Genomic DNA, 57,671 nt, shown 5'->3' on the forward strand with positions numbered 1-57,671 from the left:
TAATTGAGCAGCACTTCGGCGTAGCGGAACAGCGGCCAAGTCAGGGCGGTCCACAATGCCTGATTGCTGCCCAAGGTGGTGCTGTTGAAGCTGATGTCCTGAAATTTGAACGGGAGGTAACCCGTGAGCGAGAAGTTGCTGCCTCCGGCGCTCGGCCCGGCGCCCGAATTTCCGCCGTAGAAGAACTCCACCTTGTTGAGCGTATACGATCCTCCGATCCATTTCAGCCCCTCATAGAATACCGACGTATAGAACCGGGGTTCGCGGTCGACGTACATGTTGTAGGTCGACATCGTCTGGTTCAGAATCGGATGCGTGAACGACGAGAATCCCCGTTCCGAATAACCCGAAGCCGCGTCGATGACCGGCTTCCCGTCGGCCCCGTATCCCGTAATGGGATAACGTCCGTTTTTCATGGCGAAGGCATCGACCAGTTTCTGCGTTACGGCCACGCCGCCGTAAGACGTGCCGCCCACACCCCGCGGAATGGTCGCTACCCGGTGGCTGTAACTGGTCTTCTGATAGGCAAAGATCAATTCGTTGTTCCAGTTGCGGATAAAAACATTTTTCAGGTCCGCATAAGGGTTGCCCGTACCGATCAGCTCATACTGATTGAGGTCGATAACATCCCATGCGGCATCGGCGGCCTTGGTCCATTTGCTCTCATCGGGCGACTGGGGGAAGAGGTATTGGCCCTTGGCATTTTTCAGACCGACGTACATCGGATTGCCGTTGAACAGCGGACGCGCCGAATAGAGCAGCAGACGCGCCTTCAGAGCGAGTGCGGCTCCCTTGGTGGCACGGCCATAGAACGAGGCCGGCTGCTCCAGAGGCAGATCCTCGGCGGCGGCGTCACACTCGTTGCTGACCCATTCGACACATTCGTCCCATGTGTTGCGGTCCACCTCGCGCAGAGCGGGATCGTTGAAATCCACCGCATTCTCGCCCAGCAGCACGACGGGACCATAGAGACGCATCAGACTGAAATAGTAGTAAGCGCGGAGGAAACGGGCTTCTGCGGCCCACTCCTTCACCTCGTCGGGAGTCAGTTCCGGGCAGCGGCCGACGTTGGCGATAAAATAGCTGGCTTCGCGGATTCCCTTGTAATAGTTGAGCCAATATTGGATCTTGTAACTCTTCTGGGTGTCTTCCGAATTCACCGACCACGTCGAATTGTTCGACAGGGCGAACATACGGCTGGGGAAAGCGCAGGCAGCCTCGTCAGAAGAGGGCGTATAGTGGTTTTGCTGGCCGCTGGGGTCGGTTTCGTTGAATATCCAGCTATACACGTTGACCAGATAGGAAAATGTCGAACTGTATTTTTCGAAGATATTGCCCGACATGTACGACTCATCGGGCTGGCGATCGAGGTAAGACTCGCATCCGCCTGCCAGAAACGCCGTGAAACAAAGAATTATGATGCTCTTTTTCATATGTATCGTCTTTTTCAGAATTAGAATGTCAGCGAGAGGCCGATGTTATAGACTTTGTTGTTGGGATAGTTGGCCGCACCCGTCTGCAGGTCGGGGTCCCAGAGTTTGAAATCACTGAATGTCAGCAGATTCATACCCGATATGTAGATACGAAGGCCCTCGATCCTCATCTTGTTGACCCAAGCTTTGGGCAGCGTATAGCCGATCTCGGCATTCTTCAGCCGGATATAGCTTCCGTCGACCATCCAGAAACTCGACACCTGCTTGTTGTTTTCATTGACGGAGGTCGTCAAACGGGGATATTTGGCATTCAGGTTCTCCGGCGTCCAATAGTTCCCGACCAGATCGGTAAAGACATTCGCCATGGAGATATTGGTTGCCGAGAACGGCTGCGTATAGGTATTGTTGGCAAAGAAATTGACATTGCCCACTCCTTGGAAGAATACCGAGAAGTCAAAACCCTTCCACTTGACAGAAGCGCCGAAACCATAGGTTATCTCGGGAATGTCGGGATAGCCGAGCGGTTTGACGTCATATTCGTCGACCGTGCCGTCTCCGTTCAGATCAAGGTATTTGATGTCGCCGGGCTGAACGACTCCCCACGCCTGCGTCGGCCAGCCGTCGATCTCCTCCTGCGAGGCAAAGAGGCCCGCGGCCACCAACCCGAACGTCTGCCAGTTGCTTTGGCCCACACGATTCATATAGGGCTCCCGCCATGCCGGTTCGTCGTTGTCGACGATGGTATTGTGGGCGTAGGTGAAATTACCGCGCATGGTCAGTTGCACCTGCCCTATCTGCTGGTAATATTCGAGCGAAGCGTCGACGCCGTGATTCTTCATCTTACCGACATTGACCCAAGGCTGGGTAGACAGACCCGCGATGCCCGGTATCGATTTGGATTGAAGGAAGATACCGTCGCGGCGCTCCCGGAAATAATCGGCCTGAAGTTTCAGTTTGCCGAAAAGCGAGATCTCGGCGCCCACGTTCAGTTTGTATGCCTTTTCCCAGCCCACCTCGTCGTTCGGCCAGTTGCCTAAACGGATACCGTTGTAGGTCGTATTCGTACTGCCGAACTGATAGGAACCGGCGTCCTTCGTCAGAACCGTTTCGTTGTAGATAAAACGACGGTCGCCGCCGATCTTGTCGTTACCGACAATGCCGTACGAAGCCTTGAACTTCACCATATCGAATATGTCCTTCAGCGGCTGGAAGAATTTCTCCTCGGAGAGCAGCCAGCCGATGGCTCCCGCCGGGAAAAAGCCGAAACGGTGGTTGGGCGAGAAGTTTTCGGAACCGTTGTAACCGAAGTTGCCCTCGATGAAATAACGGTTGTCGAAGTTATAGGTGATTCTTCCCGCAATACCCTGATGACGGTACGGCAGCGCCTTCTCGCTCAGCGAGTTCTTCGTGTCGGTGTAGTTCTTCTGCGACTGCTGGTAGAGAAAAAGGGCTCCGACGGTATGCCGGCCGAACGTGCGGCCGTAATTTATGCCCGCCTCCAGATAGAACGAGCGCTGTCCGGTGGCGTACTCCTTATAGGAGAGCGTCTCCTGCCCGACGACCGTCGGCTCCCCGAAGATCAGGTTGCCGTCGTCGTCGCGCCCCAGAGCCATGTGCTGCGGAGGCTGCTTGGTGCGTTCGAGGCTCTGGTAGTTCTGGGCATCGAAAGCCACCTTGACATTGGCGGTGAGTCCCGGGGTGATCCAAGAGCCGAAGTCCTGTACGAGGTTGACGGTGGATGTAGCCGTGTTCCAGAACTTCTCCTTGTAACCGCTTTGGGTCAGTTCGTTATAGGGGTTGACCTGATTGTTGCCCGGGCCAGCCAGCGAACCGTCGGAATAGAAGAGCGGAAAGGCATTGGGAGCCGTCGACAAAGCATATTCCCACACTTTTTTCGTGTCGCCGCCGGGCTCGTTCTTCCGTTCAAAGGAGGTGCCCAGATTGATATTGAGTTTGGTGTGGGGGAATATCTGCACATCGACATTCGACCGGAAATTGTAACGCTGATAGGTAAGCGACGTGTCGTAGTTCTTCATGTTATCGACCGCGAACAGACCATCTTCGTTGTAGAACGAACCCGAGATATAGTATTTCGCAATATCGCCGCCGCCGCTCACGCTCAAATTCACCTTTTCGTTCCATGAATAATTCTTATAGAGCTCGCCGAGCCAGTCCACGTTGGGATAAAGATCGGGATCGGAACCGTTGCGGTACAGCGCGATCGCGTTGTCATCGTAATACTTGCTGCCGGCAGCCTGATTGTACATATCGGCAAACTGGACCGAATTGAGCATGCTGGGCACCTTCGTCGGCGACACCAGACCTCCTTCCACCGAAAGCGAGACCCGGGGTTTGCCGACCTCTCCGTCGCGCGTCGTGATCATCACGACGCCGTTGGCTCCGCGCACGCCATAGATCGCCGTGGCCGAAGCGTCCTTAAGAATCGACATCTCCTTGATATCGTCGACATTGACAAGGTCCAGATCGCGTTCGATACCATCGACCAGAATCAACGGCGACTTGGCCTCCCCGAACGTATTGATACCGCGAATCCAGAACGTAGAACCGGCACCGGGCTCTCCCGAACGCTGAACCGATACCACACCGGCGAGCTGTCCGGCCAAATTGTTGGAAATCTTGGCGACCGGAGCCTTGAGATCGTTGATGGCCACCGTGGAAATGGCACCGATGACACTGGCCTTTTTCTGCCGGCCGTAGCCGACCACCACCACATCGTCTATGTCGTTCGACGATGGCACGAGATTTACGTCTATGGCAGTACGTTCGCCCACGACAACCTCCTGCGCCTCATACCTGAGATATGAGAAGCTGAGTACGAGATAGTTCGAAGGAAAGGTAATGGAGTAGAATCCGTTCACGTCGGTACTCGTACCGATGGCGGTATCTTTCAACCAGACCGTCGCCCCGATCATCGGTTCGCCGGTGACCGCATCCTTCACATATCCCGTAACCGTATGGTTTTTCTTGGCGGGGGGGGGTGTGGCAGCCTGCTTGACTTTCTTGGTGAGAATGACATTGAACTGCTGAATGGAAAAATCAATATCCGTAGTCCGCAGAGCGGTGCTCAACACCTCCCCTATCGGTGCGACCATATTGACCGCAGGGAAGGTGACGCCGCTGATCAGGTCGTCCTGCCACGAAAACCGGTAACTGGAGCTGCCCTCTATCTGGTCGATCAACCCGCTCAGAGTCGTGGCATTACGGACGGTAACCTGACGTGCATCCTGCGCATGGCCTTCCGGGAAAAAGGCTGCCATGGCGATGGCGAGCACAACCGCAACGCGTTGCAGAAATCTAATAGTCAAACGTTTTTTCATAATTAAAGTTCATAATTGGTTAGATAGTTAGTGAATTGATTTGGTTAAAATATCATTTGTGAATCACGACGGTATCGCCTTCCAGACGGAACCGGGTGCCGGTCGTGAGCGTGATTACGTTCATGGTGTGCCCCAGCTCGTTATCCCTGCTGACGGTACCCGTGAACTTAATCTGTCCAAGCGAGGCATCATCCAGCCGGATCTCGCAACCGTACATGCCGGCTATCACCTTGATGACCTCAGCGAGATCCTCATGTGCGAAACTGCGCTCAGTGTTCACTTCGGAAACTTGTATATTGCCGTCGGTGCGCGTGTAGGCCACCCGTTGATTCGGACTTATCTCTACCACCCGATCGCCCGCCACAAAATTGATCGCCCCGCTGTGAAGTACGGCCGTGATCAGGTCGTCGTCCTGACGGGCATGCACATCGAACGAGGTTCCCCGCACGACAACTCGCGTTTCCAACGCCTTCACGACGAAGCTCCGGCCGTTTGTCTGTTTCACCACCTCGAACCGCGCCTCGCCCTCGATGTCCACCTCGTATTTTTCGCGTCCATCGGCATGGACCGGATATGTTATTCGTGAATCGGGTTGCAGACGAGCCATCGACCCGTCCGGCAAAGCGACTTCGACAGCGCTGTTCTCGGCATAGACCTCCTCAAAACGCGCTCTTTCCGATGCCTGCTTCAAGACGGCAACGGACAATGCCACGATCACCATGGCCGCAGCACCGTACGCAGCGATGCGGCGCAACAGAATGGGGAAACGGCTCTTCGTGCGCCTCTCGTTTTCGGCGACACGTTTCCGCAATTGTCGTAGAGAATATTCCACATCGACATTTTTCATGACATCGGCGCAGTCGCAGAGAAAAGATATGTAATAAATATCTTCAAGGGTCTTTTTATTCTGCTCCGACTCATCGTACCATTCCTCCACCATGGCCTGCTCCGAACGGTCTAAACGTCCTGCAAGGAAATCGATGAGCATGGATTCGTCTATTTCTCTCTTCATAAATTTTTGCTTTTTCATATATATTACGATTATAGCGATAAAGTTACTAAACCATTGATTTCATTTTTTCTGAAAAACAGGAGCCGCTCACGCGTTCTTTTCGATCTATCATCCACGGAACTAATCACTTAACACAATACCTCCTTCTTTACATATTAAAAGACAAAAGCCCGCGCGACAAAGCAGCCGGCGTTCTATCGATCAAGGCCGAGACAGGTTTGAAGAAAGGCGAATACGGCTAATATAAAGAAAAAAACGGGCCCCGCAGTACCGGGAAAATATTAGGAATGGATTATCATAAAATTCTTCGGGCAGAAATAACACACCCGGTTGCTTTTTATGTCTATTACACTTCGACTGTTGCGCTCATGGTTTAAACAACGGTTTAAACTACGACCAAACCGCATCATCGGAAAGGACAAAAGAAAAACGACCTACATCGCTGTAAGTCGTTCTTTTCAATGTGGTACCACCAGGAATCGAACCGGGGACACAAGGATTTTCAGTCCTTTGCTCTACCAACTGAGCTATGGCACCATCCTGTTGAGTTATAAAACTCTGTTACAAATGATTACGAAACCCGATCTTTTTCTCTGACACCCGACCTTTTCAGTTCGGTTTACAACGTGGTTTACACAGTCGTTTTTGCAAAGAACGATACCCATTTCGGTTTCATTGCGAGTGCAAAGGTAAGCAAAAAATTCAATTCTGCAAATATCACATGCGATTTTGTCGATATTTTATCCCTCCCTGCACGGCAAAATCCCCCGTTCCGGTGGCTGGCGGGCCAAAAAGAGGCCGATTCCCACAGGGAACCGGCCTCTAAAATCCGTCGTTCGAGCAAACCTACAGGCTCGGGAGCGTGCTGCTCCAACCCTCGTTCTGCGCAACGCCGAAACCTGCGTTGACTTCATCGACCGGAATCGGGTACACCAAATCCGAAATCTTGTAGTCGGTGAACTTGAACGAAATCGTAGTGGCATTGTTCGCATACACCTGCGCTTTCTCGTCCCAACGGCGCAAATCGTACAGGCGCAGACCCTCTTGGAAAAGCTCGCGGGCACGCTCCTCCTTGATGAACGCCATGAGGTCGGTCTTGGTCGACGGCAGGTCGCTCGTCGAGGTGATCGCCGAATTACGCTTGGCCACGGTCAGCAGGGCGTTCTGGGCATCGGGAACCGACCCGGTGGAGCTCTGTACGTTAGCCTCGGCGATAATCAGGAACATTTCGGGGGCATTGACGATATAGCAGGTACCGTAGTTGTTGTTGCCCGATGAGAAATGGGCGAATTTGCCGCCGTTGAATACGGGGCGGCCTCTGTTGTCCTTTCCAAGAACCCAGACATTGGTACGGCAGTCCGTGTCCTTATAGAGCGACTGCAACCAGAGGCTCGGGCTGTAACTGTAAGTAGACCAAATCGTACCGCACGACTGGGCCTGCCAGTTCTGCGTCGCGTTGATTGCCAACGCGAACATGCTTTCGGTATTCGACTCTCCACCGTTGTAAAGCGCCTTATAAGCAACCTTGTCATAAATGAGGGTCGTGATCTCCGCCGCATCGAGCGCATCCTGAGCCTGCTTGGCGGCATCGTCCCACTCCTCCATGTAGAGGTAGGTGCGCGCCAGCAGTCCGTGAACGGACGCCTCCCCGAAATAGAAGAGCGAGCCCCGGTCGCCGCCGGCCGCGGTGAAATGCGTGAGCGCATCCTTCAGGTCGTTGACAATGGCCTCGTAGCTCTGGCCGACCGTCGCGCGGGAAACCTTTTCGAAGGGCTGGATCGGCTTGTCTACCAGCACGATGCCGGGCTTCGACGAGAAGTCGGCGCCATTTGCCTTGATCTGATGCGCAAAGATGTTGACCAGCACCAACTGGGCATATCCGCGCAGTGCGTAGGCTTCGGCCTTGCAAAGGTCCAGTTCGGCTTTTTCGTCATCCGTGCTTGCGTCGTAGAGGTTCTCGACGGCCTCGATCAGACGGGCTGCGTTGTCGATCACCTTGTAACCGTAGTTCCATATCCAATAGAGATAGGTGTCGGTATCGGTCAGCGTGTAGGTGTAAATGTCGTTGAAATGCTGCGTTCCGGTGTTCCAATAGGGAAGATCGGTAGGGATGTCGCCGATGGTCGTAGCATAGTTGCCGGCGAAATAGTAGCGGTACAACTGGTAGTAGGCGCCGTTGAGGGCGATCGAAATATTTTCGACCGAATTGAGGGCCGTCTCCTTCTCGATTCCGTTGTAATAATCGGTCTCGAGGAAGCTGTTCCCGCAGCCCGCAACCCCTCCGGCCAGAACCGTCAGTGCAAATGCTTTCAATATCAGTTTTTTCATAATCGTTCGTTTCTTAAAATTATCACACTGCATACGTTAGAAGGTAATCTGGACGCCTCCCGTGAAAGTGCGGTTGGCAGGATACTGCCAAGCCATGATACCCGAAGTAAAGGTTTCGGGGGTGTAACCCACGAAATCGTCAGCCATGACCGTATAGACGTTGTCGAGCGACACATAGACGCGCAGTTTCTGGATGAAAGCTTTCTTGGTCCACTTCGCGGGCAGCGTATAACCCAGCGTGATGTTTCCGATCTTCAGGTAGTTGCCGCTGTAGAGGAACCGCGAGGAGTCCGACGTAGCATTGTAGGGGTCTCCGAGAATGTACTGCGGGTACTTGGCATCCTTGTTGGCCTCCGTCCACGAATTGAGGGCCACGTCGCGGAGCGGGGTCATCAGCGACATGCCGTAACCGGTGAATGCTGCACCTTGGTTGTAGACTTTACCGCCCAGACGGTAGGTGAAGTCGATATTGAAATCGAGGCCCTTCCAGTTGATGCCGGTTCCGAATCCGCCCAGCACTTTCGGATCGGCAGAGCCCACATAACGCTTGGCCGCCGCATTGTAATCGCTGGTCGTTTCGTCGCCCGACTCGTCGAGATACCACAACGGCATACCGGTTTCACGGTCTACGCCCGCATACTCCCTCATGTAGAACTGACGGAAAGGACGGCCCTCCTCGATAATCATGAAAGGCGACTCGATCGGATCGTCGGTAGCGAGCTTGATGACGCGGTTCTGGTTCCATGTAACGTTGGCATAGGCGTTCCAGCGGAAATCGCGTTTCTGCATCACTGTTGCATTCACCGAGAACTCGATACCGCGGTTGCGGATCGTACCGACGTTGCGCATCATCGACGTAGCGCCCGTAGTCATCGACAGGGGCACTTCGTAGAGGGCTTCGCTGGTCTCCTCGTTGTAGAAATCGAAGGTCAGGTGTACGCGGTTGACGAACGAGAGGTCGAAGCCCACGTCGAACTTCTTGGCAACCTCCCACGTCAACTGCTGGTTTGAAAAGCCCGAAGGGGCCATACCGGGCTTGCTGTTGTAGTTGTAACCGGCGGAATAGAACCCGCGGGCCTGATACCAGTCGATATCTTGGTTACCCACCGTACCGTAGGAGAGGCGCAGTGCGGCATTGGTCACAATCTCGTTGTCCTTCAGGAACTCCTCGCCCGTGATGCGCCACTTGGCACCCACCGACCAGAAGTTACCCCAGCGGTTGTCGGTGCCGAACACCGACGAACCGTCGCGGCGGAACGAGCCCGACACATAGTACTTGTCGTCGTAAGCATAGTGCGCATCGAGGAAATAGGATGCCAGCGTCGCCTCGGACTTGTAGTAGGCCGAATCGTTCCACGAACCGGCGGTGGTCAGGTCGCGCAGGCCCTCGCCGGCCAGCGGGAAATTGACACCCTCGATCACCGAATAGTTGTAGTATTTGCGCTGCATCTCCTGCCCGAGCATCAGGTTGACGGCATGCTTTTCATTGAACGTATAATTCCAGCCCAGCACGTTGGTCCATGTGATAACGCTTCTTTTCGAGGTAAAATCAAGGCCCTTACCGTTCGAATCGACACCGTTCGGGTCGTACAGAGCGCTGTAATAAGTGTAGATGTTCTGATCGGTGATATTCACGCCGAGGGTGGTCTTGGCATAGATACCCTTGCCGAAATCCACCTGCAGGTAGGGATTGATATTGACCGTCTGGGCCTTGGTGCGGTAGAGACTGCCCAGTTTGGAGTCCACGACCGCCAGCGGGTGGGGATAGTTGTTCACCAAGTCGGTAGCGTACAGGTAATCGCCGTTCTCATCGTAAATGGGATCCAGCGGCGTGCGTCCCGATAAGGCAAGTGTCGTAGGGCTGTTCATCGAACCGGCCGTGGACTCCGAGAATCCGTTCTGAATCGAGTAGGAATACGACGAATTGATACCCGCAGTGAAGAACTTGAATTTGCTGTCGAGATTCACACGGCCCGAGAAACGCTCCAGATCGGAACCGATCGCCAGTCCTTCTGAATTCAGGTAGCCCATGCTGGCATAGTAACCTGTCTGTCCGACGCGGCCTGAAGCGCTGAGGTTGTAATCCTGATAGTAGCCATGACGTGTGATGGCATCCATCCAATCGTAGGACGACTTACCGTCCCAGTCGTAAGCCATCGTGACAAAATCGGACCACGAATCGAGCGGAACACCGTAGACGTCGGCGGGTGTATACCCGGCATAAGTGTCGGCATATCCGTTGGAAAAGAGTTTCGCCGTCTCCTGCGCATTGGCCAACTTCATCGTGTTGTTTGCCATCGAGACGAAGCCCTGCTTGATGTCGACATTGAGGTTGAAATTGCCCTGCGTACCTTTTTTCGTAGTGATGACGATCACGCCGTTCGCGGCACGCGAACCGTAAATGGCCGTGGCAGCGGCATCCTTCAGCACGGTGACGCTCTCGATGTCGGCGGGATTGACCGAAGACATCGGATCGAACCAGTTGTTGCTACGGCTGTCGAAATTGTCCTCAATATCGGAGTTGACCGGCATGCCGTCGATCACATAAAGGGGCTGGGTACCCGAGCTGAGCGATCCGCGGCCGCGCACATACACCGAACCCCAGACACCCGGCGCACTGGTCGAATTGTTCATCTGGAGACCCGGCACGGAGCCTTCGAGCGATTTGACGAAGTTGGCATCGGTCCGCTTGGCAAGCACTTCGTCGCCGACGATGGAGGCGGCGCCGGTAAACGAGGCCTTGCGCTGCACACCGTAACCGGTTACGACTACATCGTCGATCGCATGGGCGTCTTCGGTCAGAGTAACATTCACGGCCGTCTTGCCCGAAATGGCAACCGACTGTGTTTCATAGCCGATGAAAGAGATCACCAACGTTCCGTTTACCGGAGCGGAGATGGAGAAGCGGCCGTCCGCCGCAGAAGTCGTACCGGTCGACGTTCCGTCGATCATAATGGTCGCACCGGCGACAGGCTTTCCCTGCGCATCGGCGACCTTTCCGGTCACCTGCCGGTTCTGGGCAAAACTATATGCACAGAGGCCCAGAACAGCAATTAACGTCAGTAGAATTTTTCTTACCATAAGCGTTAATCAATTAGTTTTTTAAAATAAAAAACAAGCAACGGGAATAATTAAGAATAAATCCCTAAAAATGCGACAATTAACACTGTTTTAGGCGGATTTTCTATAAAAATAACTAATCGTTTGGCATTAAGCGTGTAATAAATAAATTTATGACGCCGCGCAACCCGTTTTTGGGACTAGGAAGTAACTGCTCAAAACGATCCAAGTATGCGATTATAAGCTATTTGGTTCAGATAATATGTCATTCGGCTGCAACTTTATCATTACCTTTAGCGCGGTTGCGGTTACGATTAACAAAGGAGTTATAATGGGAACCAGAAACACGTTTAAAGTACTATTTTACATCAAGAAAAATGCACCGTTACGCAACGGCAATACCCCTATCATGGGACGTATTACGATCAATGGGCAGCGCACACAGTTGTCGACGCGGCTCTCCGTGGACCCGAAACTTTGGAATGTGAACATGGGCCGCGTGACGGGACGCCGTGCGGATGCCGTCCGCGTCAACGAACAGCTCTCACAAATCAGGTATCACATCGAACGGTGTTACAATACGCTATTTTACGAACATGCGCAGGTCACGCCGCAAATGGTCAAGGAGATGTATTTCGGCAACGACCGCCGCAGCGAGATGCTGCTGGCCTTTTTCCGGGAGCACAACGAGGAGTTTCGCCGGATGGTCGGCACCAGCCGCAGCAAGACGACCTATTATAAATACAGGACCGTTTACAACCACCTCGAAAATTACATCAGCGATAAATACGAGCGCAGGGACTTGTCGTTCAGGGACCTCGACCGGGAATTCCTGACGGGTTTCCACCAGTACATCGCTCAGGAGTGCGGGCACAAGAAGAACACGACGTGGATTTACATGATCGCGCTCAAACACATCCTCATGCTGGCCCGCGGGCGGGGTTATCTCACGACGGATCTTTTTGCCAACTACAAGCTGCACAGCGAGTTCGTGACGCGCAACTACCTTTCCATCACCGAAATCCGACGGCTTATCCGGCTCGACCTCGACGACGTGACGCTGCTGCTGGTGCGCGACGCCTTTCTGTTCAGTTGTTTCACGGGACTTTCCTATATCGACCTTTGCACGCTGACACCAGAACACATCCGACAAGAGGGTAAACAAATGTGGATAAGTACGACCCGTTGCAAAACCGGTTCGGAGGTCAACGTGCGGGTCTTTGCGATCCCGTATGCTATTCTGCTGAGATACAACCCGATGAACCGCACAAAACGCATTTTCAACCTGCCGAGCAACGGCTGGTGCAACATTTGTCTCGGCCGGATCATGTCGCTGGCGGGCATCTCCCGACACATTACCTTCCACTCGGCGCGCCATACCTTCGCTACGACAATTACCCTTTCGCAGGGAATAGCGATCGAAACCATCAGCAAATTGCTTGGCCACAGAAATATACGAACCACGCAAATTTACGCCACGATCACACACTCGAAACTCGACGGAGACATGGAACGTCTTTCGAAACGACTCGACACGCTTTACCGGGAATCCGACTTGGAACGGGTTCCGGAACCGGTGTGAGATTCCGGCCTTCCGGGAGGGGCTCTGGCTAACCAATTCAGACGATTTGACCAAAAACGGTCTAAAAAGACGATTACAAATTGTAATCCACCAACCACCACGCAAATCAAATTATAAGCGTCGGAAGGCTATTTCCGCCTGATATGTTACATTTGTAAATTATTTTAAAAAATTATTTGTAAACGAATTAGCGATTTCTTACCTTTGTTGTGAACTTTTTATTTTAAAAACTAATTAATTAACGCTTATGGTAAGAAAAATTCTACTGACGTTAATTGCATTGTTGGGGGGGGGAATTTTACTTTCCCAAGCCCAAAACAAGCAAATTTCCGGCACGGTTACAGGTTCTGACGGTAAACCGATCGCCGGCGTGACTGTGGTTGTCGAGGGTACCTCCGTCGGCACGACAACAAACGCGGCCGGTGCATACAGCATATCGGCCCGCAACGACGCCAAACTGGTCTTCTCGTTCATCGGAATGGAGAACCAGACCATTCCCGTCAACGGTAAAAGCACCGTCAACGTCCAGATGAAAGAGGACGCGATCGGCGTGGACGAGGTCGTGGTGACGGCCATGGGTATCACCCGTTCCGAAAAATCGCTCGGCTACTCGGTAACCACGGTGAAATCGGACGAAATCTCGAAAGCCCGTGAAGGCAACGTACTCAACGCACTGGCCGGTAAGGTCGCCGGTGTGAACATCTCCGCAGCTTCGGGTACCGCAGGCGGCGGCTCGCGCATCATCATCCGCGGCCAGTCATCGCTCGGCTCGGCCGGTTCGCCGCTCTTCGTCATCGACGGTATGCCCGTCAGCAACCAGAGCTACAATCCGACCGGCATCAACGGTTCGGTTGACGTGGGCAACCGCATGGGAGACATTTCCGGAGACGACATCGAGTCGATCAACGTCCTGAAAGGCGCTGCCGCAACGGCTCTCTACGGCGCCCGTGCCAAGGACGGCGCCATCATCATCACCACCAAAAAGGGTTCACGGATGCAGAAAACCAGCGTGACGATCAATTCCACGCTGCGTTTCGAGAACATCCTGAAGGCTCCCGACTTCCAGAACAGTTATGCCGGCGGCAACTCCGCTGACGGCACCTACAACCCCTATTCACAGAACGGCTGGGGTCCCAAGATCGAAGGACAGACCGTCCAGAATTTTCTGGGCGACGAAGTCCAACTGAAAGCCTACAAAAACAACGTCAAGGATTTCTATAACACGGGACATACCTATATTAATAACATCTCGGTAGCCGGCGGCGACGAGAAAAACGATTTCCGGCTGGGCTTCACGGCGCACAACCAGAAAGGTATCATTCCCAAGAACGACTACGACAAGTATAACGTGGCGTTCAACGGCGGCCGCAAGTTCAATGACAAACTCGAGGCGCGCGTTTCGTTCAACTATTCGCACACCTCCTCGGCCGGTCGTCCCGCACAGGGATCGAACGAGATCAACGTATTGGTACCGCAGGTCAACGGCATCGCCCGCAACTGGGACCTGAACTGGCTGAAAGACAACTGGATGAATGAGGACGGCACGCAGGGCAAGATCACTGAGAGAAGCACCAGCGGCAACTTCTACTGGACGGTCAATAAAAATCTCTTCACCAACACGGTAGACCGTCTTTACGGTACGGCGACCGTCACCTACAAACCCGTCAAGGGCCTGACGATCACCGACAACCTCGGTACCGACTACTTCCACGAAGAACGCCGTCAGATCTGGGCCAGCGGTACCATCGGACGCCCGAAGGGACAGTTCAACACCAACGACATCACCAACCGTCAGATCAACAACGACCTGATGATCTCCTACGATACCAAGTTCAACGAGGATTGGGGACTGAAAGTGATGCTGGGCCACAACATCAACCAGAACATGACCAAATACTTGGAGGTTTCGGCCAAGGACCTGCTCGTAGCGGACGTCTATACCTATGCCAATGCCGAGAGCGTCGTATCGACGAACGACAAGGTCAAATCGCGCCTGATCGGTCTCTACGGCGAAGTGGACCTCAGCTATAAGGACATCGTCTACCTGAGCGTCACGGGACGTAACGACTGGTCGTCGACCATGCCCAAGTCACACCGTTCCTATTTCTATCCCTCGGTCAGCGCCGGATTCGTCTTCTCGGAACTCATTCCCCAGAACAAGGTGCTGAGTTTCGGTAAAATCCGCGCCAGCTACGCCAACGTCGGCAGCGACACGGCCCCCTATCAGCTCGACTTCCTCTACTACCCCGTTTCGGAAGTGTTCGGACAGTTCGGATGCTCCAACTACTTCCCGTTCGGCGGTCTGCTGGGTTACGAGGCGACGGGAACCTATCCCGACCCGAATCTCGAACCGCAGAACCAGTCTTCGTTCGAAGTCGGCGCCGACCTGCGCTTCTTCGAGGGACGCCTGCGTTTGGACGCCACCTACTACTACCAGAAGACAACCAAGAACATCGTCCGTTTGGACGTTGCCAACTCCACGGGATTCTTTTACATGCGTAAGAATGCCGGTGTCATCACCAACGAGGGCGTCGAGCTCCTGCTGGGCGCAACTCCCGTGCAGACCAAGAACTTCCGTTGGGATATCGACGTGAATTTCGCCTCGAACAAGCAGCTCGTAAAGGAGCTCGATCCCTCGGTCAAGGCCTACACGCTGGCTTCGGGCTACGAAGGTACCCAGATCAAGGCAGTCGAGGGCGAATCGTTCAGTCTCTACGGCTCCTACTGGCTGCGCGACGAAGAGGGCAATTTCGCCATCAGCGAGAACGGCACGCGCATCAAGAGTTCCGATACCAAGAACCTCGGCAAGGTCTCTCCCGACTGGACGATGGGTATCGGCAACACGTTCTCCTATAAAGGCCTTTCGCTGAGCTTCCTGCTCGACATCCGCTACGGAGGCGTCATGTACTCGGGAACGGTACAGCAACTGCGCACGAGCGGTCTGGCCGAAGAGACGCTGGGTAACGACCGCGCCGAGATCATCGACAAGGGATTCGTCTACAAAGACGGCCAAAATACCGGCGTGGAGAACACCAAGGCCATCACTCCGTATCAGTTCTGGAATACCAACTACGACAAGTCGATCACCGAAGCAAACGTCTTCGATGCCACGTTCATCAAACTGCGTGAAATCGTACTGGCCTACCAGATGCCGAAAAAGTGGTTCGAGCATTGCTTCATCGGCTCGCTTTCGGTCGGTTTCGAAGCCCGTAACCTGTGGCTCATCAAATCGAACGTGCCGCATATCGACCCCGAGGCCAGCATCTTCGGTCCCTCGTCGGTGGGTTCGGGCATCGAATACGCCGGTATTCCCTCGACGCGCAGCTACGGTTTCAACATCAAGTTAACATTCTAAAATGCAACACCGTATGAAAAAATTAGCATATAAATTTCTGATCGCCCTGACGATCGGCGGCACCGCCTCCGGATTGCAATCCTGCGGCGACTGGCTGGACATCAACACGAACGAATATGCCGCCACGGAGGTTGATCCCGGATACCTGTTCACCAACGCGGCCCTGAACTACAGCATGAAACGCTGCGGTGCCGACCAGTTCCTGACACTGATGTACGCCGCACAGACCGCTTCCGAACAGACCCAGTGGTTCAATTACATCTTCGGCGGCGAGCCCTACGGCATCGACGCGGAATACTCTTCGGGCAACGCATGGGTAGGTACCTATTCAAGCACGGGCTATAACCTCCAGCGCGCTATCGGATTCGCTCAGGAGAAAGGCCACGTCAACGCCGAAGCCCAGTGCAAGATCCTGACGGCAAATGTCTTCTGGGAGACGACGATGCTTTTCGGCGACATCCCCTACAGCGAGGCATGGCACATCGACGAGATCAAGGAGCCGAAATTCGACACCCAGAAAGAGGTGCTCGACGCTTTGGAAGGGCTGCTGGACGAAGCACTCGGCCAGATCGACGAATCCGACCCGAACACGATCTCCAAATACGACCTCTACTACGGAGGCGACATGGCCAAATGGCGCAAATTGGCCAAATCCATCAAGTTGAAGATCTACATGTATCTCTCCAACAAGGAGGACGTCAGCGCCAAGATCAAGGCGTTGATCGAAGAGGGCGACCTGCTCTCCTCATCGGCCGACGACTGCAAGTTCCCGTTCTACGACAGCCCGGGCAACCGGAACCCCAACGCCGAATTCGACAACCAGAATCCGGGATTCCTCGGCTGGATGTATTTCGGCACACCGGAGATCGTCGATCCGATGAATGCTACCGACGACCCGCGCCGTCCTTTCTACTTCTATGCCAACGAGGAGGGCAAGTATGTGGGCATCGCATCAACACATGAAGGGTCCGCCATGGATGCAGAGGACCCCTCGGAGATCACCGAGGCGCGCTTCAACCTCGAAAACCTGTTCAAATCGGACTATCCCGACGTGATCTGCTCCTACCCGGAGGTGATGTTCTATGTAGCCGAGGCCTATGCCCGCGGCTTAGGCGTGACCAAAGACCTCACCAAAGCCGACGAATACTTCAAGAAGGGACTGGAGGCATCCTGCACCAACGTCGGAGTCGCTGCCGCCGATGCCAAATCCTTCGCTGACGGGGTTCCCGCTCTCTCGACGCTGGGCGGCGACGAAAAAGTAATCGAGGCCATCGCCGCACAGCAGCGCATCGAGATGATGATGCGTCCGCTCGAAGCATGGTCCGAGCAGCGTCGCACGGGCTATCCGAAACTCGAAGTTCCGGAGATGATCCGATCGCTGTACACCGACCTGATCAGCCGTTGGCCCTATCCCTCGCGCGAATCGCTCGTGAACGACAACGTTCCGCAGGTGGACGGTATCTGGACCAAAATGTGGTTCCAGAAATAAAACCGACAACAACTATTCAGAGGCCGTTCTTTCGCAGGAACGGCCTCTTTTTTGGATACCGGAAAGATATTTCGCAGATGGCGATTTTTTTCGTAATTTTGCGTCCAAACAACAAAAATACCGTTTATGGCAATTACCGAAATACTTCCCGGCATCCACTACGTCGGGGTCAACGACCGTACCACCACGCGCTTCGAAGCCCTCTGGTCGCTTCCGATCGGGGTATCGTACAATGCCTATCTGGTCGTGGGCGAAAAGATCGCGCTGATCGACACCGTCGAGGAGGCCTTCGGCAGCCGCCTCGAAGCCAACATCCGCGAGGCGATCGGCGACCGGAAAATCGACTACCTCGTCGTCAACCACATGGAGCCCGACCACTCGTCGTCGATCACGGCGCTGCGCCGCCTCTACCCCGGCCTCGAGATCGTCGGCAACGCCAAGACGCTGCAGATGATCGACGGGTTCTACGGCATCGCCGGGGGCACGGTCGAGGTCAAAGAGGGCGACACGCTCGATCTGGGCAACGGCAAGGTGCTTTCGTTCCACATGATCCCGATGGTGCACTGGCCCGAGACGATGGTCACATGGTGCGCCGGCGAGCGGACGCTCTTTTCGGGCGACGCCTTCGGCACGTTCGGGGCCCTCGACGGCGGCATCACCGACTCGCAGGTCGAGGTGGACCGCTACTGGGACGAGATGCGCCGCTACTACGCCTGCATCGTGGGCAAGTACGGCGGCCCGGTGCAGAAAGCCCTGCAAAAGGTCCGCACGCTGCCCGTCGAAACGATCTGCGCGACGCACGGCCCCGTGTGGCAGCGGGAAATCCCCCGGGTGATGGACATTTACGACCGTCTGAGCCGCTATGAGGGCGAGCCGGGCGTGGTCGTGGCCTACGCCTCGATGTACGGCAACACGGAGCAGATGGCCGAGCGCATCGCCCGCGAACTGGCCGCCGAAGGGGTCGGGCCCATCCGGGTCTACAACCTTTCGTATGCCGACCCGTCGGTGGTCCTGCGCGACGTCTTCCGTTTCGACACGCTGATCGTCGGCGGCCCGACCTACAACGGCAACCTCTTCCCGCCCGTGGCCGAGCTGCTCGACCGACTCGCCGCCCGCTGCATCCCGCAGCGAAAATTCGGCTGGTTCGGATCGTTCTGCTGGGCCGGAGCCTCGGTGCGCCTGCTGGGTGAGTTCGCCCAGAAAATGAAGTGGGAACCGCTGTGCGATCCCTTGGAGATGAAGCAGGGCTTTTCGCCCGACCTGTGCGACCCCTGCCGGACGCTGGCAGGCCGCATCGCCGAACGCCGGCGGAGCGAATAATACGAAAAGGGGCGGTCCGGCGGACCGCCCCTTTTTTGCTCTGTCACAAGGAAATTCGGAAAAAAACGTTATCTTTACATAACGAATTCAAGAAACCGCAACACATATGATGAAAATTGCAATCGTGGGTACGGGCTATGTCGGTCTGGTATCGGGAGCCTGTTTCGCCGAGATGGGGCTCGACATCACCTGCGTGGACATCGACAGGAAGAAGATCGACGCGCTGAACAACGGTGTCATCCCCATCTACGAACCGGGACTCGAAGCCCTCGTGCAGCGCAACGTCCGCGCAGGGCGCCTGCACTTCACCACCGACCTGACCGAGTGCCTCGACCATGTCGAGGTGGTCTTCTCGGCCGTCGGCACCCCGCCCGACGAGGACGGCTCGGCCGACCTGAAATATGTGTTGGAAGTGGCTCGCACGTTCGGCCGCCACATCAAGAAATACACCGTGCTGGTGACCAAGAGCACCGTGCCCGTGGGCACGGCCCGGAAAGTGAAGGCCGTGATCGAGGAGGAGCTCGCCAAACGGGGCGGCAAGGTGACGTTCGACGTCGCCTCGAACCCCGAATTCCTCAAGGAGGGGGCCGCCATCAAGGACTTCATGTCGCCCGACCGTGTGGTCGTGGGCGTCGAGAGCGAGCGGGCCCGCAAGCTGATGGCCAAGCTCTACCGGCCGTTCCTGATCAACAACTTCCGGGTGCTGTTCATGGACATCCCTTCGGCCGAGATGACCAAATACGCCGCCAACGCCATGCTGGCCACGCGCATCTCGTTCATGAACGACATCGCCAACCTGTGCGACCGCGTGGGCGCCGACGTGGAGATGGTCCGCAAGGGCATCGGCTCCGACGCCCGCATCGGCAACAAATTCCTCTACCCCGGCTGCGGCTACGGCGGTTCGTGCTTCCCCAAGGACGTGAAGGCGCTGGCCCACACGGGCCGCGAGAACGGCTACACGATGCAGGTCATCGAGGCCGTCGAGCGGGTCAACGAACAGCAGAAAAGCGTGGTCTTCGAAAAATTGCAGACTGCCGTGGGTGACCTGCGGGGCAAGCTCATCACGATCTGGGGTCTGGCGTTCAAGCCCGAGACGGACGACATGCGCGAAGCCCCGGCGACGGTGGTCATCGACCGCCTGCTGGACGCCGGCGCCGAGGTCTGCGTCTACGATCCGGTCGCCATGCCCGAGTGCCGGCGACGGATGGCCGGCCGGCCGATCCGCTATGCCAAGACGATGTACGAGGCTGCGGAGGGAGCCGACGCCGTGGCGCTCATCACCGAGTGGAAAGAGTTCCGCATGCCCGACTGGCCCCATTTGCACAAGGCGATGCGCGGCGACGCGATCGTCGACGGCCGCAACATCTTCGACAAACCGGAGGTCACGGCTGCCGGGTTCCGCTACTTCGGAATCGGCAAATAACAAACCGAAAACGGCCCGCGGAAAGCGGGCCGTTTTCGGTTACAACATCGGGATCACGGTCACATAAATCGCGGCGATGATGGCCGACGTTATGACACCCATGATATTGGCGCCCAATGCGTCGGGCAGGATCATCGACGAGGGGTTGTCATGCGACACGATCTTCTGGGCCACCTTGGCCGTCGTGGGCACGCAGCTCACGGCGGCGATGCCGATCACGGGGTTGAAATTACCCTTTTTGAAGAAATACATCGCATAACCGCCCAGAATGCCGCCGATGCCCGAGATCAGCAGGGCGAGGATTCCCAGCACGAGCAGTTTGAGCACCGTGGGGTCGAGCAGCGTGTGCGCGTCGCACAGCACTCCCAGCAGGATGCCGAGGAAGAACGTCGAGCCGTAGAGCATCGGCCCGCTGATGAAGTCGTTGACGTGTTTGAGCCCGGACTCCTTGATGACCACGCCGATGAAGAGCGAGAAGAACAGCGGCGCGGCAACCGGAAAAAGCAGGCACAGAATTACGCACATCATCACGGCGAACGAGATCTTGGTCGCGGGGCTGTATTGCTTCACCGGCTTCTTGGCCGGCTTCATCTTGATGGCCCGCAGGCGTTTGGGCACCATCGCCCGCACCAGATAGGGATATCCGCCGTAAGTCAGTCCCAAGTAAAGATAGGCCACGACGGTAATCGGCACGAAAATCTCTTTCGAGAGGTTGAGCGAGGTGAAAAGCACCATCGGGCCGTCGGCCCCGCCCACCATCGCGATCGAGGCGCTGTCGCTGGGGCTCAGGCCCATCGAATAGGCGATCGGCAGCACGGCGAACGTTCCCAGCTCGGCACACAGGGCGAGGAACATGCTTTGCAGGGGTTTCGCCAGCACGAAATTGATGTCGAGCATGGTCCCGATACCCATGAAGATCAGGCAGGCGATCAGGCCGTTGCTGAACATGAAGGTGTAGACAGGCTGCAGGAAATCGATCTGCAGGATGTTCATCAACTGGTCGGTGTCGGTCACCATCGGATCGAGGAACAGGTTGCCGTGAACCCCTCCGGGAAAGATCAGCACCCCGGCGTTCACGGCCGCCATGCCCAGTCCCATCGGAATCATCACCAGCGGCTCCAGCACCCCTTTGCGTCCCAGATAAACCAGCAGGATGCCCAGCAGGATCAGCCCGATGCGCGAGTACATGATCGCAGGGTCGGACTGCAACAGGGTCGAAATACCCTGAAAAATACTGCCCAGATCAAATTTTTCCATGGTGCAGTTCGTATAAACGGCTCATCTCGTCATCCTGCTTCCCGGCATCCCGGAGATTTCCGAAATGGTACTCGGCCAGTCCGTCCTGCGCCGTTTCGTCCGGGGAACCGTCGTCCGTGCGGGTAACCGACCAGATGTAACGGTAGGTATGCGTCAGGTTCATGCGGTAGGCCCGGGTCCACACCCGGCCTTTTTTCATCCATGCGGAGAGGCCCTCACCGCTGAGGCGGGAGAAGAAGAAGGTCATTCCCTTGAGTACATACGCGAAAGCCATTCCCACGATAAACGTGAAGCCCATCATCAGCGCAGTCTCCTCGATTATATACATCAGATTCATCGCTTTATTCGTTTTAAGATTTGTTGTGTGCACAACATCGTGCCCCGGGCCATGCGGCCTTCGGGGGCGGTTCGCACACGGAACTCGCAGGCAGGGCGCGCCCTGCGGACACACCATGCGACTCAAACAAAGAAATGATGGGCTAAATGACCAGCATGCCGAACCGGAGGTAATCGGCACAATGGGACGGCAGGGCCGTCCGATCGCCCTGCAGAAGCAGGGAAACGACATATTGCGTGCAGCAGTCCTGCACCCGGGAGAAATGGCGTCCCAGACAGGCATCCCGGACCTCAGAGGTTACCCGGCGGTGGTTTTCCAACTGCTTGCGCAGTGCGCGCATGGGCGAGGGAACAGCCGGCTGGACGGTCTCCGTTGCGAAATAATCGGCATGCAGGGACGAAACGGAGTAGCACTCCGCCGTCCGTCCGACATCGGCCGGCATACGGGCTTCCGCCCCCGCATCCTTCGCCGACGAGAGCGAAGAGAGCAGCAGGAACAGCAATATGAATACCGGCGTTTTCATGTTACGGAGAAAATTTGTCGTTCAAATGTAGTACAAATCCGAGAAACAAACAAGCCTGCGGCAAGAATCTTTTCGTCCGTTTTCTCCCGGAGACCGGACGCTTTCGTTTCCGCCCGGACGCCAAGGCCCGGAGCACTCCTCGCCGCCGGACAAAAAAAGGCCGGAGACTATGCTCCGGCCCGTAGCGGTATCACCTGCGGCGCTTATTTGCGCACCTTGACGATGATCTTGCGCACCGTTCCCTCGCCCACCATCGGAGCGTGGCCGTCCTCGGGGAAAAGCACCGTGAACTGACCCGGACGCAGCGTATAATAGGTCTGCGGCACGTCGTCGAAGAACTGGATGTCCTTCTCGGCATTGAACTCGCCCTGCGGCATCCGGAGGTCCTTGCGCTCGCTCCAGCCGAAGGCCTCCTCCTTGCCGGTGACGAGTACCTGAATGTCGATGTATTCGTTGTGCACCTCGAGCTTGGCGTCGGATTTCTGCTTGAGCTCACGCTCCATCACGTTGACATAGATGTCCTTGCCGTCGAGTTCGTGGATGCCCGTCTCCATCGTCGTCCAGTCCGTCGAAGCGATCAGTTCGAAAGCCTTTTTCATGCGCGGGTTGACATTTTCGTACAACGCGCTGTTTTTCAGAGAGTCTAAAATCATGGTCTTTATTTATTTTCCGGTTCTGCATTCCCCGGCCGCCGGATCGTTCCGTCCCGCGGCCGGACAAAGTTAGCAAGAATTTTTATTTTAACAAAGCAACGAAAAAAGCACTATATTTGGTGTAGCAACCGAACCCGATTCGGCTTTGACCCTATCCGATTTTTTCGTACCTTGCAATAATAACATCCCGATCATGGACTTTACAGACATCAAACTCTCGGGCAAGACCCGTCGTGAACACGATCTGCTGGGCGAAATGGACATCCCGGCGGAGTATTATTTCGGCGTGCAGACCATGCGCGCCGTGGAGAATTTCCACATCAGCCGCGTGCGGCTCTGCTTCTTCCCGGAGCTGATCCGGGGGCTGGCCGACGTCAAGCAGGGCGCCGCCATGGCCAACCTCGAACTGGGGCTGCTCGACCCCGCGATCGCCGACGCCATCATCCGGGCCTGCGAGGAACTGCGCGCCGGGAAACTCCGGGAGCAGTTCGTGGTCGACATGGTGCAGGGCGGCGCCGGCACCTCGACCAACATGAACGCCAACGAAGTGATCGCCAACCGGGCGCTGGAGCTCCTCGGACACGAGAAGGGCGAGTATCAATATTGCCATCCCAACAACCACGTCAACCTCTCGCAGTCGACCAACGACGCCTACCCCACGGCCGTGAAGATCGCGCTGGTGCGGAGTATCGAAAAACTGGTCGGCGCGCTGCGCGAGCTGATCGCGGCATTCCACGCCAAGGGCGGGGAGTTCGCCCACATCATCAAGATGGGACGCACGCAACTGCAGGACGCCGTGCCGATGACCCTCGGACAGGAGTTCGAGGCCTACGCCGCCAACCTCACCGAGGAGACCGAGCGGCTGGAGGACAACCTGAGACTCTTCTACGAGATCAACATGGGCGCCACGGCCATCGGAACGGGTATCAACGCCGATCCCGACTATGCCGAGGTCTGCACCCGGTGCCTGCGCGAGGTCACGGGATTGCCGCTGGCCAAGGCTTCGAACATGATCGAAGCCACGAACGACACGGGGGCCTTCATCATGAACTCCTCGGCGCTGAAACGCCTCGCCGTGAAGCTCTCGAAGATCTGCAACGACCTGCGCCTCCTGTCGTCGGGTCCCCGCTGCGGGCTGAACGAGATCAACCTCCCGCCGCGCCAGCCGGGATCGTCGATCATGCCGGGCAAGGTCAACCCCGTGATCCCCGAGGTCGTCAATCAGGTCGCGTTCCGCGTCATCGGCAACGACCTCACGGTGACCATCGCCTCCGAGGCGGGCCAACTGGAGCTGAACGTCATGGAGCCGATCATCGTCCACTGCCTTTTCGAAAGTATCGAGATGCTGGTCAACGCCATGAACACCCTGCGCGAGAAGTGTATCGCCGGCATCACGGCCAACGAAGAGGTCTGCCGCCGGATGGTTTACGACAGCATCGGGCTGGTGACGGCGCTCAACCCTTATCTGGGCTACGAAACCTCAACCATGCTGGCCAAGGAGGCGCTCGAAACCGGCAAGGGCATCTACGATCTGGTGTTGGAGCACAAGCTGATGAGCGAGGAGGAACTGCACAAGGTCCTGCGGCCCGAGAACATGATCCATCCCCGCCGAAAGATCGAGGACTGAACCAAAGCGGCCCGGGCTCGATAGCCCGGGCCGCCTTATCCGTACCCCTACGAACTCTTCCGGAGCCGCACAACGACGGGATGGTGGTCCGAATACTCGACCGGCAGCACCTCGTACGAGAGGGTTTCGAGCCCCTCGGAACTCAGCACATAGTCGATGCGCAGCGTGTTGTAAAATCCCCGGAACGTATGCGAATAGCCCGAGCCGCACTCGCTGAAAGCGTCGCGCAGCCCCCGGGCCATCGTGCGGTAGACATACGACATCGGCGTGTCGTTGAAGTCGCCGCAGACGATCTTCCGCGTGCGCGTCGCCCCCACGACCTTGGCGATGCTGTCCACCTGCCGGGCCCGCAGCACGCTGTTCTCGCGCAGGCGCGTGACGATGCTGCGGATCTTGGTCTCGCGCGCCGTGTCCGAGAGGAAGCGGTGGCTGGTGATGAACTCGTTGTCCGAAGCGTTGATGGCCGTCGAACGGAGGTGGTTGTTGAACACGCGCACCGTGTCCTCGCCGATCATCACATCGGCCCACACCGACGACGAGGGCGTCAGCACCGTGCCGGTCCGCAGGATGCGGTATTTGCTCAGGATGGCCATTGTCGCGCCGTAGATTGAATCGGGGGCCTGCGTGCGTCCGAAATGGGCGCTTTCGTATTTTTCGTCGAGCAGCGCGAACTCCGCGGAGCGCTCCGCAAGGCGGGCGTTGAACTCCTGCAGACAGATGATGTCGGGGTCCCGGTCGGCGATCAGTTGCAGGATGTCGTCGACGCTGCTGCCGCCGTTCTCGCCGTAGAAACTGCGGACGTTGTAGGTCATCACCCGGAACGCCCCGCGGTCGTAAACGGTCTCCTCGGCATAGCTGCGGCGGATTTCGGGTCTCCAGAAAAGCGAGACTTTGAAAAGCCCCGCCACGACGATCACCAGCATCACCGCGGCCCGCACCTTGCGCCAGCGGATGACCCAGTAGAGCATCAGCACCACCGACGCGACATAGATGCCGGGGGCGGCGAGCCCCAGCACGGGGAAAAACCAGACCTGCGCGGGATCGACGTAAGGGACGCAATAGGTAAGGACGGTCGCAACGGCCGCCACGACGGTGGCGACCGTCAGGATCAGGTCCAGCAGCCACATGAACGGACTGCGGCGGCGTTTCGCCGGACGTCCTCCGTAATCGTTGTAATAATCCGAAGCCATCGTTTAGAAACGGATCGTTCCGCGGCGTTTCCACCAGTGCAACAGCAGGAAGCCCCACAGCATGCCGCCCACATGGGCGAAATGGGCCACGTTGCCCACGCCCCTCCATCCGAGGAAGAGTTCGATGACGGCGTAGATGATGACGAACCATTTGGCTTTCATCGGGATAGGCGGTATCAGCAGCATGATGACCGCATTGGGGTGCATCACGCCGAACGCCAGCAGCAGGCCCATCACGGCGCCCGACGCACCGACCAGCAACAGCGGCAGCTCCCCGAAGGCCAGCGCCGTGAGGTACTGGATAAGCGCCGCTCCGATGCCGCAGACCATGTAGAAGGTCAGGAAGCGCTGCGACCCCAGTTCGTATTCGAGCGTCCGCCCGAACATCCACAGGGCGAACATGTTGAAGAAGATATGCTCGAAATTGGCATGCAGGAACATGTAGGTAATGAACTGGTAGGTATGGAAGAACGGCGTCCCGAGCGACAGGGCGCAGTACTGCATGATCTGATCGCCCACGGGCAGCAGCGCCGTGGCCATATAGACCAGTACATTGATGATTATCAGGTTTTTGACGACCGGAGGGGTCTGAAAATAGCGATTCATGGATGTTTTAATTTTTGCAAATGTAACTCTTTCCGCGGGATTATCCCAGTTTGGCGCGCAAATCTTCGGGCGTGATCTCCGCGGTGATCGCCTTGCCCGAGGGCGAGAAGCTGAAACTGCCCGTGTCGGCCAACTGCCCCAGCAGTGCCGCGGCCTCCTCGCGCGTCAGCGTCCGCCCCGCGCCCTTGGCACCCGAGCGGGCCATCACACAGGCGATCTTCTCGCGCCTCAAGTCGGCCAGCGACACGGGGGTTGCAAAGGCCTGCAACAGATCGAACAACAACCGGTCCACCGAATCGGCGGGCATATCGGCGGGCGTACCCCTCACCTCCACGGCCCCTTCGCCGCAAAAGTCGATGTCGAAGCCCAGCGAGGCGAACTCCACGGCATTCTCCTCCAACAAGGCGTATTCGTCGCCCGAGAGCACCAGCCGCTCGGGGAACAACAACTGCTGGCTCACCGACGAACCGTTGCCCAGCATGCGCAGGTAATCCTCATACAGAATCCGCTCGCGGGCGCGGCGCATGTCCACCACCACGAAACGGCCGTTGAGCAGGGCGGCGATATACCCGCCCGGCAGCGGCAGCGGATCGGTGAACTCCGGACGCTGCGCCATGTCGAAACGCTGTTGCTCGGGAGCGGCGGCGGAAGGGATGAAATCCAATGCGCTGTCATCGAATCCGCCGCCCGAAGCGATCTCGAAACCGCCTCCCGACTCGAATTCCTCGAACTCCCCGTCGTCCGTCGCAGGCAGGCTGAACGCCCCTCCCCGCGGGAATGCGGGTACAGCACCACGGCTCCCACCCGTGCGGAATCCCGCGGCCGTGACGTCCGACACGCCCCCGCCGTCGCGGTAAGGCACGTCGAAGCCCGTGAAATCCTCGTTGGGATCGGGCGCCGAGGGATCGATATACTCCTCGCTGAAAGGATTGTAGTTGCTGTTGGACATCGCCTGCGGCTCGCTGTACACGGCGCCTTTCTGCAGCACGGGAATCTCCACCACGCCATCGCGGTCGAAATCCATCAGCGGCACGGCGCCCGTCTTGGCCAGCGTCTCGCGCACGGCGGCGTTGATGATCTGCCACACGGCCTCCTCGTCGGCGAACTTCACCTCGGTCTTCTGCGGATGGACGTTGACGTCGATGCGTCCGGGGTCGATCGTCAGAAAGAGAAAATACGACGGCTGGCAGTTCTCGGGAATCAGTTTCTCGTAAGCCTTCAGGATGGCGCTCGTCAGGTAGCTGCTTTTGAAAAAGCGTCCGTTGACGAACAGATACTGCTCCGTATTGCGTTTCTTAGCGGCCGCCGGACGGCCGATATAACCTTCGATACGGGCGATCGAGGTGTCGGCCTCGACCTCCAGCAGATTCTGCTTGATATGGCGCCCCACCACGTCCACGATGCGGCCCGCCAGCGACGAGGCCTGCAGTGTGTAGACCGGAGCGTCGTTGGCGTAGAGTTCGAAACCGATCTGCGGATTGCAGAGCGCGATGCGCTGGAACTCGGACTTGATCTGCGAGGCCGATGTGGTGCTCTTGTCCAGAAAACGGCGGCGCGCGGGAACGTTATAGAACAGGTTGCGCACGAAGAACTGCGACCCCACGGGGCACATCACTGGATTCTGCGCCGCGAACTGCCCGCCGTTGATCTCGGTCTGGGTGCCCACCTCGTCGCCGGCCTGCCGCGTGCGCAGTTCGACCTGCGCCACGGCGGCGATCGAAGCCAGCGCTTCGCCGCGGAATCCGAACGTATGCAGGGCGTAGATATCCTCTACGGCCCCGATCTTGCTTGTGGCGTGGCGGTCGAAAGCCATGCGCGCGTCGATGGGCGACATGCCGCAGCCGTCGTCCACGATCTGGATCAAATCCTTGCCGCCGTCGCGGAAATTGACTTTCACGGAGGTCGCACCGGCGTCGATGGCATTCTCCATCATCTCCTTCACCACCGAGGCGGGCCGGTTGACGACCTCGCCCGCGGCGATCTGGTTGGCGACGACCTCGGGTAGTAATCGGATCTTGTCTGCCATCTACTCCTCCTGATAATCGTTGGGAACGACCGTGATGGGTGCATAGGGGTTGAACTCCTCCTCAGCCTGCTCGGTCTGCACCGGCGCCGGTTGGATTCGTGCGCGCAGGAATGCGTCGGCCAGCTTCGGGTAGAGCAGGTAGATGAACAGCAGCACCAACACGGCTGCCGCAGCCATCTTCAGGATGCGGCCCTGCCCCCTCTTGTCCTCGTCGGCACGCCGCGCGGCACGGGCGTCGCGCTGGGTGCGAATATACTGCCCGGGCTTGTATTCGCGCCCGGCATCCTCGGCCCGTTCGCCGCGCAGTTCGGCGCGACGCTGCTCGCGCGCCTCCTTCTCGGGGTCGAAATAGCGCGGGATATAATTGAACTTGTTCGCGTGTTTCTTAAACGGGGTAAAGCCTAACATGGTCGTCCTGTTCTAAATATAAAAGAAAAATTCGTCTCCTCTACTTGGTAAAGGTACGAATTTTCCCCGATTTTAGTATCTCCTTACCGGAAGAAACTCTTCATCCGTTCGAAAATGTTCTGGTTCCTGACCGATTCGGCCTTCTGGAAACCGGGCTGCGCTGCGAGCTGCTCGACGAGCTTCTTCTCCTCGGCCGAGAGCTTCGCGGGGATGGTGATGTCCACCACCACCAGTTCGTCGCCGCGGCCGTAGCCGTTCACGTCGGGCAGACCCTTGCCGCCCAGACGCAGCACCTTGCCGGCGTGCGTTCCCGGAGCGATCTTGATCTTGGCGCGCCCGTCCACGGTCGGCACCTCCACCGTGCCGCCCAGCAGAGCCATCGTCACGGTGATATTAAGGTTGTGGATCAGGTCGTTGCCGTCGCGGACCAGTTCCGCATTCGACTCCTCCTCGATCATCACCAGCAGGTCGCCGTTCACGCCGCCCTGACGCGCCGCATTGCCCTTGCCCGTAACCGTGAGGACCATCCCCTCGCCCACGCCGGCCGGAATGCGGATCTCCACGACCTCCTGCCCGCGCAGCGTCCCTTCGCCCTTGCACTTGTCGCACTGCGCCGTGATCACCTTGCCCGAGCCGCCGCATGTGGGGCACACGCCCTGTGTCTGCATGCGGCCGAAGAAGGTGTTTTCCACGCGCGTGACATACCCCGCACCGTTGCAGGTCGGGCAGGTCGAATAGGAATTGGCATCCTTGGCCCCCGTGCCGCCGCACTTGTCGCAGGCGATGGTCTTGTTGATCTTGAGCTTCTTGGTGACCCCGTTGGCGATCTCCGCCAGCGTCAGCTTGACCCGCACGCGAATGTCCGAGCCGCGGTTCACATGGCGCGAACCGCCGCCGTTCGACGAACGGAACCCGCCGCCGAAATGGCCGCCGAAGATATCGCCGAACTGCGAAAAGATGTCCTCCATCGAGAACCCTCCGCCGCTGAATCCGCCGAAGCCCCCGGCTCCGCCGCCTGCCGCGCCGCTCATTCCGGCATGGCCAAACTGGTCGTAACGGGCACGCTTGTCGGGATTCGACAGCACGTCGTAAGCCTCTGCGGCCTCCTTGAATTTCTCCTCGGCCTCCTTGTCCCCGGGGTTTTTGTCGGGGTGGAACTGGATGGCCGCTTTGCGGTATGCCTTCTTTATTTCGTCAGCGTTAGCGTTCTTCTGGACGCCCAGCACTTCGTAGTAATCCCTCTTTTCTGCCATGGTCTTACTCTCCTACAACAACTTTTGCGAAGCGCAGCACCTTGTCGCCCAGCTTGTAACCCGTCTGGACCACGTCGATGACCTTGCCCTTCTTCTCGTCGCCGGCGGCGAACCGGGCGACAGCCTCCGAAAGATCGGCGTCGAACTCCTTGTCCAGCACCTCGATCTCGGTCACACCCTTCTGGCGCAGCGCCTCGGTGAACTTCTGCGAAATGAGCGTCACACCGGCCCGCAGGGCCTCCAGATCGTCGCTTTTCTGCATGGCATCCACGGCGCGCTGCACGTCGTCGCGCACGGGCAGCATGGCCAGCAGCACGTCGCGGCCCCCGGTCTGCACCAGATCCATTTTCTCCTTGAGCGTCCGCTTGCGGTAGTTGTCGAACTCGGCCTGCAAGCGCACGAATTTGTCCTGCCACTGGGCTACGGCCGCTTCGAGCGCCTTGGCGGCATCGCCCTCGGCTGCCGGATCGTCGTCTGTCATTGTGTCAGCCGCATCGTCTGCCGCACCTGACACATTGGCACAAGGCTCGCCGTCGCACGAGGGATAACCCTCGCCCGGAACGAATCCTTCGTCACCGTTAACAGCCTCATTATAAACTTTTTCCTTTTTCATATCTTGTGATTTTTCAGTTTTCCTCCCCTTATTCGAACAAATTGCATACCAACCCGGCTAAGAGCCGGGCTTCAAGGGCGATGCCTGAGTCCGGACATCGGGCCCGACCTGCGCCGTTAGCATCCAAAAGCCGTTTCACGGCAAAGCTGCGCTTATCCGATAATAAAAATAGCCGGCCGCTTGTTCAGTTCGGGCAGTTGGCGGCGCCGCCACTCCCCCGCCGTATGGGTTTCGACCCGCTCGCCGGGAGCCGTCAGGTCCACAGCCACCGTCAGGCGGGTCTCCGCCCCGAGCGTCTGCACCAACTGCTCCATCAACTTCCCGTTGCGGTAGGGCGCCTCGATGAACAACTGCGACTGCCCTTCGGTCAGGGCCCGCCGTTCGAAAAAGCGGATGGCTTTCGCCCGTTCGGGCGGCTTCACGGGCAGATAGCCGTTGAAGGCGAACGACTGGCCGTTGAGCCCCGAAGCCATCACCGCGAGGATGATCGACGACGGTCCCACGAGCGGCACCACGCGGATGCCGCGGCGGTGGCACACCTCGACGACCAACGCCCCCGGATCGGCCACACCCGGCACGCCCGCCTCGGAGATCACCCCTGCGGAACGGCCTTCCAGCAAGGGTTTCACCAGCTCTTCGACCTCGCGTCCGGCGGCGGTATGCTCGTTCAGTTCGCGGAATTCCAGCTCTCCGATGGGCCGTTCGACACCGGCTTTCGACAAAAACCGCCGCGCCGAGCGCGTATTCTCGACGATGAAATAGTCCAGCGAGTTCATCACATCGCGGTTGACCGCGGGCAGCACGTCCCACGGCGCCGTCTCGTCCGAGATCGGACAGGGTATCAGGTAGAGGGTTCCGTAAGCCATTACTCTTTGAGGTAAATTCGTTTCACACGTCCCGACACCGAGGTCATAATCTCATAAGGGATGGTCTCCAGCACGCGGGCCATCGTCTCGAGGTCGTTGCCCGGCTCCGCCGAGAATACCACCGCCTCGTCGCCCTCCCCGACGCCCGGAATGTCCGTGACGTCGATCATGCAACTGTCCATACAGACCCGTCCGACGATCGGCGCAGGCAGCCCGTTCACGCGCATCGACCAGCGTCCGCACCCCAGGTGGCGGTCCAGCCCGTCGGCATAACCGATCGGCACCGTAGCCGTCACGGTCGGCCGCAGGAGCTTCCCGGCACGTCCGTACCCCACGGCGTCGCCCGCTTCGAGGTGTTTGACCTGCACGATGCGGGTACGGAGCGTCGACACCGGACGCAGGCCCGCGTTGTGTTCCCAGCCGAAGCCATAGAGTCCCAGCCCGAGGCGGCACATGTCGAACTGCGCCTCGGGAAAGCGTTCGATGGCGGCCGAATTGGCCGTATGGCGGATCACGGGGTACGGCAGCGACGCGGCGACGGCCGCGCTCATGCGGTCGTAACGCGCGATCTGCGCCCGCGTGTAGCCATCCTCCTCGGGCATGTCGGCGCAGTTCAGGTGCGAAAAGACCGACGCCACCTTCACGGCGGGCAGTTTCGGCAGCTCTCCGCACAGGCGCTCTACCTCATCCTCCATGAATCCCAGCCGGTGCATGCCCGTGTCGAGTTTCAGGTGGATGGGATAGCGCGTCTCCCCGGCATGCGACACCGCGTCGGCGAAATCGGCCAGCGAGCGGAAGCTGTATATCTCGGGTTCCAGCCGGTTGGCGATCATCTGGTCGAAACTGTCGGCATCGGCGTTCAGCACCACAATGGGCATCGTGATACCCCGCTCGCGCAGCAGCACGCCCTCGTCGGCGAATGCCACGGCGAGGTAATCGACGCCCTGATGCTGGAGCATCTGCGCCACCTCGAAATCCCCGGCGCCGTACGATCCCGCTTTGACCATCGCCACGAGCTTCGTCGAAAAGTCCAGCTTCGAACGGAAATAATTGAGGTTGTGGACCATGGCATCGAGATCGACCTCCAGCACCGTCGTGTGGCTCTTGCGCGCCAAAGCGTGAGCCAGCTTCTCGAAGCGGTACTCCCGGGCCCCTTTCAGCAGCACGGCGCGTCCCGCCACGGCCCGGCGGCCGATGCGGGCGATACACTCGTCGGTCGAGGCATAAAACTCCCGGTCGCAGTCGAACAACCCCGCATAGCGTTTCAGCTTGGGCCCGATGCCGATCAGCGTGTCGATGCCCGCCCGCGAGACCATCCCGGCCACCCGGCCGTAAAGCTCGTCGTCCGTCAGCCCGCTCTGCGCGATGTCCGACAGCACGAGCGTCCGGCGACGCGACAGCGCCACGTTGTGCAGGTAGTCCAGCGCCAGCGCCAGCGAATTGAGGTCGAGGTTGTAGGCGTCGTTGATGAGCACCGAATCGTTGATGCCGTCCTTGACTTCGAGGCGCATGGCGACCTCGGGAGCCCCGGAGAACGACGGCGCGGGATAGCCCATCGCCGCGCAGAACGCCTCGACGATCTGGGCGTTGCGGCGCGACGCCTCGTTGCCGATCACCGCCTCGGGGACCTGCGGGCACGCGGCTCCGTCGCAGAGCTTCCGTTCGGCGAACCGCGCAGCGATCATACGCCCCAGCGGCTCGTAATAACTATGGTAGACGATGGTCCGGGCCCGGTGGGCGAGGATCATCTTTTCGTTGCACTTCTGCTCCAGATTGAGGAAATTCTCCTGATGCGCGTCGCCGAGCGAGGTGAAGACCACCACGTCGGGACGGATGATGCGCTCCAGCCGCGCCATCTCGCCGGGCTTCGAAATACCCGCCTCGATCAGCGCCAGCTCCTCGTCGCCCTCGATCATCAGCACCGACAGCGGCACGCCCAACTGCGAATTGTAGCTCTTGGGCGAGCGGTAGCACTTCATCCCCGCGGGCAGCTCCTCGGCGATCCACTCCTTGATGACGGTCTTGCCGTTCGACCCGGTGATCCCCACGACCGTGCCCTTGAACTGCGCCCGGTGATAGGCCGCCAGACATTGCAGGGCCGCGATGGCGTTCGGGACCACGACATACCCGCACCCGGGCAGGGGTTCGACGCTGCGTTCGGTAAGGAACGCCCTCACCCCGCGCACATACATCTGCGCGATGTAGTCGTGCGAATCGTGGTTGGCGCCGCACATGGCGACGAACATCGGCCCGGAGCCCAGTTCGCACGTCAGCGAGCGGCTGTCGGTCACCACCGACTGCACCTCGCAGTCCGTTCCCGAGAACCTGCCGCCCACGACGGCGGCGATTTGTGAAAGCAGATATTTCATAAAATACCTATTTTTTTCTTTATACCTTTTGACCACAAAAATACTTAACCGCGGTCTTCGCCCGCGGAGTTATTACTACCTTTTGGTGGCAAAAGGTAGCGCCAAAACCATCCGCATGTCGCTTTCGCGGGAACGGCATTCGGCTTCGCTAAAACGGGCGCCTTCGCGGGTTTGTAAACAAACCGGCCCCGTTTTTTAACGCTCCGCCTTCCCGCCGTTCTCTTTCCGCTGCAAGCGATAATGCGGACTATTCCTCGCGCCAAAGACGGCGAATAACTCCCGCTTGGCAAAAAAGGCGTCAAGAAAGATGCGGACTAAAAGCGCGAGCGGAGGGGACGGTTTGCTTGCAAACCCGCGAATAGTCGCCCGGAGCCAGCGTTAGGCCGCGTCTTTTAGACTTTTTTGTCGGCGGGTCGGTTTTTGAAGCACTTTTTGCCGAACCAAAAAGTGCCAAAATTCCGCGGGCGAAGACCGCTGTTAACAGTACTTTTTTGCAAAAGCCTGCACCGCAAAACCCGTCGTCACTATCGCGGCGAAATCACGACAGATCGAAAGTCACTATCGTTATCCCCGCCCCGCCCCGGTCGGCATGCTCGTCGGCTGCCGAGGCGATCTCCGGCACCGTGCGGAGGTAACGGCGAATCTCCTCCTTCAGGGCACCCGTGCCTTTGCCGTGGAGGATCGACACCGTGCCGACGCCCACCATCAGCGCGTCGTCGATGAAATTCTGCACCATATCCAGCGCCTCCGACGCCCGCATACCGCGCACGTCGATGTGGTCCTTAAAATTAAGTTTGCGCGCCGAGATGTCCACCGACACCACCGTCCGGGCCGTCACGGGACGTGTCGCCTCGCGGTATTCGTTGTTCGACACCACCGTCAGCCGGGCCTTGTCCACCGTCGTCAAAATCTGCCCGAAGGCCACCTGCGCCCGCTTGCCCTTCACCGACTGCACCACGCCGACCATCTCCTGCCCGGCCATGCGGACCTTCGACCCGGCCACCACCTCGCGCGGCTTCTCGGGTTCGGGGACCGCCGTCTCCGCAGCTTTCGCACCCTGCCGGGCCTTGCGTTCGTCGCGCCGTTGGCGGCGACGCTCGATGCGCTCGATCTCGCGGGCCACCGAAGCCTCCTTCTCCGACGAATCGACCTGCTCGACCGCCTCGCGGAAGTCGTCCAACTCCCTCCGTGCCAGCCGCGTCAGCTCCTTCTCAGCCTGCGCCTCGCGGATGGTCTTGATCGTGTTTTCGATCTGCTTGTTGGCATTGGCGATCAACTGCTGCGCCTCCTGCTTGGCCTTTTTCAGTATCTCCTGCCGCTCGGCGCGAATCTTCGCCAGTTGCTCGGCATAATTCTGCTCCAACTCCTCGACCTTGCGGTCCGTCAGGCGGATGCGGTCGCGCTTCTGCTCCCAGTAGTGCTTGTCCCGGGCGATCTCGCGCAACTGTTTCTCGATGTTGATGTGGTCCGACCCGGCTTTCTCGCTCGCCGCGCGGATGATCTCCTCCGGGAGTCCGATCTTGCGGGCGATCTCCACGGCGAACGAACTGCCCGGCTTGCCCATTTCGAGTCGGAACAGCGGACGGATGTTCTGCACGTCGAACATCATCGCGCCGTTGGCTATGCCGTCGGTCGACGACGCATAGTATTTGATATTGGCGTAGTGGGTCGTGATGACGCCGTAACATCCCTTCGCCAGCAGGCGTTCGAGGATCGCCTCGGCGATGGCCCCGCCGATGATTGGCTCGGTGCCCGACCCGAACTCGTCGATCAGCGCCAGCGTCCGGTCCGAAGCTCCCGCCAGCATGTTCTTCATGTTCAGCAGGTGGGACGAATAGGTCGAGAGGTCGTTGTCGATCGACTGCTCGTCGCCGATGTCAATGAAGATACTCTTGAACACGGGCAGCTCCGAGACCTCCGAAGCCGGCACCGGGAATCCGCACTGGAACATATACTGCACGATGCCCGTGGTCTTCAGACAGACCGACTTGCCGCCGGCATTGGGACCCGAAATGACGAGGATATGTTTTTTGCGGTCCAGTTGCAGGTCCAGCGGCACGATCTCGCGCCCCGCGGCTTTTAGGGTCTGCTGTAGCAACGGATGGCGGGCGTTCTTCAGCACCAACCGGTCGTCGGTCGAAAGGATCGGCCGCACACACCCGTTCTCCGAGGCCCAGCGGCCCTTGGCGCGCAGCATGTCCACCTCCGCGAGGTAGTCGCCCGAATCGGCGATCAGCCCGGCGTCGGGACGTATCGACTCGGTGAACTCCGTGAGGATGCGCACGATCTCACGCCGCTCGGCATACTCCAGCTCACGCAGTTCGTTGTTGATCTCCACCACTTCGACCGGTTCGACATAAAAGGTCTTTCCCGTCGCCGACTCGTCGTGGATAAATCCGTTGAGTTTGCGTTTGTTGCCCGCGGCGACCGGAATCACGGCCCGTCCGTCGCGGATCGAGATCTGGGCGTCGGCATCGACGATGCCCGCTCCCTTGGCCGAAGCCAGTACGGCCTGCAGGCGCTTGGCCGCCTGCCCCTCGCGTTCGCGGATGGCCCGGCGAATCTCCTGAAGGGCAGGTGAGGCGTTGTCCTTCACGTTGCCGAAGCGGTCCAGAATAGCGTCGATGCGCTGCACGATCTCCGGAAATGCCGCCACGCCGCGCGTGCGGGCGTAGAGCGCCGGATAATGCTCCTCGCGGCTGAGGATAAAGGTGACAATGCCGCCGATGGCCGACAGCGCCTTATGCAGGACCACGACCTCCTCCACGTCGAGGAACGAGCCCTCGACACGCAGTTTGGCAACGACATAGTCGATGTCGGGATAGTCTCCCCCGGGGAAATCGCGCTCCATGTCGAGCACGAGGCGCATCTCGTCGGAGAGCGCCAGCCGCCGTTCGATCTCGCGCGGCGAGGTCGAAAAACCCTCGGCGGCGAGCCGCTCGCGGGCGGCGTGCATGGTACAACGGGCCGCGACCTGCTCACGGAGCCGGTCGAAACCTATTTTCTGCTCGAATGTGGCAGGGTAAATCATGGCGTAAACTAAAAATCCTTATTCCGGTCCTCCCGGAAAACCGCGGCGTTACAGCCGCTTGAGCGAATCCCGCTCGGCCTTGGCCGAAGCCTTGGCGGCCTTCCGCTCGGCCTTCTCCTGCATCTTCTCGGGGCTGCGCCCGAAGAGCGAGAAATGGACGTAACGGCCCGGGTATTTTTCAAGGTTGGCCAACAGCGACGCGAGGTTGTCGCTCGCCTCGGTCAGCGAATCGTAAAGCGCCGCGTCGTTCAGCAGTTTGCCGACGGTTCCTTCGCCCGAACCGATCCGGACCAGCAGGTCGTTGACCTCGCCGACCGCATCGGAGAGTTGCTGCGCGAACCCGGAATCGGCCAGATCCGCCGTGATGCGGTTCATGCTGCCCACGATGCTGTCCACGCGCGGAGCGTTCTCGCCGAGCATCACGGAGAAAGCCGTGAGGTTCTCCACGGCGGCTTTCAGGTTGTGTTTCTCGGCATCGATAATGCCGGCCATGTCGCCCGTGATGGTGTTCAGGTGGCCCAGCGTCCCGGTAATGCTCTGCGTGTTGCTCTCCATCAGGTTATTGAGCGTCGTCAGCGTGCGCGAAAGGTCGCCCGTCACCTGCGAGATCTTCTGTTTGAAGAATTCCAGTTCCGACCCGGCCACGTCCATCAGGTCGCGGTCGCGGCTCGAACGCAGCGTGTCGCCCTTTTCGAGATAGGTGTGCGCCGAGCCGTAGGTGATCTCGATGGCCTTGGCGCCCATCAGTCCGTTGCTGAAAATCTTGGCCTCGGAGTCGGTCGGAATGTGGTACTGGCGTTTGACGGTCAGTTGCAGCACGACGTTGTCGCTGCGCCCGGGGTCGAACGAAATGCCCGTCACCGTGCCGATCTTCACGCCTTTCATCATGATCGGCGAGGCCGTCTGCACGCCGTTGATCTGGTCATAGGCGGCGTAATAGACCGAGTTGCGGCTGAAGATGTCGAATCCTTTCAAAAACCGGATTCCGGCCCACGCGGCAATGAGCATCACCACGGCGAAAATTCCGATTTTAACTTCTCTTTTCATATCTGAAATTTTATTTTACAATTTGCGTACCCCGGCAGCTCACCACAAAGGCCCCCGGGAACACCTTGCGGACCTCGGCCGCCTTGCGCTGGGCCGCGTCGCGGGTCTCGTATTCGCCCACACCGTATTTGTAGGGGAAACGCCCCTCGGAAGTAAACTGCTTCACCTTGCCCTTGTAGCCGCGGAACTGCGCCGAGGAGACGGGCACCGGCGACGCCGAGGCCATCACCTGAACCGTATAGCGCAGGGGCGGCACAGCGGGTTTCTGCGCCGGTTTTTCCGCCGGCTTCGGCTTTTCCGTGACGGTCTTCGCGGGTTCCGTCTTCGGTTTTTCGGCAACAGGCTTCGCAGGCTCTGTCTTCGGCTTTTCAGCGACGGTTTTCGCAGGCTCGGGTTCCGGAGCGACGGTTTTCGCCAGCGCGTTCACCTGCTCCTCCTCGGCCATGCGCGTCCCGACCACATAGGCCGAATAGTCCCGCACAGCCTGATAGAGCGAACGGGCGATCTCGTTCTGCCCCTTCTCCGACTTCATGTAGGCCGCCTCCTGCGGATTGGACATGAACCCGATCTCGGTCAGCACGCCCGGCATGTCCGTGGCATAGAGCACCCGCAGCAGTTGCGGCTTGATGCCGCGCGAATGACGCCCGGCTTTCAGGTAATTATTCTGGATGCAGCGGGCCATGGCCATGCTGTATTCGCCGTAAGTGAACTGCAGGTTCTGAATATAGGCCCGCACGATGGCCGCCGTCCGCTCGTCGGACATGTCGATCAGGTCCTCGCGGTTGCTCTCGTAGAGGGCGTTCTCGTTGTAACGCTGTTCCTTGGGACTCTCGCCCATGATAAGCGTCTCGACACCCCGGGCCGCCGTAGCGCGCGCCGCATTGACGTGGATCGAGATGAAGAGGTCGCCCCCGGCCTTGTTGGCGATGTCGGCGCGCGCCTGCAGGTCCGAAGCCAGATCCTGCCCCAGCGCCTTGTCGGTCTTGCGCGTGTAGACCACCTTCACGCCCGGCATCCCGTCCTCGATGAGCTTGCCCAGCTTCAAGGCCACCTTCAGCGTCAGGTCCTTTTCATAGAGCCCGCCATAATGCGCCCCGGGGAATTTTCCCCCGTGTCCGGCGTCGATCACCACGACTTCGAAGCCGTGCGCAATATTCCCTGCGGCGGCAACGTTGGTAAAAACGGTTGCGGCTGCAAAGAGGAGTAGCAACAATGGTCGTGTGCGCATATTTAATGGTAACAAGTGTGAGCTTTCGTATTTTTTTACCTATCTTTGTCGGGCTTAAAACGCGGCAGGAATGCACCTGCGGGGCGTTTCGGGCGTTTTTGCCGACTTGTCGGCAAAGGTATGGAAAATTTTTGGGATTTTGGATAAAATTAGGGTAAAATATCTCTTGTCGGCAACGGTCCTGCTCCTGTTTGCCCAGATCGTTCTGGGCAGCGCGGCAGCCCGCGCGGCGCTCGACGGCCCCGCATCCGACTCCCTTCCGAATCCCCTCCCCGCCGACACCGTGCGCCCGCTTCCGGACAACGAGCGGGCCCCGTTCGTCACCCCCTCGCGGCGCGAGGCCCGCAGGCAGGCCCGTGAAGAGGCCCGGCGGCGCGCCGCGTTCAACGCCCTTTCGCAGGAGGAGCGCGACTCGCTTTTCTCGTCGCAGATCGATTCGCTCGTGGCCCGCAAAGCCGATTCGCTGGGCATCTCCCGCCCCGACTCGCTCGCGGTCGACACGCTGCACCGCGATTCGGTCAAGAAACCGCGGCCTGCGGGCGCTTTCCTCGACGACCCGATCACGGGCAAGAACACCGACTCGCTGGTCTACGACGTGCGCAACAAACTGGTATACATCTACAATCAGGGCGACGTCACCTACCAGAACAGCAACCTCAAGGCCGACTTCATGCGCATCGACATGGATTCGAAACTGGTCTATGCCTACGGCAAACCCGACTCGGTGGACGGCAAGTTCGTCATTACCAAACCCGAATTCTCCGACGGTTCGGCCTCCTACCAGATGGACACGATCACCTACAACCTCGATTCGAAGAAGGCCAAGATCAAGGGTGTGGCCACGCAGCAGGGCGACGGCTGGCTGGTGGGCGGCAGCGTGAAGAAGATGCCCGACAACACGATCAACATCCAGCACGGCAAATACACCACCTGCGACGAAACGGACCACCCGCACTTCTATCTGGCGATGACCAAGGCGAAGGTCATTCCGGGCAAGAAGGTCGTCACCGGCCCGGCCTATCTGGTGATGGAGGACGTGCCGATCTACTTCCTCGGCATCCCCGAGGGCTTCTTCCCGATCAACATGGGCCCCAAGTCGGGTCTGCTGATGCCCACCTACGGCGAGGAGTACTCCAAGGGATTCTTCCTGCGCGATCTGGGCTACTATTTCACGCTGGGCGAATATGCCGACCTCGCGGTACGCGGCGGCATCTACACGCTCGGTTCGTGGGAGGCTTCGGCCGCCTCGCGCTACATCAAGCGCTACAAGTACAGCGGCAGTTTCAACATGCAGTACTCCAACGTCAAGACGGGAGAAAAGGGCGAGGACGACTACATCAAGCAGAGCAACTTCCGCATCCAGTGGACCCACTCGCAGGACGCCAAGGCCAACCCGGGTTCGACCTTCTCGGCCTCGGTGAACTTCGCCACCAGCGGTTACAGCCGCTATTCGGCCACCAACCTCAACGACATCCTCGCCACGCAGACCAACTCGACGGTCTCCTATTCGAAGAACTGGGCCGGAACGCCCTTCTCGCTCTCGGCCAACATGGCCATCTCGCAGAACTCGCAGAACAAATCGATCTCGGTAACGCTGCCGACGGTGGTGTTCAACGTCTCGCGCTTCTACCCTTTCAAACGCAAGGAGAAGACCGGCAAGGACCGCTGGTACGAGAAGATCTCGATGCAGTACACGGGTAAGATGACCAACTCGGTGACCACCACCGAGTCGGAAATCTTCTCGAAAAAGACGCTCGAGAACATGAAGAACGGCATCGAGCACTCGATCCCCGTCTCGGCGTCGTTCAACCTCTTCAACTACATCAACCTCTCGCCGTCGGTCAACTACAACGAGAAGTGGTATTTCAAGAAGGTCGAATTCGAGTGGAACCCCGTCACGAACCAGACCGACACGCTGCCCACGAACTACGGTTTCTACCGCCTCTACAACTACAATCTCAGCGTCTCGGCCTCCACGACGGTCTACGGCATGTACGACTTCACGAAGAAGAGCCGCAACCGCAAGATTCAGGCGATCCGCCACACGCTGACCCCCTCGATCGGCTTCTCCTACGCCCCGGACTTCAGCGACCCCAAATACGGCTACTACAAGACCCGCCAGACCGACTCGACGGGCCGTTTCACGACCTATTCGCCCTATGCCGTCAACGCCTACGGCGTCCCCTCGTCGGGCCGCTCGATGTCGATGAATTTCTCGCTGTCGCAGAACCTCGAAATGAAGGTGCTCTCGAAGCGCGACACCTCGGGCGTGAAGAAGATCAAATTAATCGACGAACTGCGCATCAGCGGCTCATACAACTTTCTGGCCGACTCGATGCGGCTGTCGACCATCCCGATTTCGTTCCGTACGACGCTGTTCAACAACTTCGGCATCAACCTCTCGGCGACGCTCGACCCCTACCGCGTCTCGCCCGAGGGAAAACGCTACGACAAACTCTTCTTCCCGGGCCGCATCGTCTCCACGGGCTGGTCGTTCGGCTACACCTTCAAGTCGCGCGCCGACAAGTCACAGCCGGCCATCAACGACATCACGTCGATCCCTCCGGAGTATATGAACCCGTTCTTCGACCCCTACGGACACATGGACCCCGTGCTGCGGCGACAATACATGGCGCAGAGTTACTACGACTTCTCGCTGCCGTGGAACTTCGGATTCAACTACTCGGTCAACTACTCGATCTCCTACGTCAATAACGGTACGACGGGCTACCGCAAGAACGTCACCCAGACGGTCGGATTCAACGGTTCGCTGACCGTCACGCCCAAGACCGGCATTAACTTCCAAGGCGGTTTCGACATCAAGCAGCGGAAGCTCACGACCTCGTCAGTCTCCATCACGCGCGACCTCCACTGCTGGCAGATGTCCTTCTCGTGGATACCGTTCGGCTACCACCGTTCGTGGAGTTTCAACATCGGCGTCAAAGCCGCGTCGCTCTCCGACCTGAAATACGACAAGTCGCAGTCGATGTACGACAACATGTACTAAACGAAAAGCGGCCCCCGGTCGGGCCGCTTTCTTTGTCTCGTCCTTATATTATAGATGCGCCACCTCCGCCGGTTCGCGGTCGATGTAGTTGGGATAACGGAACTGAGGCATCCCGAGGGCCATCACCGCACAGATGCGGCGGCCTTCGAGCCCCAGCATTTCGGTCAGCCGTCCCGTCTTGTCCTGCCGGAGGGCCGTCAGCACGAAGCCCATGTAGATTTGGCTCACGCCCAGCGCCTCAGCCATCAGCGAAGCGTTCTGGCAGGCCAGATTTGCATCTTCGCTCCCGAAGCGGTTCGCCTCCGGAGCATGGATGAACAGCACCGCCGTCGCGCCCCGCAATATGCGGTCGCGGCCCTCGGCATATTCACGCCGCAAGCGTTTGAAGACGGGAACATAGCGGTAGACACCCGGCACGATACGGCTCAGCCACGGCCGCACGAACGGATTCAGCAGCCGTTTTTCCAGTTTGCCGAACACCCCGAGCGTATACTCGGTAATTCCCCGCAGCATCGCCGGGTCGGTCACCAGCGTATAGCCCAACTGCCGGGCGTTGCTGGCCGTCGGGGCCCGGTCGGCCGCCGCGACGATGCGGTCCAGCATCTCCTGCGGCACGGGAATTTTCTTCAAGGCCCGGTTCGACCGTCGCACGGCCAGCAGCAACTCCACCTGCTCGGGCGTCGGCAATGCGGCGTAATCGGCAGCATGCACCCGCTCGGGCGGGAACAGCTCGTGCGCCACCGATCCCGTGGGACAGACGGCCACGCAATGACCGCAGCCGATGCAGTTCTCGGGCTTGCACAGCGTTATCACAGCCCCGGCCTTCTCCTGCTCGAAAATCTGCGAAGGACACACCTTCACGCAATGGCCGCAGCGGATGCAGCTCTCCCGAACCGAAATATCCATCGGTTTCTAATGTTTCACCCCTACCATTTCGGCGGAGTTGTGCTTGTATTTGAAAACAAAGGCGAAAACAATGGCCACCACGAGGGCATACCCTGCGAAGATGAACCACGAATCGGGCCAGTGGAAGGCATCCACCACGGCGCCCGCGGCATACGAACCGAAGAAAGCGCCGAAACCGTTGGTCATAATCATGAAGACGCCCTGCGCCGAAGAGCGTATCTCACGGCTGGTCTCCTTTTCGACGAACAGCGACCCCGAGATGTTGAAGAAATCGAACGCCACGCCGTAAACGAGCATCGAGAGGATGAGGAACACGGCCCCCGAGCCGGGATTGCCCACGCCGAAGAACCCGAAGCGCAGCACCCAAGCCAGCATCGAGATCAGCATCACCTTCTTGATTCCGAAACGCCGGAGGAAGAACGGGATCAGCAGGATGCAGAACGTTTCGGACATCTGCGACAGCGAGAGCAGGATCACCGAGTGCTTCACGATGGCCGAATCGGCATACTGGGACATCGTTCCGAAATTCTGGATATAGCTGTCGCCAAAGGCGTTGGTGATTTGCAGCGCGGCGCCCAGCAGCATCGAGAAGATGAAGAAAATGGCCATGCGCTTCTCCTTGAAGAGCGCGAAGGCGCGCAGTCCCAGCGTATCGACCCACGACCGGTTGCGCACACTGCGGTCGACGGCACACCCGGGCAGCGTGAACGAGTAGACGGCCAGCACGAACGACAGCAGTGCCGAAACATACAACTGCCAAGCCGTGAGCTTGATCTGCACGCCTCCGATCTGGACCAGATCGACGAACCACATCGCGGCGATGAATCCCACGGTACCCCACACGCGGATGGGCGGGAAGTGCTTGACGCTGTCGAGTTTGGCCAGATCGAGGGCGTTGTAGGCCACGGAGTTCGACAACGCAATGGTCGGCATGTAGAACATCACGCTCAGCAGCATGCAACTGTACAGCGGCGCATAGTCCGTCTGCGAAGCCGCGGCGATCAGGAAACCGCCGCTGATAAGGTGGCAGATTCCCAGCAGCTTCTGCGCCGGGACCCAGCGGTCGGCGATTATTCCCATCACGGCGGGCATGAACAGCGAGGCAATACCCATCGTTGCGAAGAAACTGCCTATCTGCAATCCGGAGAATCCGAGCCCCCCGATATAGGCACCCAGCGAGATGAGCCACGAACCCCAGATCGCATACTGGAGAAAGTTCATGACGATAAGCCGGAATTTAATTCCCATAATTTTCTGATTTAGTATAAATTTAAAGTTTCAAGCGGTTTCCCGTTGCGGGATTAAAACAAATGTACGAAAATTTTTTCGGAATTTTCTTTGCATTTGAAAAATAAAGTCCTACTTTTGCATCACCAAAATCTACTGAGCTATGGTGTAATGGTAACACAACAGATTCTGGTCCTGTTATTCCAGGTTCGAATCCTGGTAGCTCAACTCAAAAAGGATGCCTCGAAAGAGACATCCTTTTTTTCGTTTTCAGGCCCTCCCGCCCCGATTCCGGCACGATTCTGGCGGGTATCCGTAAACAAGCCGTCCACGGCTTTTCCCGCGAAATGCACGTTTCGATAAACGGGCCGGCAAGTACAATTCCGTTTCGAATACCGAAACATACAATATTTTATACACGCATTTCGTGGCAAATACCCCGTTTGGTCACAACATACACGAAATCAGCCGATTTAAAAACATCATTTTTTCGGTACGCGCCTTGATTCCGCGCCTCGAACGCTGTATGTTTGTATCAAGTTTCGAAAGGAGCTATGAAGAATTCATTTGCATGGAGTGACGCCCACAGAAGTTGAAAGGATTGCCGAATATTGACGCAACCACTGTTCATCAATCCGGAAGGCTTCGAGGGGGAGAGTTGGGAAACTCTCCCTCTTTTCTTTTCCCGTTCTCTGCCGCCGTCCCCGCCGCTCCTGCCGCCGCGTGCTACTCCAACCGTCCGAGGATCTCCCGCTGGCGTTTGAAGTGGTGGATGCGCGACAATTCCCCGGTCCCGGAGATCAGCGAGGCGAAACGCCGCTGGTTGCGGACCCACCTCCTCACATACTCGTACATCATCGGATCGAACGTGTGCATGGAGTTGAGCGAAAAGAGCGCGATTCCGGCCACTTTGTAACGTTCCGACGAGATATAGGCATACGACGCTTCGAGGTCCACCTCCGAGAGGTAGAAATTGACCTTGTTGCCGTTTTCGTATTCGCCCTCGGCGGCCATCTTTTCAAAATCCCGTATCAATTCGGACAGCTCCTTCTTCAGCAGGGCCACGCTCTGATCCGAGATCAGGTGCATCGCCCTAAAAGCCCGGATGGCGTTGACCCAGTGCGTGAACCCGCTTTCGTCGAAGATGACGTGCGACTGGGCCACCAGTTGGACGCTCTGCACATATTCCAAGGCATTGCGGCGCAGCGAAGGCGACAGTTTCAGCTCCTCGAACGTCGGCACCGACACATCGCCCATCTCGTGCTGATACAGCGACTTGAAGAGCTTGAAGCGCGTCAGGTTCTCGTACTTGAGGTAATATTCGGCCGGAATGGAGTTGACCGCCGAGGCAAAGACCGTCGTGGGGTCGGATGCTATTTCGCGGAAAAAGCGGATGTTCTGCCCGAGAATTCCGTTGTAGAGATCGAGCGAAGCGTCGAATTCGGTAAACGCCAAGCTGAAAAGGGCATTCCCTCCGACGGAGGAGCCCATGACGCCGTCGAGCGAGAAACGCAGGTGCGCGCTCAGCGCACTGGCCTCACCGAAAGTGAACCGCACTTCGCCGCGCATGCGGCGGTATGCGGCTTCGCGGCCGATATTGAGTACATCCATCAGCACCGACGCCGGCGTCGAATCCGGCGGCGTATGGGCATGGATCGCCCGAATCAACGCGGTATTCGATAATTCTGTCATAGTCTTGTCGTAAAATAATTCTCTGTCCCGGGGACAAATATACAAAAAAAACGCGAGAATATAACAAATTCGGACACCCCGTGCAAAAAGGGAGGAGAACCCGTGGGGGGTTCTCCTCCTTATATAAACAGTGTCGGACGACTATTTTCCGAGCCCCATTTTCTCGATCAGGGCCTTGGTTTCGGGCTTGTGACCGCGGAACTTCTCGTAGAGCTTCATCGGATGCTCCGTACCGCCTTTCGAAAGGATGTTGTCGCGGAACGACGAGGCCACCTCGCGGCTGAAGATGCCTTTCTCCTTGAAGAGCGAGAAAGCGTCGGCCTCGAGCACCTCGGCCCACTTGTAACCGTAGTAGCCTGCGGCGTACCCGCCCGAGAAGATGTGTCCGAACGAGGGCGCCATCGCGGTTCCCGCAATGACGGGCATCACCTGTGTCGGAGCCATCGAAGCTACCTCGAACTGCTCCACGTCGCCTTCGAACGGCTCGGTGAGCGTATGCCAAGCCATGTCGGTCATGCCGAACGAGAGCTGGCGCACGTTGGCGTAAGCCGCCAGATAGTTCTGCGCAGCGACGATGCGGTCGACGATCTCGGCCGGGATAGGCTCGCCGGTCTCGTAATGCACGGCCCACAGGTCGAGGAACTCCTTCTCCGTGGCCCAGTTCTCCATGATCTGCGAGGGCAGCTCCACGAAGTCGCGGTAGACGCTCGTTCCGGTCAGCGACTCGTACCTGCCCTCGCCCAGCATGCCGTGAAGGGCGTGGCCGAACTCGTGGAGGAAGGTCTCCATTTCGTCGAAAGTCAGCAGCGAAGGCGTCGTCTCGGTGGGCTTGGTGAAGTTCATCACCAGCGACACCAGCGGACGGGTCTCCACACCGTCCTCGATCTTCGTACCGCGGAACTCGGTCATCCACGCACCCGAACGCTTCGAGGCACGGGGGAAGAAATCGAGGTAAAGCACCGCCATGAAGCGGCCGTCGGCATCCGTCACATCGTAAGCCGTCACGTCGGGGTGGTAGACCGCGATCTTCTCGTTGGGTGTGAAATTCAGTCCGTAGAGTTTGTTGGCCAGCATGAAGACGCCCTTCTTCACGTTCTCGAGTTTCAGGTAAGGCTTCACCAACTCGTCGTTCAGGGCATATTTCTCATCCTTGTATTTCTCGGTGTAGTAAGCCCAGTCCCAAGGCATCAGCTCGCCCTTGAAGCCGAGCGACGCGGCATAGTCGGCGACCATGCGGTAATCGGCGTCGGCATAGCTTTTGGTTTCGGCGAGCAGTTCGGCAAGGAAATCGTTGACGGTCTTGGTGTTCTCGGCCATGCGGTTTTCGAGCACATAATCCGCATAACACTTGTAACCCAGCAGGTTGGCAATCTTCAACCGCGTGTTGACGATCTTCTTCACGATCTCCGTGTTGTCGAACTGGCCGCCCAGCGCCTTGGAGCCGCTGGCACGCCAGAGCTTCTCCTTCAGGGCGCGGTTCGACGAATAGGTCATGAACGGCAGGTAGCTGGGGTACTGGAGCGTCACCGTCCAGCCCTTCTCGCCGCGGGCCTTGGCCTCGGCGGCCATCCCCTCCTTCACGAATGCCGGCAGCTCGGCCACCACCTTCGGATCGGTAATGTTGAGCGTAAAGGCGTTGGTCGCCGCGAGGGCGTTCTGCCCGAACTGCAGCGTCAGCGCCGACAGCTCCGAAGAGTACTGGCGGTAGAGCTCCTTGTCGGCGTCGGAGAGAGCCGCGCCGCTGCGGGCGAAACCTTTGTAGGTATCCTCCAACAGTTTCTTATCCTCTTTCTTGAGGCGTCCCGGATGCTCATAGACGTATTTCACGCGGGCGAACAATTCGGGGTTGAGCGAAATGTCGTTCGACAGCTCCGTCAGCTTGGGCTGCACGCGCTGTGCGATCTCCTGCATCTCGTCCGACGAATCGGCTTCGAGCAGGTTGAAGAAGAGCCCCGAGATGCGGTTGAGCAACTCGCCCTGACGCTCCAGCGCCACGATCGTGTTGCCGAAGGTCGGCTTCTTGGGGTTCTTGACGATCGCCTCGACCTCGGCGCGCGAGCAGGCGATTGCGGCGTCGAACGCCGGCTCGTAGTTCTCCAGCTTTATCTCGGAGAACGGCGGGGTCTCGTGGGGCGTATCCCACGCCGCGAGCAGGGGATTCGACATATCGAGTTCGGGCAGTTGTGCTTTGGGAATCGAATTGTCGGCACAGCCTGCCGCCATAGCGGAAACAGCCATAATAAACAGTACTTTTTTCATTTTTTATTTCGGTTTGCGGTTTCTTTCTGAATGGGTTTCGTCCGGTCAGTTTTCGGGAACAGCCTTTACGCGGAAGCCTTCGGCAGGCTCAGGCGAGCCGGCCAGCGAATCGACCGGCTCGGGGTCGGTCCACAGCCCCCGGCTGCGGAGCATCGCCCGCTTGTCGGGGTCCTTGCCGCGGAAGTCGCGGTACATGGTCATGCCGTCCTCCGAGCCGCCGCGGGCGAGGATCTTGCGGCGGAAGTCGTCGGCGATCTTCTTGTTGAACAAATCGCCGCTCTCGCGGAAGGCTTCGAAGACATCCTTGTCCAGCACCGCAGCCCATGTGTAGAAATAGTAGCCCGCGGAATATCCGCCGTCGAAGATGTGCGAGAAATAGGGATAGTGGTAACGCGGTTCGATCTGCGGGATCAGCCCCCGCTTTTCGGTCAGGGCCTTGCGCTCGAATTCCGTCGGGTCGAACGGTTCGTATTCCGGGATCGAGTGGATGTCCATGTCCGAAAGCGACGCGGCGATCAGTTCGGTGGTCATGAAGCCTTGGTTGAACAGCCCGCTGCGGCGCAGCTTCGCGACCAGATATTCCGGGATCACCTCGTTCGAACGGTAGTGCACGGCGTACTGCTTCAGCACCTCGGGATCGAAGGCCCAGTTCTCCATCAACTGCGAGGGCAGCTCCACGAAATCGCCCTCGACCTCCGTGAGACCGCGGTATTTCACGTCGTGGAACAGGAAATGGAGCGCATGCCCGAACTCGTGGAACAGCGTTTCGGCCTCGTCGAGCGTCAGCAGCGCCGGGGTGTTCGACGTGGGACGGGTGAAGTTGCAGACGATCGACACCACGGGCGCCACGCGCTTGCCGTCCTTGTAAGTCTGCTCCACATAGTTGCCGCACCACGCACCCTGACTCTTTCCGTCGCGCGGGAAGTAGTCGAAATAGAGCACGCCCAGATGCGATTCGTCGGCGTCGAGCACCTCGTAGGCAATGGCATCGGGGTGGTACAGCGGCACGACAATGGGGCGGAACGTGATGCCGTACAGCCGGTTCGCCAGAAAGAAGATGCCTCCCTGCACGTTCTCCAGCGAGAAATAGGGCCGCAACTGCTCCTCCTCCAACTGGTATTTCTGCTTGCGGACCTTCTCGGCATAATACCACCAGTCCCACGAAGCGAACTCCCCGTCGGGATGATCCTTCTTGAAGAGCTCCTCCATCTCGGCCAGCTCGCCCTTGGCGCTCTCCAGCGCGGGCGTCCAGATCTCGTTCAGCAGTTTGTAGACGGCGTCGGTCGTCCCGGCCATCTCGTCGGCCACGACGTAGTCGGCATACGACGGATAACCCAGCAGATGGGCCTTCTCCGTGCGCAGGCGGATGAAATCGTTGATCAACTGTTTGTTGTCATACTCGTCGCCGTTATTGCAGCGATTGAGATACGCCTTGTAAATCTCCTCGCGCAGCTCGCGCTTCTGGGAGTAGGTCAGGAACGGGATCAGGCTGGGTTTGTGCAGCGTGAAGGCATACTTGCCCTTCTTGCCCATCGCCTCGGCCTTTTCGCGGGCCTGATCGCGGGCTGTGGTCGGGATACCGTCCAAATCGTTCGACTCGAGCATCAGCGCGTAGTTGTTGTTCTCGGCGAGGATATTCTGCCCGAACTTCACCGACGTCAGCGACAGTTCGCCGTTGATGGCCTTCAGGCGGGCTTTCTGTTCGGCGTCGAGCAGCGCCCCGGCGCGCACGAACTTGCGGTAGGTCTTCTCCAGCAGACGGCTCTGTTCGGCGTCGAGTTCCAGCGCGGCGCGGCGGTCATAGACGGCCTTCACCCGCTCGAAGAGCTTTTCGTTCAGGAGTATCTTGTCGGCATGCGCCGCCAGCAGAGGCATCACCTGTTCCTGCAGGGCCTGCATCTCGGCGGTGTTCTCGGCCTCGCACAGCATACCGAAGATCAGCCCTACCTGCGCGAGCATCTGCCCCGAATCGTCGTAGGCGAGGATGACGTTTTCGAACGTCGGCGCGTCGTTGTTCGACGTGATGGCGTCGATCTCGGCGTCGTGCAGCGACATGCCGCGCTCCAGAGCGGGCAGGAAATGCGCGGGAACGATCCGGTCGAACGGCGGCACCCCGTAGGGAGTGTCCCACTCGGTGAAAAAGGGATTTTCTCCCACGGTTTTATCAGACTTGCAGGAGGCGAGTGACATGGCCAGAAAAAGTGTTAAGAAAGCGGTAATACGTTTCATCCTGTCGTGTTATTTTAGTAACTTTGCCGCATATTATTTACAAAGTTACAATAAAATTCCCAAAATAACGCCTCCGATCATGCAACTATTTTACGCACCGGACATCATGCCGCCCCTGCACACGTTGGGCGAGGAGGAGTCGAAACACTGTGTCCGCGTACTGCGTCTGCGGAGCGGCGGGCGCATCCATATAACTGACGGACGGGGCAATTTATTTTGCTGCGAGATCACCGACGACAACCCCAAACGCTGTACGGTACGGGTTGTCAGCACCCAACATGAGTTCGAAAAAATGCCCTATGCGCTGACCCTCGCTGTCGCGCCGACGAAAAATCCCGACCGCTTCGAATGGCTGCTCGAAAAGGCCACCGAGGTCGGAACGACCGAATTCCTGCCCCTCGACACGGCCCACAGCGAACGGCATGTCTTCAAGCCCTCGCGGGGCGAGAAGGTCATCACCGCGGCGATGAAACAGTCGCTGAAAGCCTACCGTCCCGAACTGCATCCCCTCACGCCGTTCCGCGAGGCGGTGCTGCGCCCCTTCGAAGGGCGTCGCTTCATCGCCCACTGCACCCCGGCCCGGTCGCCCGAAGGCAAGGCCTACCTGCCCGACACGCTCCGCGCGGGCGAGGCCGCTGCGGTCTTCATCGGCCCCGAGGGGGATTTCTCACCCGAGGAGATCGATTTCGCCCTCGCCAACGGATTCGAGGAGGTCACGCTCGGCACCCAGCGTCTGCGCACCGAGACAGCGGCCCTCGTGGCAACAGTCATGGCCTCGGTCGTCAACGGATAACCCCACGCGCCTATGCAACGTCTCCACACCATTTTCCTGTCGTTCTTCAAGATCGGGCTCTTCACCTTCGGCGGCGGCTACGCCATGCTGCCGCTGATCGAGCGGGAACTCATCACCAAACGCAAGTGGATCGAGCAGAAGGAGTTCCTCGACCTGCTGACCCTCGCGCAGTCGGTCCCGGGACCCATCGCCGTCAACACCTCGGTGTTCGTGGGCTACAAGGTCCGCGGTCTGGGCGGCGCCGTGGCGGCCCTGCTGGGTTCCGTGCTGCCGTCGTTCGCCATCATTCTGGCCATCGCGCTCTTCTTCGCCGACATCCGCCAGAACCCGGTCGTCGACGCCGCTTTCAAGGGCATGCGCCCGGCCGTCGTGGCGCTCATCATCGGCCCGGTCATCTCGCTGGCCCGGGGCATGCACTGGACGATGTTCGGGGTCATCGCCGTCGCGGCCCTCGCAGTCTGGGGGCTGGGGCTGTCACCGATCTGGGTGCTCGTCACCGCCGCCCTGCTGGGCATCGCATGGGAACTGATTATCGTTAAAAAGAAAGGAAAGCAATGATCCTCTGGCAACTCTTCCTATCATACCTCAAGATAGGCTTCTTCGGGTTCGGCGGAGGCTACGCCATGCTGTCGCTGATCCAGAACGAGGTGGTCGTACAGCACCAGTGGATGACCAACGCCCAGTTTGCCGACATCGTCGCCGTGTCGCAGATCACCCCCGGCCCCATCGCCATCAACTCGGCGACCTATGTGGGTTACAGCGTCGGAGTCCAGACCGGACACATCTGGTGCGGCATCCTCGGGTCGGTGATCGCCACCTTCGCCGTCTGCCTGCCGTCGCTCACGCTGATGATCCTCGTGGCGCGCTTCTTCATGCGCCTCAAACACAACCGGCTGGTCGAGGGGGCCATGCGGGGCATGCGCCCGGCGGTGATCGGGATGATCGCCGCGGCGGCCCTGCTGCTGATCTTCCCCCACAGCGACGCCCCCGGCGACCAGAATTTCATCGACGCTTGGAGTTGGGTGCTGTTCGGCGGAGTTTTCGCGGGGTCGTGGCGCAAGGTCAACCCCATCCTGCTGATCGTCCTTTCGGCCGCCGCAGGAATCCTGATCTACTACGTCTTCGGCCTCTAAAGAGCCGCTATCAGGGCGCCGCCCGTCAACAGCATGAGCAGGAACACCGCGAGGAACAGCATGCCCAGCACGGCGATGAAGGTCCCGATGCACCCCCATCGCTGATCGCCGCCCGGCAGCGGGTCGGTCAGCAGGGCGATGATGAGCCCCACCAGCGGCGTGAAGATCACGCTCAGGAGGAACGCCCAGCCGAAGCCGATGCGCCGGCGGCTGCCGATGATCCCCACCAGTACGGAGAGGAAACAGCCGCTCAGAAGTCCGAATACCAGCGTCAGAATGCTCATATCTCGTGTTTTAATTCATCAGTGTCAAAAGGCGTCTATCGCGTGAACCGGTAATAAGTCCCCAGCGGCAGCTCTTTGCCGGCCCGGTCCGGGAAGTACAGTTCGCCCCACTGCTCCGTGCGCGGGGCCCCGAACGCCTGCCTGACGGCGGTGCGGGCCAGCGTCGACGAAAGCCCCATCGAATAGAGGTTCAGCACGAGGAAGGCGTTTTCCGGCTCCAGCAACTGCGCACAGCAGGCCAGCATCTCGCAGATGTTGTCCTCCAGCACCCACTTCTCGCCGTTGGCCCCGCGCCCGTAAGCCGGGGGATCGAGAATGATACCCCGATAGCGGCTGCCGCGGCGAACTTCGCGCTGCACGAATTTCAGCGCATCCTCGACGATCCACCGCACACCCTCCAGACCGCTCAGCTCCATGTTCTCGCGCGCCCACGTCACCACCTGCTTCACCGAATCGACGTGCGTCACCTCGGCCCCGGCGGCACGGGCCGCCAGCGTCGCTCCGCCCGTATAGGCAAAGAGGTTCAGCACCTTCGCACCGCCCGAATCCCCGGCCAGCGCCCGGCACTCGTCGTAGATGAAGTTCCAGTTGGCGGCCTGCTCGGGGAAGATGCCCACATGCTTGAACGACGTGAGCCCCAGCCGCATGCGCAGCCGCATCTCCCGGTAGGCATACTCCACCGTCCAGCGGTCGGGAGTCTTGGGCGCAAGGCGCCATTCGCCCCGCTCGTCGCTGCGGGCGTCGCGCAGGAACGCGGCGTCGGCCGCGCGCCACCACTCCTCCTCCGGAAGCGTCCGCCGCCAGCTCGCCAGCATCGCGGGCCGGCCGGTCACGTACCGCCCGCACCCCGCCCATTGCTCGAAATCGCCCGAGTACAGCAGCCCGTACTCCCCCACAACGGGTGTCCCGAGTTCCCGCCACTCCTCCTCCGGAAGCGTCCGCCGCCAGATGGCCTGCGGCTCGGGACGGCGCGTCACATAACGCCCGAAGCGTTCCAGTTTCTCGAAATCGCCCGTGTCGATCAGTTCGTAATCCCCGAAATCGGGTGTCAAAAGTTCCTGCATTATTTCCGGTTTTTCGTGCAATCAATCAATGACATTTCGCAGGCCGCGCAGTCGAATTCCAGCCGGTAACGGTGCGCACCGTGCTCCAGATAGAGATCGCCGCGCAACTGCGGACGCTCCCTGAGACATTCGCCGATCTCGCGGCGGATGCAGTAGGCCGAACGCATCACCCGATGCCCGGCGGTCGTCGGCGCAAGGTCCAGCCCCCGCTCGATCCGCACCACCCCGTGGTCGCGGTAGAACGCCTCGGCCAGCCGGTTGGTGACATTCTCCTCGGCCGTCAGCTCTTCCGAGGGATACCGCGCCGCCGGATCGTCCGGCAGGATGCGGTGCTCCAGCGGCCTGTTCCGGCGCGCCTCGTCCAAGGCGGCAAAAGCCTCGCGGCGCACCTCGGCGGCCAGCGACGCCGGCACGAACCACTCCGCACCCCGCACCTCCGCATCCCGCACCGTGAAGATCGTGTCGCCCGACTTCATGGCCTGCACACGCAGTGCCGAAGCATTGGCGCCGGGGTTCTTCGCCGTGTCGAGCGGCACAGTGCGCCCGGCCGAAGCCGCAACGCCCTCGCAGTCGGTGTAAGTTATCGTAAATCCCTCCGCCGAAGCCTCTACGACGGCCGCAGCGGGAATCACCCGCCGCGTGCGGCTGCGCTCCAGCCGGAGGTTGAACAGCCTATCGGAATTGCGGTAAACCGCCGCCCCCGCGACGATCCCATCCATGCGGTTGGGAGTGATGCGGCGCCCCTCCACGGCATTGATATTGGTTCCGGTCACCCCGCGGGGCGAGATGAAGCAGATGCCGTCGCCCGGGGCCAGTTCAGCCTCTCCGGAGAGTACGAACCCGCTCCCGACAACCTTCGCCACACGCCCCACCTGCTCACCGACGGCCTTCGGGGTGTCGAACGACGCCACGCCGGGACGCTTTCCGGCAAAGAAATATTCGGATTCCCCGCGCGTGAAACTCTTCGACGGATCGGGCGTAAAGTCCGGAACGCTCTCGCCGACAGACGACCGCACGAATCCCTGCCGCACGGCCAGCGCCTCGTCCACCGCCCAGCGGTAGTAAGCCACAACGTTCCTGATATAATTGGTGTCTTTCAGACGGCCCTCGATCTTGAACGAGGTGACGCCCGCATCCAGCAGGTCGCCGATGCGTTGCGAGAGGTTCATGTCGCGCACCGACAGCAGGTGCTTACCGGGGATGTATGTGCGTCCTTTTCCGTCGGTGAGGTCCCACGCCAACCGGCAGGGCTGGCTGCAAGCACCCCGGTTGCCGCTGCGTCCGGACATCGACCGCGAAAGGAAGCAGCGGCCGCTGTACCCCACGCAGATCGCCCCGTGGACGAAACATTCGACCTCGGCCGTCGTGGCCGAGCAGATCGCCCGGATTTCGTCCAGCGACAGGTTCCGTTCGAGGATCACCCGGGCAAAACCCGTCTCGCCCAGAAACCGCGCCCCCTCGGGCGTCGAGTTGCAGACCTGCGTCGAGGCGTGGAGTTCGACGGGCAGCGACATCCGCCGCAGGGCCATGTCCTGTACGATCAGCGCATCGACACCCGCGGCGATCAGCTCGCGGGCCTGCCGTTCGGCCTCCTCCAGTTCGTCGTCCCACAGCAGCGTGTTGAGCGTGGCGTGGACCCTTACGCCGAAGCGGTGGGCGTACTCCGCGACGCGGGCGATCTCCTCCGCCGCATTGCCCGCGGCCTGCCGGGCCCCGAACTTCGCACCGCCGATATAGACGGCGTCGGCGCCGTAATCCACGGCGGCCACGGCCGAGGCATAATCTTTGGCGGGGGCTAACAATTCGACGGTTTTCACGAATACGGAATTTTGCACAAAAATAAGACAATTTTAGGAATTGTTTTGTAATTTTGCCACCTGTAACGCGAAAACACAAAAATCACCCGATATTATGCTTACGATAAAGCAAATCCGCGATGACAAAGAGGCCGCCGTCCGCAAGTTGGCGAAAAAAGGCGTGGACGCCGCACCCGTCATCGAGAAGATCATCGACTTCGACGACCGGCGCAAAGCCATCCAGCTCGAGATGGACAACACGCTGGCCGCCCAGAACAAAGCCGCCAAGGAGATCGGCGCGCTGATGGGACAGGGCCGCCGCGAGGAGGCCGAGGAGCGCAAACGCTTCGTGGCCGACCTCAAGGAGAAATCCTCGCGCCTGCAGGCCGAGTTGTGCGACGCCCAGCAGGAGCTGCAGGCCGCCATCGTCTCGCTGCCGAACTTCCCCGCCGAGATCGTCCCCGAGGGCAGGACCGCCGAGGACAACCTCGTGGTGAAACTCGAGGAGAACTACACGGCGCTTCCCGAAAACCCGCTGCCCCACTGGGAGCTGGCCCGCAAATACGACATCATCGATTTCGATCTGGGCGTGAAGCTCACCGGCGCCGGATTCCCCGTCTACAAGGGACAGGGCGCACGGCTCCAGCGCGCGCTTATCAACTATTTCCTCGACTGCAACACCAAGGCCGGTTATCTGGAGGTCGAGCCGCCCGTGATGGTCAACGAGGCTTCGGGCTTCGGCACGGGGCAGCTTCCCGACAAGGAGGGGCAGATGTACCACGCCACGGTGGACAATTTCTACTTGGTCCCCACAGCCGAGGTTCCCGTGACGAACATCTACCGCGACGTGATCCTCGAGAAGGCCGATTTCCCGGTGAAGATGACCGCCTACACCCCCTGCTTCCGCCGCGAGGCCGGCTCCTACGGCAAGGACGTGCGCGGCCTGAACCGCCTGCACCAGTTCGACAAGGTGGAGATCGTGCAGTTGTCGCTGCCCGAGAACTCCTACGAAGCGCTGGACGGCATGGTGGCCCATGTCGAAGGAATCGTCAAGTCGCTGGGCCTTCCCTACCGCATCCTGCGGCTGTGCGGCGGCGACATGTCGTTCACCTCGGCGCTGACCTACGACTTCGAGGTCTACTCCGAAGCCCAGAAACGCTGGCTCGAAGTGTCGTCGGTGTCGAACTTCGAATCGTTCCAAGCCAACCGCCTCAAGCTCCGCTACCGCGACGAAGAGAAGAAAATCCAACTGGCACACACCCTGAACGGCTCCTCGCTGGCCCTGCCGCGCATCGTGGCGGCGCTGCTGGAGAACTTCCAGACCCCCGAAGGCATCCGCATCCCCGAGGTGCTGGTTCCCTACACGGGTTTTGATTTTATCAAATAAGTTTTTATATTTGCACTCACACACATTAACAAATAAATTTTTCAACCAATGGCTTACAAAATTACCGACGCGTGCGTAGCATGCGGTACCTGCATCGGCGAGTGCCCCACGGAGGCTATTTCGGCCGGCGACATCTATGTCATCGACGCTGACAAATGCATCGACTGCGGCACCTGCGCAGGCGTTTGCCCGAGCGAAGCAATCGTTTCGGAGTAACGAACGGAATATCCGCAAAAAGCACACCCCGCAGTTTCGGCCGCAGGGTGTGCTTTCAGTTTAAACGACAGCTATGGACGATCTTGAGAAAATGCGGGCCGGACTCTGGCTCTACGCCGTAACGCCGCAGATCGGCAACGCCCTGCGGCAGACCGAAGAACTGGTTTTCGAACTCAACCGACTGCCGCCCAGCCGCCGCGAGGAGCGCGAGGCGATCATCCGCCGCCTGTTCGGGCGCATCGGCCGGGAATTCACCATCCACAGCCCGTTCCACTGCGATTTCGGGGAACAGATCGCGGTCGGC

The 57,671-nt window shown here is 58.9% G+C and carries 41 protein-coding genes and 2 tRNA genes (2 of these 43 cut by a window edge); 14 read left to right on the forward strand and 29 right to left on the reverse strand.

Annotated elements, in window-relative coordinates:
* The 6 genes from BN5935_RS00855 to BN5935_RS00880 form a co-directional block, all read right to left on the reverse strand.
* A protein-coding gene (locus BN5935_RS00855) for a RagB/SusD family nutrient uptake outer membrane protein (protein WP_064974415.1) crosses the window boundary here: on the reverse strand, positions 1-1,433 show its 5' portion. The gene continues 436 nt to the left of window position 1, outside the view; only the first 1,433 of its 1,869 coding nucleotides appear in the window; the start codon lies at positions 1,431-1,433; its stop codon lies beyond the left edge, outside the window.
* A gap of 20 nt (positions 1,434-1,453) precedes the next feature.
* Positions 1,454-4,759, reverse strand: a complete 3,306-nt coding sequence (locus BN5935_RS00860) for a SusC/RagA family TonB-linked outer membrane protein (protein ID WP_235820967.1) — start codon at positions 4,757-4,759, stop codon at positions 1,454-1,456.
* A gap of 64 nt (positions 4,760-4,823) precedes the next feature.
* Positions 4,824-5,801, reverse strand: a complete 978-nt coding sequence (locus tag BN5935_RS00865) for a FecR family protein (RefSeq protein ID WP_082943973.1) — start codon at positions 5,799-5,801, stop codon at positions 4,824-4,826.
* A 446-nt stretch (positions 5,802-6,247) separates the two neighbouring features.
* Positions 6,248-6,320, reverse strand: a tRNA-Phe gene (locus tag BN5935_RS00870).
* Positions 6,321-6,629: 309 nt separating this feature from the next.
* On the reverse strand, positions 6,630-8,111 hold the full coding sequence (locus BN5935_RS00875) for a RagB/SusD family nutrient uptake outer membrane protein (RefSeq protein ID WP_064974417.1): 1,482 nt from the start codon (positions 8,109-8,111) through the stop codon (positions 6,630-6,632).
* Positions 8,112-8,147: 36 nt separating this feature from the next.
* A complete protein-coding gene (locus BN5935_RS00880) occupies positions 8,148-11,192 on the reverse strand; it encodes a SusC/RagA family TonB-linked outer membrane protein (protein ID WP_064974418.1) in 3,045 nt (1,014 codons plus the stop codon).
* Between the two features lie 310 nt (positions 11,193-11,502).
* Here BN5935_RS00880 and BN5935_RS00885 point away from each other — a divergent pair, with 310 nt between their 5' ends.
* The 5 genes from BN5935_RS00885 (at position 11,503) to BN5935_RS00905 (ending at position 20,340) form a co-directional block, all read left to right on the forward strand.
* Complete coding sequence (locus BN5935_RS00885; protein ID WP_064974419.1) at positions 11,503-12,753, forward strand: site-specific integrase; 1,251 nt, start codon at positions 11,503-11,505, stop codon at positions 12,751-12,753.
* Positions 12,754-13,000: 247 nt separating this feature from the next.
* Positions 13,001-16,108 (forward strand): SusC/RagA family TonB-linked outer membrane protein, encoded by a 3,108-nt coding sequence (locus BN5935_RS00890; RefSeq protein WP_082943974.1) that lies wholly within the window; start codon positions 13,001-13,003, stop codon positions 16,106-16,108.
* Between the two features lie 13 nt (positions 16,109-16,121).
* Positions 16,122-17,597 (forward strand): SusD/RagB family nutrient-binding outer membrane lipoprotein, encoded by a 1,476-nt coding sequence (locus BN5935_RS00895; RefSeq protein WP_064974420.1) that lies wholly within the window; start codon positions 16,122-16,124, stop codon positions 17,595-17,597.
* A 126-nt stretch (positions 17,598-17,723) separates the two neighbouring features.
* Positions 17,724-18,917, forward strand: coding sequence for an FprA family A-type flavoprotein (locus BN5935_RS00900; RefSeq protein ID WP_064974421.1), 1,194 nt, complete (start codon positions 17,724-17,726; stop codon positions 18,915-18,917).
* A 109-nt stretch (positions 18,918-19,026) separates the two neighbouring features.
* On the forward strand, positions 19,027-20,340 hold the full coding sequence (locus BN5935_RS00905; protein WP_204244925.1) for a UDP-glucose dehydrogenase family protein: 1,314 nt from the start codon (positions 19,027-19,029) through the stop codon (positions 20,338-20,340).
* Positions 20,341-20,379: 39 nt separating this feature from the next.
* Here BN5935_RS00905 and BN5935_RS00910 read toward each other — a convergent pair whose 3' ends face one another.
* The 4 genes from BN5935_RS00910 to BN5935_RS00925 all read right to left on the reverse strand — a co-directional run bounded on the left by BN5935_RS00910 (position 20,380) and on the right by BN5935_RS00925 (position 23,110).
* Positions 20,380-21,597, reverse strand: a complete 1,218-nt coding sequence (locus BN5935_RS00910; protein WP_064974423.1) for a sodium ion-translocating decarboxylase subunit beta — start codon at positions 21,595-21,597, stop codon at positions 20,380-20,382.
* Positions 21,584-21,934, reverse strand: a complete 351-nt coding sequence (locus BN5935_RS00915) for a hypothetical protein (protein WP_064974424.1) — start codon at positions 21,932-21,934, stop codon at positions 21,584-21,586. The genes BN5935_RS00910 and BN5935_RS00915 overlap by 14 nt, the downstream gene beginning before the upstream one ends.
* A 142-nt stretch (positions 21,935-22,076) precedes the next feature.
* Entirely contained in the window at positions 22,077-22,457 is a 381-nt protein-coding gene (locus BN5935_RS00920; RefSeq protein WP_064974425.1) for a hypothetical protein, read from the reverse strand.
* A gap of 203 nt (positions 22,458-22,660) precedes the next feature.
* A complete protein-coding gene (locus tag BN5935_RS00925; protein WP_064974426.1) occupies positions 22,661-23,110 on the reverse strand; it encodes a NanQ anomerase/TabA/YiaL family protein in 450 nt (149 codons plus the stop codon).
* 193 nt (positions 23,111-23,303) lie between these two features.
* Between BN5935_RS00925 and aspA the strand changes: the two genes are divergently transcribed.
* Complete coding sequence (gene aspA, locus BN5935_RS00930) at positions 23,304-24,737, forward strand: aspartate ammonia-lyase (RefSeq protein ID WP_064974427.1); 1,434 nt, start codon at positions 23,304-23,306, stop codon at positions 24,735-24,737.
* Positions 24,738-24,784: 47 nt separating this feature from the next.
* Here the strand turns inward: aspA and BN5935_RS00935 are convergent, their stop codons facing one another.
* The 11 genes from BN5935_RS00935 to BN5935_RS00985 form a co-directional block, all read right to left on the reverse strand.
* A complete protein-coding gene (locus tag BN5935_RS00935) occupies positions 24,785-25,927 on the reverse strand; it encodes an endonuclease/exonuclease/phosphatase family protein (protein ID WP_064974428.1) in 1,143 nt (380 codons plus the stop codon).
* A gap of 3 nt (positions 25,928-25,930) precedes the next feature.
* Positions 25,931-26,533 (reverse strand): rhomboid family intramembrane serine protease, encoded by a 603-nt coding sequence (locus BN5935_RS00940; protein ID WP_064974429.1) that lies wholly within the window; start codon positions 26,531-26,533, stop codon positions 25,931-25,933.
* A 40-nt stretch (positions 26,534-26,573) separates the two neighbouring features.
* Entirely contained in the window at positions 26,574-28,559 is a 1,986-nt protein-coding gene (gene mutL / locus BN5935_RS00945; RefSeq protein WP_064974430.1) for a DNA mismatch repair endonuclease MutL, read from the reverse strand.
* Entirely contained in the window at positions 28,560-28,967 is a 408-nt protein-coding gene (locus BN5935_RS00950) for a hypothetical protein (protein WP_064974431.1), read from the reverse strand.
* Between the two features lie 83 nt (positions 28,968-29,050).
* Positions 29,051-30,220, reverse strand: coding sequence for a molecular chaperone DnaJ (dnaJ, locus tag BN5935_RS00955; RefSeq protein ID WP_064974432.1), 1,170 nt, complete (start codon positions 30,218-30,220; stop codon positions 29,051-29,053).
* A 4-nt stretch (positions 30,221-30,224) separates the two neighbouring features.
* The gene (locus BN5935_RS00960; protein ID WP_064974433.1) at positions 30,225-30,833 is read right to left on the reverse strand and encodes a nucleotide exchange factor GrpE; all 609 of its coding nucleotides are present in this window, start codon (positions 30,831-30,833) and stop codon (positions 30,225-30,227) included.
* Between the two features lie 152 nt (positions 30,834-30,985).
* Positions 30,986-31,699 (reverse strand): SAM-dependent methyltransferase, encoded by a 714-nt coding sequence (locus tag BN5935_RS00965; protein WP_064974434.1) that lies wholly within the window; start codon positions 31,697-31,699, stop codon positions 30,986-30,988.
* Positions 31,699-34,068: an alanine racemase gene (gene alr, locus BN5935_RS00970; protein WP_064974435.1), complete on the reverse strand. Its 2,370-nt coding sequence runs from the start codon at positions 34,066-34,068 to the stop codon at positions 31,699-31,701. The genes BN5935_RS00965 and alr overlap by 1 nt, the downstream gene beginning before the upstream one ends.
* Before the next feature lie 538 nt (positions 34,069-34,606).
* On the reverse strand, positions 34,607-37,099 hold the full coding sequence (locus tag BN5935_RS00975) for an endonuclease MutS2 (protein ID WP_064974436.1): 2,493 nt from the start codon (positions 37,097-37,099) through the stop codon (positions 34,607-34,609).
* A 48-nt stretch (positions 37,100-37,147) separates the two neighbouring features.
* Entirely contained in the window at positions 37,148-38,146 is a 999-nt protein-coding gene (locus tag BN5935_RS00980; protein ID WP_064974437.1) for an MlaD family protein, read from the reverse strand.
* Between the two features lie 10 nt (positions 38,147-38,156).
* Entirely contained in the window at positions 38,157-39,374 is a 1,218-nt protein-coding gene (locus BN5935_RS00985; RefSeq protein ID WP_064974438.1) for an N-acetylmuramoyl-L-alanine amidase, read from the reverse strand.
* A gap of 139 nt (positions 39,375-39,513) precedes the next feature.
* On the opposite strand from BN5935_RS00985, the gene BN5935_RS00990 reads away from it, so the two are divergent.
* On the forward strand, positions 39,514-42,381 hold the full coding sequence (locus BN5935_RS00990; protein WP_064976784.1) for a putative LPS assembly protein LptD: 2,868 nt from the start codon (positions 39,514-39,516) through the stop codon (positions 42,379-42,381).
* 48 nt (positions 42,382-42,429) lie between these two features.
* On the opposite strand, the gene BN5935_RS00995 is transcribed toward BN5935_RS00990, so the two are convergent.
* Entirely contained in the window at positions 42,430-43,287 is an 858-nt protein-coding gene (locus tag BN5935_RS00995) for a nitroreductase family protein (RefSeq protein WP_064974439.1), read from the reverse strand.
* Positions 43,288-43,293: 6 nt separating this feature from the next.
* On the reverse strand, positions 43,294-44,535 hold the full coding sequence (locus tag BN5935_RS01000; protein WP_064974440.1) for a nucleoside permease: 1,242 nt from the start codon (positions 44,533-44,535) through the stop codon (positions 43,294-43,296).
* Between the two features lie 136 nt (positions 44,536-44,671).
* Here BN5935_RS01000 and BN5935_RS01005 point away from each other — a divergent pair.
* A tRNA-Gln gene (locus tag BN5935_RS01005) sits at positions 44,672-44,742 on the forward strand.
* Positions 44,743-45,240: 498 nt separating this feature from the next.
* On the opposite strand, the gene BN5935_RS01010 is transcribed toward BN5935_RS01005, so the two are convergent.
* The 3 genes from BN5935_RS01010 to BN5935_RS01020 form a co-directional block, all read right to left on the reverse strand.
* Positions 45,241-46,206, reverse strand: a complete 966-nt coding sequence (locus tag BN5935_RS01010) for a hypothetical protein (RefSeq protein WP_064974441.1) — start codon at positions 46,204-46,206, stop codon at positions 45,241-45,243.
* Between the two features lie 141 nt (positions 46,207-46,347).
* Positions 46,348-48,429: a M3 family metallopeptidase gene (locus tag BN5935_RS01015; protein WP_064974442.1), complete on the reverse strand. Its 2,082-nt coding sequence runs from the start codon at positions 48,427-48,429 to the stop codon at positions 46,348-46,350.
* A gap of 81 nt (positions 48,430-48,510) precedes the next feature.
* The gene (locus BN5935_RS01020; RefSeq protein ID WP_064974443.1) at positions 48,511-50,694 is read right to left on the reverse strand and encodes a M3 family metallopeptidase; all 2,184 of its coding nucleotides are present in this window, start codon (positions 50,692-50,694) and stop codon (positions 48,511-48,513) included.
* A 79-nt stretch (positions 50,695-50,773) separates the two neighbouring features.
* On the opposite strand from BN5935_RS01020, the gene BN5935_RS01025 reads away from it, so the two are divergent.
* The 3 genes from BN5935_RS01025 to BN5935_RS01035 are packed head-to-tail and all read left to right on the forward strand — an operon-like array spanning position 50,774 to position 52,620.
* On the forward strand, positions 50,774-51,487 hold the full coding sequence (locus BN5935_RS01025) for an RsmE family RNA methyltransferase (protein ID WP_064974444.1): 714 nt from the start codon (positions 50,774-50,776) through the stop codon (positions 51,485-51,487).
* A gap of 12 nt (positions 51,488-51,499) precedes the next feature.
* Entirely contained in the window at positions 51,500-52,045 is a 546-nt protein-coding gene (locus tag BN5935_RS01030; protein ID WP_064974445.1) for a chromate transporter, read from the forward strand.
* A complete protein-coding gene (locus BN5935_RS01035) occupies positions 52,042-52,620 on the forward strand; it encodes a chromate transporter (protein WP_064974446.1) in 579 nt (192 codons plus the stop codon). Before BN5935_RS01030 ends, BN5935_RS01035 begins: the two co-directional genes overlap by 4 nt.
* Here the strand turns inward: BN5935_RS01035 and BN5935_RS01040 are convergent.
* Genes BN5935_RS01040 through BN5935_RS01050 form a run of 3 tightly spaced genes read right to left on the reverse strand, consistent with a single transcriptional unit; the run spans position 52,617 to position 55,785 of the window.
* Positions 52,617-52,904 (reverse strand): hypothetical protein, encoded by a 288-nt coding sequence (locus BN5935_RS01040; protein WP_064974447.1) that lies wholly within the window; start codon positions 52,902-52,904, stop codon positions 52,617-52,619. The two genes, BN5935_RS01035 and BN5935_RS01040, sit on opposite strands and share 4 nt — an antisense overlap.
* 35 nt (positions 52,905-52,939) lie before the next feature.
* Positions 52,940-53,968 (reverse strand): class I SAM-dependent methyltransferase, encoded by a 1,029-nt coding sequence (locus BN5935_RS01045; protein WP_082943976.1) that lies wholly within the window; start codon positions 53,966-53,968, stop codon positions 52,940-52,942.
* Positions 53,968-55,785, reverse strand: a complete 1,818-nt coding sequence (locus BN5935_RS01050) for a peptidase U32 family protein (RefSeq protein WP_064974448.1) — start codon at positions 55,783-55,785, stop codon at positions 53,968-53,970. The genes BN5935_RS01045 and BN5935_RS01050 overlap by 1 nt, the downstream gene beginning before the upstream one ends.
* Before the next feature lie 94 nt (positions 55,786-55,879).
* Between BN5935_RS01050 and serS the strand changes: the two genes are divergently transcribed.
* From serS to BN5935_RS01065, 3 genes are all read left to right on the forward strand, one after another.
* Positions 55,880-57,151: a serine--tRNA ligase gene (gene serS / locus BN5935_RS01055; protein WP_064974449.1), complete on the forward strand. Its 1,272-nt coding sequence runs from the start codon at positions 55,880-55,882 to the stop codon at positions 57,149-57,151.
* 48 nt (positions 57,152-57,199) lie between these two features.
* Positions 57,200-57,367 carry a DUF362 domain-containing protein gene (locus BN5935_RS01060; RefSeq protein WP_064974450.1) on the forward strand — a complete coding sequence of 56 codons (168 nt, stop codon included), beginning with the start codon at positions 57,200-57,202 and terminating at the stop codon, positions 57,365-57,367.
* A gap of 73 nt (positions 57,368-57,440) precedes the next feature.
* Positions 57,441-57,671: the beginning of a sugar O-acetyltransferase gene (locus BN5935_RS01065; protein WP_064974451.1), read on the forward strand. 351 nt of this gene lie beyond the right edge of the window; only the first 231 of its 582 coding nucleotides appear in the window; the start codon lies at positions 57,441-57,443; the stop codon falls past the right edge of the window.

The organism is Alistipes provencensis (assembly GCF_900083545.1).
GTDB lineage: Bacteria > Bacteroidota > Bacteroidia > Bacteroidales > Rikenellaceae > Alistipes > Alistipes provencensis.

Coding starts and splice junctions, on each gene's coding strand:
- BN5935_RS00865 (WP_082943973.1), bottom strand. CDS start 5,801: ATGAAAAAGCAAAAATTTATGAAGAGAGAAATAGACGAATCCATGCTC.
- BN5935_RS00875 (WP_064974417.1), bottom strand. CDS start 8,111: ATGAAAAAACTGATATTGAAAGCATTTGCACTGACGGTTCTGGCCGGA.
- BN5935_RS00880 (WP_064974418.1), bottom strand. CDS start 11,192: ATGGTAAGAAAAATTCTACTGACGTTAATTGCTGTTCTGGGCCTCTGT.
- BN5935_RS00885 (WP_064974419.1), top strand. CDS start 11,503: ATGGGAACCAGAAACACGTTTAAAGTACTATTTTACATCAAGAAAAAT.
- BN5935_RS00890 (WP_082943974.1), top strand. CDS start 13,001: ATGGTAAGAAAAATTCTACTGACGTTAATTGCATTGTTGGGGGGGGGA.
- BN5935_RS00895 (WP_064974420.1), top strand. CDS start 16,122: ATGAAAAAATTAGCATATAAATTTCTGATCGCCCTGACGATCGGCGGC.
- BN5935_RS00900 (WP_064974421.1), top strand. CDS start 17,724: ATGGCAATTACCGAAATACTTCCCGGCATCCACTACGTCGGGGTCAAC.
- BN5935_RS00905 (WP_204244925.1), top strand. CDS start 19,027: ATGAAAATTGCAATCGTGGGTACGGGCTATGTCGGTCTGGTATCGGGA.
- BN5935_RS00910 (WP_064974423.1), bottom strand. CDS start 21,597: ATGGAAAAATTTGATCTGGGCAGTATTTTTCAGGGTATTTCGACCCTG.
- BN5935_RS00915 (WP_064974424.1), bottom strand. CDS start 21,934: ATGAATCTGATGTATATAATCGAGGAGACTGCGCTGATGATGGGCTTC.
- BN5935_RS00920 (WP_064974425.1), bottom strand. CDS start 22,457: ATGAAAACGCCGGTATTCATATTGCTGTTCCTGCTGCTCTCTTCGCTC.
- BN5935_RS00925 (WP_064974426.1), bottom strand. CDS start 23,110: ATGATTTTAGACTCTCTGAAAAACAGCGCGTTGTACGAAAATGTCAAC.
- aspA (WP_064974427.1), top strand. CDS start 23,304: ATGGACTTTACAGACATCAAACTCTCGGGCAAGACCCGTCGTGAACAC.
- BN5935_RS00935 (WP_064974428.1), bottom strand. CDS start 25,927: ATGGCTTCGGATTATTACAACGATTACGGAGGACGTCCGGCGAAACGC.
- BN5935_RS00940 (WP_064974429.1), bottom strand. CDS start 26,533: ATGAATCGCTATTTTCAGACCCCTCCGGTCGTCAAAAACCTGATAATC.
- mutL (WP_064974430.1), bottom strand. CDS start 28,559: ATGGCAGACAAGATCCGATTACTACCCGAGGTCGTCGCCAACCAGATC.
- BN5935_RS00950 (WP_064974431.1), bottom strand. CDS start 28,967: ATGTTAGGCTTTACCCCGTTTAAGAAACACGCGAACAAGTTCAATTAT.
- dnaJ (WP_064974432.1), bottom strand. CDS start 30,220: ATGGCAGAAAAGAGGGATTACTACGAAGTGCTGGGCGTCCAGAAGAAC.
- BN5935_RS00960 (WP_064974433.1), bottom strand. CDS start 30,833: ATGAAAAAGGAAAAAGTTTATAATGAGGCTGTTAACGGTGACGAAGGA.
- BN5935_RS00965 (WP_064974434.1), bottom strand. CDS start 31,699: ATGGCTTACGGAACCCTCTACCTGATACCCTGTCCGATCTCGGACGAG.
- alr (WP_064974435.1), bottom strand. CDS start 34,068: ATGAAATATCTGCTTTCACAAATCGCCGCCGTCGTGGGCGGCAGGTTC.
- BN5935_RS00975 (WP_064974436.1), bottom strand. CDS start 37,099: ATGATTTACCCTGCCACATTCGAGCAGAAAATAGGTTTCGACCGGCTC.
- BN5935_RS00980 (WP_064974437.1), bottom strand. CDS start 38,146: ATGAAAAGAGAAGTTAAAATCGGAATTTTCGCCGTGGTGATGCTCATT.
- BN5935_RS00985 (WP_064974438.1), bottom strand. CDS start 39,374: ATGCGCACACGACCATTGTTGCTACTCCTCTTTGCAGCCGCAACCGTT.
- BN5935_RS00995 (WP_064974439.1), bottom strand. CDS start 43,287: ATGGATATTTCGGTTCGGGAGAGCTGCATCCGCTGCGGCCATTGCGTG.
- BN5935_RS01000 (WP_064974440.1), bottom strand. CDS start 44,535: ATGGGAATTAAATTCCGGCTTATCGTCATGAACTTTCTCCAGTATGCG.
- BN5935_RS01010 (WP_064974441.1), bottom strand. CDS start 46,206: ATGACAGAATTATCGAATACCGCGTTGATTCGGGCGATCCATGCCCAT.
- BN5935_RS01015 (WP_064974442.1), bottom strand. CDS start 48,429: ATGGCGGCAGGCTGTGCCGACAATTCGATTCCCAAAGCACAACTGCCC.
- BN5935_RS01020 (WP_064974443.1), bottom strand. CDS start 50,694: ATGAAACGTATTACCGCTTTCTTAACACTTTTTCTGGCCATGTCACTC.
- BN5935_RS01025 (WP_064974444.1), top strand. CDS start 50,774: ATGCAACTATTTTACGCACCGGACATCATGCCGCCCCTGCACACGTTG.
- BN5935_RS01030 (WP_064974445.1), top strand. CDS start 51,500: ATGCAACGTCTCCACACCATTTTCCTGTCGTTCTTCAAGATCGGGCTC.
- BN5935_RS01035 (WP_064974446.1), top strand. CDS start 52,042: ATGATCCTCTGGCAACTCTTCCTATCATACCTCAAGATAGGCTTCTTC.
- BN5935_RS01040 (WP_064974447.1), bottom strand. CDS start 52,904: ATGAGCATTCTGACGCTGGTATTCGGACTTCTGAGCGGCTGTTTCCTC.
- BN5935_RS01045 (WP_082943976.1), bottom strand. CDS start 53,968: ATGCAGGAACTTTTGACACCCGATTTCGGGGATTACGAACTGATCGAC.
- serS (WP_064974449.1), top strand. CDS start 55,880: ATGCTTACGATAAAGCAAATCCGCGATGACAAAGAGGCCGCCGTCCGC.
- BN5935_RS01060 (WP_064974450.1), top strand. CDS start 57,200: ATGGCTTACAAAATTACCGACGCGTGCGTAGCATGCGGTACCTGCATC.